Origin of the sequence: Mucilaginibacter lacusdianchii, from assembly GCF_009770985.1 — a bacterium.
GTDB lineage: Bacteria > Bacteroidota > Bacteroidia > Sphingobacteriales > Sphingobacteriaceae > Mucilaginibacter > Mucilaginibacter lacusdianchii.
In genome coordinates, this window is record NZ_WSRW01000007.1 from 1 (window position 1) to 57,671 (window position 57,671).

The window sequence follows — 57,671 nt, forward strand, 5'->3', positions numbered from 1 at the left end:
GGTTCGAATCCCTCCCTCTCCGCTGATTACATTTTCAAAAGTTATAAAAGCCTTCAAATTCAATGTTTGAGGGCTTTTTTAGTTTTTACGGTGCTCAAAAAACACCATAAAAGCTTAAAATTTATCAGCGTCATTCGTGCGTCTTTTTGCTCGTCAAAAAAGACGCACGAATACCTTCACAAGCCACTGATATTCACCCTGTTCAATAGATGTACATCTTGATTTTCAAAGCCTGCAATTCGACATTTGTTTAACCCTTAATTGTTATTTTATGTTAGAAAAAAGCTTCGGGTTGTTTTTTTACTTAAAGCAATCCAAAAATCAGAAGAAGGGACCACAGTACATCTACCTACGCATCACCGTAGATGGTGTTTCCAAAGAACTCTCTACGAAGAGACAGTGGGAACAGTCTCGATGGAATCAATCTGCCGGACGGGCAACCGGATCAAAAGAAGATGCCAAAGCCTTAAATGCGTATTTAGACGTATTCAACGGGCAAGTATTTCAAGCAAAGAAGGTCCTGATGCAGACTGACCAGGAAATTACCGCCGAGGCGATTAAAAATCTCCTGACTGGTCAGTCTGAACGAAAGAGAACTATACTTCAAGCCTTCAAGGAACACAATGACCAGATAAAATCCTTATCCGGAAGGGACTATGCTATTGGGACAGTCAACCGATACAAGATTGCTTATGAACACACGGCTTCCTTTATCAAATGGAAATACGATAGTGACGACTTGGAACTGAGAGAACTAAACTATGAATTCGTATCGCAGTTTGCTTATTGGCTGAAGAGCGTTAGGATGTGTGGGCACAATTCAGCGATGAAGTATTTAAAAAACTTTAAAAAGATTGTGCTAGAGTGCATTAAAAAAGACTGGCTCTCCAAGGACCCATTCGTTAATTTTAAAACTACGTTGAAGGAAGTCATTCGGGTTGCCCTTACAAAAGAAGAATTAAGCCGCATAGAAACTAAACTTTTTGAGAACGACCGGCTTAACCATGTAAAAGATATTTTTCTTTTCAGTTGCTACACCGGTCTGGCATACATAGACGTAGCTAAGCTTCGCCAGTCAGATGTCATAACCGGCGTAGATGGAGGCTGGTGGATTATTTCCAAACGACATAAAACAGACACCGCGACACGAATTCCGTTACTTCCACCTGCTATTGAAGTATTAAAGAAATACAAAGATAACCCTAAATGCAGTAGTAACAATTTAGCACTTCCTGTACTTTCCAACCAGAAAATGAACTCTTATCTGAAGGAAATTGCTGACCGCTGTGGAATTGATAAAAACCTTACTTTCCATATAGCCAGGCACACATTTGCAACAACCGTTACGCTAAACAACGGTGTTCCGATTGAAAGTGTATCAAAAATGCTGGGACACAAGTCGCTTAAGCAGACCCAACATTATGCAAAAATTGTGGACATTAAAATTAGCGAAGACATGGCTGTACTAAAACAAAAATTATTGGATAATAACAAACAGACAGGGTAAATGGCATATCCGAAGAAGCGGCCTACGCAGGCCGTTTCTATCAAGGTTTTGTTTAGGAGAAACACTCATTAAGCTTTCTTAACATGATTGTTGTCTATTGCGCAGTTAAGAGTCTATAGACTTCAGCCACCCCTTACCAGCATAAGAGCGGACTCGTGGAAGTGGTGTAAACGTAGAAACTATGAACTACATTTCCAGAGTCACCAAATGCTCACCACTTTTTTGAGAAGATTCGAATGAAATATTGATGCGAGACTTATGTTAAGCTAAGTTGTTCTATGATTTGTCCATTATCGATAAATTTTGACCTATCTTTTATCGGAATGGACGGAACTCGAACTTTCCCTAAAAAACCGCGATTAAACAATATTTATAAACTTTTCAAATCGGTGCTCACCAAATGCTCACCAATTTTCATACTATTAGACTGTAATTGACTAATCAAATATAAAACAATAACATTTAAAATGCAATATTGTACGATTATCATATAGATAATATGGCTGCCTCCCCTGGAGTGTATCAGTGGATAAGCGTTTCAGATTTTAATACAGGCTTATTTAAATGTGCCGATCGAAATCATCTGAAAATGAGCATATCAATATCTCTTTCCTGCTTCACAAACCGGAACCCTAATTGGAGAGCGCATGTTGCAGATCACCTTTCTTTTCCGGCAGATAAGTAAAGGCGATATCTATCTATTTGCGTTGCCGGTTTCTTCTACGACCGGCATTTTTACTAGCCCAAAATCTTCCAAATACCTGGCAATAGCAGAGGGACGAACGCCACCGCCCGTGAACGTGCCACTCCCGCCGGCCATTTCTTCCTCATATACAGTCGATAGCTTGAGCGCTTTCACTTCAACCGGATCGTTTACCATAAGCAGAAATCGCCGAAGAACGCCGCGTGTTATATGTGGCCATGACTAGAGCCAGCATAGAAACTTCCTTTTATACGATGCAATTAATCCTAGTAAATTCGTTATTGAGTTCAACGAAAACGTGGGTCACGATTCTGCAACTACCATCCGCTGCCCTGAATACAAAAGTTTTATGGTTAAAAGAAAAGGGCCATTCAGTGAGTTTTATGGTTGCACCAACTATCCGGAATGCAACGGTAAAATAACACTTGTTTCCGACATTACTGCACATTTGCTTAAGAAATATTTTTAAGTGTAATCGTCGTAAGTAGGATTTAGCAAGACTCAGCTGTTTAGTTGTATCTGGCGTTTATTGTGTCAGCCAGTTTCTGACCTGTTGAAAGACTGAGCTTTTCTGTCCGGTCTTATCTGTATAGTCATAGAGGTACTTATTGTAAATGTAAAGTGTCAGTGGTTTTAAGCGACGGTCAGTTTCGATTGGATGAAAACCACCTGCCGTATAATATTCCATGTGCCCATTAATCTTTATATACCAAACATGGCCAATCCCATTTTTCGTAATAGTGTCCGGCTGTGTAATTTGTTTCAGGCCGGCGACAGTTGAGGGCTTCAATGCTGGCACATTTTGATTTTGCAGTTGGCCCGTGCAGGCTACTGGCTGGTAATGATCCTCAGCCCAGATGACACACTGATTTAACCCAGCCACAGGCTGAACAACGGCGTGGCTTGGCTCCTGCTTTTGTCGAGGCGCCAATAACCAAACGGCTCCACCTAATGGCAGCAATAGCAGTAATAATACATAACGTTTTCTAAGGAAAGATTTTTTCTCTACCGATTGGTCTTCGGGCTTCGAAGAGAAACCAGTAGTGGCTGGTTCGTCCTTCTCTCGATGATCTTGCTCTGGTTGCTCGTCTTGCTGTTGAAAGAGGTTTGTTAAAGGCTGCATTGGCTGGATGTGAGCTGTTTCATTTGAAGCCGGCATTGCGATAGAAAATGAGGAGTTTTCGGACACAGCTGCCTCCACAGCATCTCGTGTCTCGTACATTCGGGCATAGTCAGGCTTGTAGGGCCTTTCTTTATAATCAATCAACCAAGCCAGCAATTCAATATTTAGGGCATGAGTACTACTAGAAGCGTCATTTAAGAAATTACTGACCTTTTTAAATTTATTAACCCCCAATTGCCAAACGGCCTGACTGAAATCATTGCTGGTACCCATCTTAAAATATTTCCTTAGAAAGGGCTCATCCTTTTTATCAAAACGAGTTTCCAGGGCTTCCAGACAAGCATCTCTCAACTTTGCCGGTGTTGGATGCGGAAAGCCCAGCGAAAGGCTGCCCGCAGCCTTCTTTTTTTTATAGTCTTTTAGGACCAGGGATTCATATTCAGCAAACGTCATTTCAAAAATTTAAGGGTAAAGCTAAAGGATTTTCCGGAATCCTCATGGCCGTTTGAGAATTCTGCAGGAATTGGGTCAGAATTTAAGGAACTATCGGAAGTACCTGTATTAAAAGGGGTTAAGGCAATATACTTTTGCTTCCGTAATCAGATGAAACCTCGATAGCTAGCGAGGTGGTGCACACATCTTCTTACAATAATGAGCAGCGAGAGCGGCAGCAGGTACCTGGCTTGGGAAGCGGTTATCGGCTTCTGCAATCAAAGCTCATACTTCCCAAACAATGCGGTTGGCAGACCGGCATAACAGCCTGATGCTGTATGCTCCTGCTGAGTTTTAAACCCTTAAATTCTTAAAAAATGTTAGAAATGCTAGTAGCCATATTATTGGCTTTGGGATGTCCTGTGCCGCCAAATTTACCTCACGGTCCGGGCACAATAATTACGACACAAGATGATGGTGACACCGGTGGTGATGAAGGCCACTTACCGCCACCTAAACCACCTACCGGCACGATCGGAGGATAATTAGAAAAGGCAAGGTCTTCCTTGCCTTTTTTTGTGTTCCGTTCAATTTCTTTTTGGCCTCTTAATTATTACTTTAGAGTTCCCAAAAGCCCTAATTTGAAAAAGCTATTCTTGTTTGCGTATATTACGCTATTATATCTAGTCAGTTGCCAACATAAGCCCAGCCCTCACGCTGTTACCTCTACAGCTGATTTTGATAAAGCATATAATTTTCTAACCGTAAACCAGGACTCCGCATTTTATTATTTTAACAAACTGGTGGCCGAATCACGTGATAGCCTGCAAGTTGCACTGGCCTATACCAATATGGCGATGATCCAATCGGATGCGGGTGATTATTTTGGTGCGCAGGAAAGTTTAATTTCCTCTCTCCGCTTTTTACGTGAAGGTCATCTAGAGCACCGGCCATATCAAGCTCAAAATTTCAACGAGTTGGCTATTACGTCCATCAAACTTAAAAATTACGATGAAGCCATAGATTTTTGCAGCCAGGGCTTGGCACTGACCAGAGACAGTAGCTTTCAGACAACCATCCTTAATAACCAAGCCAATGCCTACCGATACAAAAGGAATTACCGTTCTGCGTTAGAACTTTATCGGAAAGCAATAACCTTAACTAAAAATGGAAGTAAAGCACACGCCCGCATCCAAACAAACTATGCCATCACAAAATGGCTTAACAAGCCGGTGTATAATCCGGTGCCTGAACTAAACAAGGCCCTTTATATACGAATAGCAGAAAATGATCTATGGGGGCAAAATTCAAGTTACGCGCATTTGGCAGACTATTACCGTATAGCTCGACCAGATTCGGCCCTTATATATGCAAACCGGATGTATCAGGTTGCTCGCCGCCTGGGAAGTCCGGACGATGAAATGGAGGCATTGCAAAAATTAATTGCACTCAGCCCTAGTTCCGTTTCTAAACAATATTTTTCACGGTTTAATTTCTTGAATGATAGCCTACAGACGAGAAGGAATGCAGCCAAAAATCAATTTGCTTTAATTCGGTTCAATACCGAAAAGCACAAAGCGGATAAATTGAAATTACAGAAAGACAATGCCGATCAGAACAGTCAGATCATCAAACAATGGGCTATCATTGTAATTATCGTCATCTTCGCAGTAGCAGGGGGCATCATTTACCGACAGCATTCACGCCGCAAGCAAGCGGAAACGGAAGCTAAAGCCCAACAGCAGATACAGGAGTATCAGCTTAGCACGTCCAAAAAGATTCACGACGTGGTGGCTAATGGACTTTATCAGGTGATGACGGAGATTGAACATCAACCCGATCTGGACAAGGACTTATTGGCCACCAGGATTGACGTTCTTTACAAACAATCAAGGGCAATCTCTTACAATAAGCCGTTAGAGCTTATACATCAAGACTTCCACCAAGAAATCACTGATATGCTGGACTCATTCAGCAGTCCTCAAACCACTTTTCTTACCGCCGGGCATAATGAACAAACATGGACTGGTATCAACATTTCTATTTTCAATGAGATCAAGACCATCTTACTTGAACTCCTGATTAATATGAAGAAACATAGTCAGGCAGATCGCGTAGTGCTAAAATTTCAACGAGATGCACAGGGCCTACGGATAAAGTACCAGGATAATGGAATAGGGTTGCCTGAGCCCATTCCGTTGGGCAATGGTTTGACAAATACGGGAAACCGTATCAAGGCCATTCATGGATCTATTACTTTTGGCACTAACAATGGCGGAGGTCTCCTTATAGATATATCCATACCCATCGTTTAACCATCCAACCTTATGTTTAAAAAAGTTCTGATTGCTGAAGATCACCAAATGACCAGCCTTTCCATACGAAACATTATAAAAGAATGGACTACAACGGAGTCCGATTATGTATACGATTGTGATGAGGCTTTCTCCCGTATCAAGATAGCCTTGCGTAATGATGTTCCTTACGACTTACTGATTACTGACCTTTCTTTTGTCGAAGATGGTTATGCCTCGACCCTTAAAGACGGAAAAGCATTAATACAGGCTGTTCGTTCTCTTCAGCCCGACATGAAAATATTGATATTTTCCGGCGAATATAAAGCTGAGCTGATACGTCCGATCTTTGACGAACTTCAAATTAACGGCTACGTTTGTAAAGGCCGGCAAGATTCGCAGGAATTAGCAGAAGCGCTTCAAAAGATATCAGAAGGACGTGTCTATATGCCGTCTCAACTTAGCACCCACTCTAGGAAGAGGCCAGTCTACCAATTCACCGACTATGATTTAGCCATTATTACATTACTCTCACAAGGTTTCCGGCAGAAGGAGATACCTGCGCAGTTGGAGCAGATGAACTTACGTCCTTGGAGCCTCAGCAGTGTCGAAAAAAAACTTAATACCATGAGAGAGTTCCTAGGCTTTACCAAGAATGAGCAGTTGGTAGCCTGCTGCAAGGATGCAGATCTCATTTAAGTATTTGCGACTATCTAAGTTATTTAATAAAGAACGTTAAAGCGCTGCCGTCCTTTGATCTGCTTGCCAATGCTTGCCTATCATTCACTACAGACCCTCCTTCATTCTGACCTGTCTTCTTACCACGCATTTAAAGAAACTTTTTAATGTTACGGTTTTCCGTAAAAAACACTGACACAGGCGGTTTACTTTTGAGTCATTGAAAGGAAAGCATGCCGATATGAAGAAATATTACGTCAACACCAATCCGCAGCCTGGCACCGGAGATCAAGAAGTGCACAACGAAAGCTGCTCTTATTTGCGCCTGGTGGTCAGTAAAATTGATTTAGGGTACCACTGCACCTGCGCTTCAGCAGTTACTGCTGCAAAAAGGTACTATACCAGAGCCGACGGATGCTATTACTGCTCGCCAACGTGTCATAAGAGCTAACCGCAGTTTTTAGGATGAACACACACTTAGAGTCTTGCCTTCTTCGGCAGCAGAGTGAATCTTAAATGTGCTGTATGTCGCCGGATTCGAAGTCGCTTAGCTGTATATGAAAACCCTTGTTATCTCTTTACTCATTGGCTGCAATACCTCGCCGCATGCTGATACCTCAAAGGTGTACGTCTGTGAAAGTAAGTATGCAAAAAAGTATCACTTAATATCGTCATGCCGCGGGTTAAGCAACTGCAATTACCGAATTAAAAAGGTAACCGTCAAGTACGCGAAGACCGCCGGCAAAACTTTATGTAAATGGGAAGACTAAGTCGACGTAGGCAAAGAAAGATATAGATAAAAATCAAAGCATAACCTTAAAATACTAAAACCTAAACCTCATCACAATGGAACTGATTGCTTACTTCATAGCCGCCCTTAGTACAGGCACATTACTGGGCTGGCTACTATTCAAGTGCACGGCTGCCATTTATGCATCAGTGCGTAAAGCTTACGCTATAAACCGCCGGAAACTTTACTGAAATGACACGTGAAGCAGGTCTGAATAAGAAATGTCATTACCACTAGAGATTAGTCCAAGAAAAATAAACCAACCTTTTTACCACAAATCATAATTACAACTTATGGATTTCAAAGATTCCATTCTTCAGTTTGCCGCCCGTGTTGATAAGCTTTGTCCGCAAATACAAACGGAAGAGGCAACCAAGAACGCGTTGATCATGCCTTTCATTCAGCTACTGGGATATGATGTATTTAACCCTTTCGAGGTAAGCCCCGAGTTTGTGGCCGACATTGGCATCAAAAAAGGAGAGAAAGTAGATTACGCTATTATCAGCGAAGGCAAGCCTATTCTATTGATTGAGTGTAAGCATTATACACAGGACCTCAACCCCCATAATTCTCAATTGTTCCGTTATTTTCACACCACGGAGGCGAAGTTTAGCTTACTGACTAACGGTGTAGATTATCGTTTTTACACTGATTTGGTGACGCCTAACAAAATGGATGATAAGCCATTTTTTGAATTCAAGATCACGGACATCAAAGAAAACGAGATCGGGGAACTGAAGAAGTTTCACAAATCCTATTTCAATGTTGACAACATTACGAATACGGCCAGTGAACTAAAATTCTAAACCAGATCAAGCACCTGCTGCACCAGGATTTCTCGGAGCCTTCGGATGATTTCGTTCGATATTTTGCCAAGAAAGTATATCCAAGTGCTATGACCCAAAAGGTATTGGAGCAGTTCAAATCCATTACCAAGACGGCTTGCGCAGTGTATGTAAGCGACATCATTAATGAAAAGCTAAAAACCGTATTACAGGTAGATACGCTACCCGAAGCTGTTCAAGAGAAGTCGACTCTCGTGGGGACTGAGGCAACGGAAACTGACGATAAGATCATTACCACACCGGAAGAAATGATGGGCCATATGATGGTCAAATCGATTCTAGCCGAAGTGATAGATACGAAAAGGATCGTCATGCGGGACGCACAGTCCTACTGCGCCATTTTGCTGGACGACAACAACCGTAAGCCGATCTGCCGCTTTCATTTTAATACCAAAAAACTAAGTGTGGGTATTGCTGGAGCCGAGAAGAGTTTTACGCGTCATGATATCGCAGAATTAGAAGGCTTGTTTGGACTCAAAGAGCAATTGCTTGTAGCTGTCAAGAACTACTTAGAGTAGGCTCAATCTTACCGAAACATTGATTCTGGAACATTCAGTGCCTAATGTCTAGCGCCACCATGTAAAGCAACCATAAAATTAACAAAGCGATCTAAATGAATAAACGCGATACTCTATTCAATTGTAACTACCTGTTTTCTACACAAAAGTTTTTTGCAACGTTGGTAGCAGGACTTATGTTGCTTCACGTTTGGGGATGTAAAAGCACTCAAAATGATTCCGGTGACGCCAAAACGAATAACTGCCTAAACGCTGTTTTAGGAAGAAAAGTTATGGGAAAATACCGGATCCACCTGTACTTGGAAACCTCGCAAAGCATGTTCGGCTTTATGCTACCCAAAAAGCAAACCCGGTTTCAATCAACAGTATGGGATGTCGCGTCACGTCTGAGTAACGAAAGTAATTTGGAATTCCGGATATTTCAAACCGCTACACGCAATCAGGCTCCGCTCCCAGTCGAATTGATGACCTTCCAAAAATTGCTAAATTCCGGATCATTTCAGGCAGGTGCACAAACTGATATTCCGCAAATATTAGACAGTATAAATAAAAACTGGAATAAGAAAACGGTTTCTATCTTAATTTCAGACCTCATCTTTTCACCGGGCGATAATTCACCGGCGTTGTTGACGCAGATTACCACTGACGTTCGGAGCAGGTTTTATAAAAAACCTTGGGCCTCTGAGATAATTAAACTTTCTTCTGAGTTTAATTTTCGTTCGCGCTCAGGATTTCAACCCAATAGCCCATACTATATTTGGATTATAGGAGCGCCAAATCTGATAAGCGATGTTAGTAGACGAATTAAACTTGGTCTGTCTGCGTTTGAATCAGTCACACATGGAATACCGGAAACTGCACCAAACTATTCCATTCTTCCTTTCAGTTCACCCGTGTACTCAGCAATGGCAACTAAATGCGAGACTGACCATAACTATTATGGTTATTCAGAATGGGACGGATCTGAAGACCCCCTGATAATTCCAGTTGCAATTAATCTAAGTGCCTTGCCTCCTGCCTACCAGCAGCCAGCCTACATAAAGAAAAACCTCAGCATTGAATGCCCAGGGGGGAGGGTCGGTCTTATTAGCGTATCGCTTAAGCCAAATGCTAAAAGCACGACTGATAAAAATATAATTTCTTCAATCGAAGCTACCCATCTGATCAAGCTTAAAGTTGAAAGACTAACACTAGATGATAATCTAATTTCAATCAATATCCAAAAGAATACACAAGCCTGGATAAATGAAGTTAACCAAGATGTGGATGACCCTCTCCGAAAAAGAACCACTGGTTTCTCAAAATTGATTAATGGCCTAGACGGTGCTTACAAAAACGAGCCATGGCTGTTGGCTCATCCGTTGAAATTATTCATTACTAAAAATTCCCAATAACACGCCTATGAAAACATTATATAATGGCTTTCTACAATGGATAGCCGGTACAACATGGGGACAGTTTATAGCTGGAGCTGGAGAGGCACAGGAGGATGCTACGATCATCAGAAATATCTTTATTCAAGATCTGTACCTGTATGCTTTCTGTTACCTACTCGTTTTCGCCGCGTTTGCACTAATCTATTATTATTTCATCCTAAACAAACGGGGCGGTAGCGGATTTGGCTTTAAATTAAAATACTGGTTTTATACGCTATTGGCTGCTGCATCATTGACTATTATCGTAACTACGCTGACAAGTGTTGCCCTAGTAAGCCGTTTCCACAGTCTTCACACGCTCAAATATTGCCTTGGCCTGGGTATTATTAACGCTATATATCTAGCCGCTGTATTTTTCGGCGCTTCTCTGATTATAAAAAAATTCTCTGTAGCAAACAGAACACCCTTTTAAATTATGGCAAGATTATTCATTTTCGGCATAGGCGGTACCGGGTCAAGGGTACTCAAAGCACTGACGCTTTTGTTAGCCACCGGCGTAGACTGCAATGGCTTTGAAATCGTCCCTATATTTATTGATCCACATAAAGATTTCCCGGAATTTAAAGATTGTCGGGAGCTCATCAGTCTTTATGCAGATGTCCGTCGACAAGCATACCCTAATTTTCGGCCAGCCGATCGCGCATTTTTCAAAACGCCCATATTATCATTGAATGATATTATCAAAGAAGGCTTTACCAAAGGCTTCGATTTTGATGAGCGTATTGATGATACCTTTGGACATTTCTTAGGTCTTGATCTCTTGGAAAAAGGAGATATTAATCGGGATTTAATTGAATTGTTGTATAGCGAGCGCAACCTTAACACTCCGCTGTCGGTCGGTTTTAAGGGCAATCCTAATATAGGCTCCGTCGTATTAAACAAATTTGATGAAGCCTCCTGGTATACGACTTTCCAAAAGATCTTCTCGGAGGGTGACCAGATCTTTATTGTAAGTTCAATCTTTGGGGGTACAGGGGCAGCTGGATTCCCTTTGCTCGTTAAAAACCTTCGTGAAAGTGATAACAAGTATATTAAAAATGCGCCAATCGGTGCTTTGCCGGTCATGCCTTATTTCAAATTAACTGATCCAGAAGAAGATGCAGACCACCGAGATATCGATTCAAACAGTTTTTTTACAAAGACTAAATCAGCGCTATCTTATTACGAGAAGCATCTCACCGGCGTGAACTCTTTGTATTACTTGGCTGACCTACACGAACAGTCAAGGCCTTATAAGAATGATGAAAAGCTTCAAGAAAACAAAGCGCATCTCATTGAATTGATCGGCGCATCGGCCATTCTAGACTTTTGCCACCAAAGTGATAAAACCCCACAGCAAAGTCAATACCTGCAGTATACACCAGGTGAAAATAGCTCACCTATGCATTTTTTTAATATAGGAAATAAGCTACGCAACCAGATCTATCTGGAAATGGTTAATTTCTACATTTTCAGTCGTGTACACCCTAGCTTCAAGAGTCATTCTGACGCCACCTTCATTAAGAACGGCGGATTCGACGCGCAGTTTTTTCGATCAGACGCCGTCATTACAATTGAAAAGTTTATAAACGTTTTCTTTTTAAAATGGATAAAAGAACTCGATGAAAACGACCGTCGATTTTCACCGCTCAATCTTGACATTCCCGACGATCGTTTTCACAAGCTTATTGTGGGTAACATCATTAAAGAGAAAAAGAATTTCTTTACAAATAATAAGTTGGATAGCTCCAATTATATCAACAGCATGGAAACCTATCGCAACACCGTCGCGGACATCGCTGACGAATCAAAATTCAGCCGATATCTTGTATTGTCCCAGCAAGCCATAGAGAAAGTTAACAAAGACAAATTTAAAATTCAAACCAATTAATGAAGCCTTTTAACATATTCGATGCAACAGGCGAGTACGCCTCAGGTTGGTCTCCAACCGAAAAGCTAAGTGAGGCTGCAATTACCAGTATTCTGGACAAAGCCGCCAAGTCGGCCAATTCCTTAAACTCCATACCCTCGCCTTTCTCCCGCCTGCACATTTTCGAAACTGCTTTCAATTTTGTTTGCAAGGACATTGTGGAGAAAAAAGACCGTTCCTCACATGCTTATAAAGAATTGGTGTCAGATTGCTTAGACGCTTTGGAACTGGTATTTAATTGGCAATATCATGAATCTCAAGGAGCTGCATTAATTATCGAACAATGGCATGGAGATGATCTTCAGCGGCTGCAACTAAATAGTGAAGGACGGAAAGTATTTGCCAAAACACTGCAGCTGTTTCTTAATCAAGACTTCTCAGCTGATCTGAACGGTTTTTCTATTATAAAATATAATGGAATGGTTATTTGTGCATCGTCCCCAATGTCATTGATGTTCACCAGTTCAAATCTGGATAAAATAAAAGGTGAGTTTGTCAGCGAGCGTTATCAAAAAAGTTTTGACCTGATTAATCCAGCTACCAACATCAGCTATTTTAAGCGGGTTAGATCTTTTAAATCCAGAAATGACGGTTTTAAACGGTACCTATTAGACTTCTTTTCTGAAAATCCTTCACTAAAGGAAAGTGCCAGGCACATGTGGGCTTATTTGAAAGCCGAAGGCATCGAAGAAATGCATACCAGCCGACGTTCACAGGTAAAACCGGTATCGTCTAAAGGTGGAACTCCGTTTCAGATTAACAACAAGCTTTTTCAAGCCAACAACGATCCTGGAGCAACTGATATTTTCAAAGATCATATCGTGAAGGTCAATTATCGCATTGACGATACGCGATTTTACACCGCCAAATACAAATCAGATGATGCGGAACGAGATTTTGATTTCCTGTTACCTATAGCAGAAAATTTTCTGAACCAGGACAACTTTCGGAAAATCGCGGACTTGATTACTTACGAATTGATTGGTCCTGACAGTGTAAAAGTGACCTATGAAGGTGATTTGACAACACCCAGCAAATCGAGGGTTTATACGGCGTCCAGAAGTGATAAACGGGACGGAAGAATTATTGACATTCAAACGGATTACCGTTTAAATTTTACGGTAGGAATATTTCCATTTGTTCGCTTGAAGGATGCGAACGGCCAGGTCGATGGCTCTATGAACAATTACCACAAAGTACTATTTGGTATTGATGGGGGCTTAGCAGATACTGCTACGCTTCGCACGGCCGCCTTCTCATTGGATTTTTATAAAATAGCTAATGGAGAACTGGAAAGAATTAGTGCTGAAGCTGACTTGTACAATGCCAAACGGGCAGAAAGGCGTCGCTTTGAATCTCCGGATGTTATAGCCACGGTTTACTACCAGCTGAACAACACCAGCTTTGATATCATAAAATTAAATTTCCCTTCGGGTTTTGACCTGAGCCAGGTAAACGGTTTAATTATACCTAAATGGGTGGAAAAGTCACTGGGGCGAAAGGCATTTTCTTATTCCGTTGACTTTGGTACAACCAATACGTTCATCGCCTATACAGATGATAGGCAAATGCAGTCCACTCCCGTTCCTTTTGATATAAGTGAATCCGATTCGCAAATGGTGATGCTGCAAAAACCGCAGAAGCAGGTTGGAGGTCAAACCCTATTATCCACCTTTAGAAACGCTAATCTGTTTGCGCTAAATGATAGTGTGATCAATCAAGAGTTCGTACCACCGGTATTACTCAAAGAAAAGAACAGTGTATTCGGGATGCCCTTCCGTACGGCTGTCCTACAAAGAAAGGACATCAATAAATTTGAACTGTTCAGCGATTTGAATATTCACTTCGCTTATCAGAAAGCCTTACTGGATTCCAACGCAGCCATGACCCAGGAAATTATATCGAATATCAAGTGGGATATTACTAATCCTAATGATGCCGGGTCAAGGCTGCGCGTTGATTCCTTTATCAAAGAACTATGTTACCTGATTCGCCATAAAACAATCTTGAACGATGGCGATCTGGCGGCAACCCAGTTAAGCTGGTTCATACCGCAAAGCATGTCTTACGCTGCCAGGGAAGCTTATAAAGAAATTTGGAACCGCCATTCTAGAGATATTTTAGGAAGCCGCAAGCCGACAAATATGGTATTTGAGTCGGAAGCCCCTTACTATTATCTCCGTAAACGCGCAGGCGTTTTAGATCCGTCTTCCGTGTTGTCATTGGATATTGGCGGTGGATCGACAGACGCCATGCTTTTTGTAAACGATTTACCCAGGATTGGCACCTCCTTCAATTTCGCGGGTAACGTGCTGTGGTCGAACGGGCATAATCAATTAAAAAGAGATGCCAAGGAAAATGGCATTTATTTAGGTATCCGAGATGCGATGCAAAACAAAGTTACCCAAGCCAATGACAGGGTAATTGCTGAAAACAGCCGCTATTTTTCTGGAATGTCTTCGGAAGAAATCTTGAATTTTTGGATCGCGAACGATGACAAACTCCACGTAGTTGAGGAGTTAAAAAGCCCAACTTATAAAATACTTTATCTCATTCACTATTGTGCATTGATCTATCATACCGCACAGTGGTTGAAACAAAAACATCACCCCGCACCCAGCTGTATCATCTTTAGTGGCAATGGCAGTAAGTTTATAGATCTGATAGGCGACGAGGATTTGTTAGCCAAAGTTGCGGGGTTTGTCATCAATAAAGTTTATCAAAATAGCTCAAGTAAGCCACAGGTGATCCTTCCTCTGGAAAACCGTAAGGAGGCCACCTGTTTTGGAGGCATATTTAAAGACCAACATATTAGTTTCACGCCAGAAACGTATATCGGTACCGAACTCGATTTCCAAGGCATTGAGTCGGTTAAGAAATATCGTGATATCCAGGATAGATTGCCAGAGATTAAGGAAAGTGTGAATAGGAACATCTTGTCTTTCTTTTCGGTCATACAAGAGTTGAACACCATTATTCCTTTTAAATCTCATCTTAACATAGATGTAAACCTGCCTGCGCTACTGCAGTTCGTGACCTCACGCTCCGGAAGTAATTTTGATCTTGGCTATAGTATTCGCAGAGAAAGAATTGATTATGATGAAGAGGTTTCGGACAGCCTATTCTTCTATCCGCTGATTGGACTTCTGTTTGAAATCAGCCGTCTCGGTAAAAAGCAATTGGATGAGCATACCCCTAAAATAGTCAAGTTCGCCAATGCTGCTGTAGGAGACAATTTATTCTCGGCTAAATCCCTCACGGAGCAACCGAGTATCAATAGTAATTTTCAGATATCGATTTCCACTAGTCAGCCTGACTCCGCGAGTTTTGAACTGATAGAAGATCTTAAGATACACTTGCGTGCTTACAACTCCTTCGATTCGTTGCTGAAACCAGTTTGCTTTTGTGAAAAATTCCCAGACAATCCAACGCATATTCAGATTAAAACAATAACACCTGGACAACTCAGGAGGGACGGAGACCAATGGGTGGTAACTGAACGACTTAAAATAGCTTTTGATTGATATGGGTTGGAATACATTAGAAATTATTATCCTGCTGGTTATCATTTACTGGCAGTTCAAAACCTTCGCGTCAACCCGGCAGGACATCTGGAAACTAGGTAACCTGTATCCCGGAACCCTGCGGAAAGATGATCATTTAATCCTGCTGGATTACCAGAGTTCTACAGTCGAGCAGCTGACTGTGGATGATCATTCGTCTGCTGATTTTCAGCAAATCGTGGTAGCGACCAACGCCTACCTGCGTAACAACAAGGGTTCGGCGGATTTTAACATCATCAAAAGCATATCGGAGCGGATTTCGGAATCTCACGAAACCCAAATTGCGTCTTCCGTTACCACGCCGTTGTATTTGGGGCTAATGGGTACGTTCATCGGGGTGGTCATGGGACTGGCCCACATTATTACGAAGGGCAGCGATCAACTGGCACAAAGCGCCGTCCTGGGCCAGGCTATCAATGGATTATTACTGGGAGTAGGCATAGCGATGGTAGCAAGTTTCGTAGGCCTGGCGCTGACAACTTACAGTAACGTGGTTGATTTTAAAGCGGCCGTTTTAGTACGTAACCGAAACAAGAACAATTACTATAACTTTCTGCAAAGTGAACTTTTACCTAACCTGGATAATAATTTGTATTCTGCACTAGGCATGTTAAAGAGTAACATTGTTGACTTCAATCAGAAATTTGCAGGCAATTTGAAAGCGTTTGACCAAAACTTCGGAAGTAATGTTCAGAATCTACAAACGGCTTTATCTAGTATGTCCGAACAAATCAAGGATATCAACAGTAATACACACTCGCAGATTGAATTCCTGCAGGAGTTGCGGCAAATGGATTATCAAGGCATTGCTAAAGCTAATATCAAAGTGCTGGACAAGCTCAGAGATGCAGGACCAATGTTGTCGGAATTCATCCGGGAGCACCAAGCATTAAACGGCCAAATTAAAGATACGAACCACTTCATAGACAAATTAGGTGCACTGATGAACCGCGTGTCTGCCTTTGAAGATAATATCAACGGCTTAGGGCGAGAGATACAGCATTCAGAAATGCTCGGTAGTGAAACGATCAATTTAGTGCGACAACATCTGGCTGCAATCAACAGCAAGGAAGCCTTAATTAATGAGTATGCTTCCAAGTCTTACGGAGAGGTACAACAATATCTAAAAGGTGCGGCCGAGCGAGTAGCGGAGCTTAAACGAAAGATTGAAATCGACTTTGAGCAGGCATTTGACTTTAATGCAGAAGGCAACCTCATGCAAAATCTCACTTATCTGAAACCAATCAATGAAGGTATTACTAAACTACACAAAGAAGTCAATTCATTAGCACAGATTCAAACGCCTGTTCAAAACGGCAATGACTACACGCCTATGGAGACGCCTCGTCAGACACTAACTCATCCAAAACCTATTTCAATCCAACCAGAGAAAGGTGTTTCCTACTATACCTACACTGAACCGGAACCTGTTATTAAGAATCCAGTTCAATCAGATCCTCATCAGGCAGATGCAAAAGGCAAACGTAGTTTTTGGCAGAAGTGGTTCAGGAAAAGGGAAAAAGTCTGATGGAAAACAATAGTAACCGTAGTCACTTCTGGCCCAGCTATGTGGACCTGATGACGAGCTTATTCGTTATCATGCTGGTGCTCTTTGTGCTCAGCTATCTGAATTTCAACCGAATTGAAACAGAATTAAGAGCAAATGCAGAGCAGATGGCGCGCATCCGGCAGATTGATAGCGCGCTTAAAAAGTTGGACCGGCGCTATTTTCGGCTGGACCCAGTCAACAACCGCTACCAGCTGATGATAGACGTAAACTTCGCCCCTAACAGCGCGGATATACGAACGCTTCGAGCTGACCAGCTCCGTCAACTGCGGGAAGCCGGACAAGCACTTTTCGGTAAAATGCAGGATCTGGCAAAAGACCCTAACATCAATTACATCCTAGTGGTCGAAGGACATGCCGAAATTGTATTATGGCATGGTAAACCGAATTCTGAACTGGACCCCAATAGAGGCTATCAACTCAGTTATTCAAGAGCTTTGGCACTAAAGAATTTTTGGCAGCAGAGCGGCTATGGTTTCAACGGGCTGCATAACTGTGAAATCTTGATTGTAGGCAGTGGCTACTTTGGCAAGTCACGAGATAGGTCCGAACGTAACAACCGGCGGTTTACCATTCAGATTGCACCGAAGTTCAAAATATGATTATACCTATTTGAAGTGACGAATTGTCGACATTCATAGGTCAATCTTTAACATCTATTCACGATTGATTAAGGTGCAACCATCAACTGTTTTGTATATAATTCAGAATACGAACGACTTTTTGGAATTTGATTAGTCCGATAAATTAAAAATTTCCGACTCATAATATACATCGATAACATTTCAAACACCTAAATATATATGAGCAACTCACAGATTAGCCTTCTTGACGATATACTATTGCATGAAAACGCATATATTTTTACGCGTGAGCGGAAAGAGTTTATTTCAAAGTCTCGCATCGAAGATGTATTTAGAGCAGCAAAGGATGATAGAAAAGGCTTTTTATATCCAGCGCTTTATCAGGAAGTAGGAAAACCTGGTAGTAAAGCCAATTTGGATTATCGGATATCCAGTTTAATTATCAGATACCAGAACACCCCCGCTTTCCTAAACAGGCCTATCAGGAATTGGTTTGAGCAAAAGGTGGCTTACCTCTTCATCATTGATTTCAAAGGAATACTTTTCGTTGTTAAGAGAAATATTTCAGGTATACAAACCTTTCTAAGTGAATTGCAGCCCCTTGACTATGGCCTTATAACTAAATTGTTTTACGACACCGATGCTTTACTTGAGAAAATTTCTATGGATAATTTGAACTTCTCCAATAAAGCAATGCGGTCTCGATCGGTAGAGTCCGATAGTTTAGCGGATAGTTTCAATTATGCTGGGGCTAATACTTACATGATCAATCATTTACGTATAAACACTGTAGATAGCCGCCGAATATCCGTCTCAGCAAATACCTCCAGAATTGGGCAGTCCGGCGATAAGGACTCGTTAAATGGGTTATTATCTTGGTGTACTGATGTCATAGCAAAAATTTCTGGTTTTATGGATGCTGATAATTTTTTGAATGTTTTTGCTAACCCAATAGATTTTGAGACGGAGAGGAATAGCTTAATACCGATCTCTGTTACTTTGCTTTTCAATCGTTTATTAGATGATTATGATAAGGGTCTTATCACACATGCCAAGTACTATAACGATAATTTTCAATTTCAGCCCTACGATATACAAAGCCGGCTTAAGGGTCTTAGCAAATCACTTTTGTTAACAGCTGATCAAGAGCCGTACCAATATTCAGTTGAGCCTATCGGTGACGATCTTTTCGATACCATTAAAATCAAGCTAGCTGCAAAAAGTATTCGTATCTCTTCTAATGTACTGAGGCGGATACATTTATACAAAGACATGGAATCAAGTGGGACTTTGGCTGACTATATAAATAACAAGAACGAATTTATCGTCAATTTTGATCAATGCGACCTCGTATATGGTAATCGTAAATTATTTCAGGACAGCCAATTGCTTGGTAGTATACCTTACTTTCTAGACGTATTTGAGGGTGACCCTCAAATGAATAACATAGTTTGTGAAAAGGGTAATCCAACACATGTGTCGGTGAGGTTTGATGCTGATAGTGCATTCTCATATGCAGAGGAACGCTTTGAGCACTCCGAGTATTTGGTTTTGGATGATTTAGGTAACGAGTGGGCTGACCACATAAGTATCAATGGTAACGAAGTCTGCTTTATTCATTCGAAGTGCAATGATACCATCTTCTCAGCCACAGCATTTACAGATATAGTCGGTCAGGCTCAAAAAAATATCGGTAATATTTTCGCTGTCGATCAGTCTATTCAGAAAAAGAAAGACAAGTGGGAGAAGAATTACGAATTGAATAACGCAGATACTCAAATTCAAAGGCTAAGAAAGGGACAAAGTGTCGACAACCTAATCGAAAGCTACATACGTGCAAAAAAAGCGGCTATTCCTAAAAGGTCGATTTGTTTGATCGTTAATTTCATCTCCAAAACCACCTTAACTACTTACTTAAACAATTTAGAAAACGGGGTTCAATTTGCCCAGCGAAAGGAAGCCATACAGATCCTTTGGCTTTTATCGTCACTCATTGGTAGCTGTCGAGATTACAGTGTAGACTTGAGAATAGTTTGTAAGCCATAAACATTTACTTACAAACGTTAATCAAACTCTTTACGTCAAAATAAAATTTTATGATTCCCCGACTTTTCGACATTCCTTATCATGTCTATCAAAGTAACAATCTATTCAAAATAAAACCAAAATTTAAAGAATTGTTCAGTATAGATGGATGTAAAACCCATACGGAACAATTCTTCATTTTCCTTTAGTGTGTTTGTGAGGCTTTAATGATGGTGTATTACCGGGCGTATCTTTGTTATCACGTTGACGCTTGTCTGGCTTTCCTGTAGTAGTAGCAATTCTTTTTGGTCCCGGTTTAATTCCCATAGTCCTTGTTTTTTACTTAAGTATAATAATATACAAGTTAAGTCTTTATAGTAAGATTTGCAAGCATTTGTCGCACAAAATCTTGAACATGTTGACAAGCAGAAAATTCATTGTCAAATAGATATGAGCTTATGTTTAGCTTGACCATCGTAAATCATGCCATGACAAGCAGAAGGTTTTATCCTTACTGACTACTAATAATTCGTTTATTAATCTTGCGGACGAAAAAGTGCATATTATTAAGGATCAAAGCCTATTCAGTAGGTTGTTTTAACTAACGCCATTTTGTTCAATAAAGAAATATTTCAACCCTCAGTCTGCCGACTATTCCGCACTATTCAATTGATAATAAATAGTTATCTATTGTCTGGCAACGGAGATCTAACTAGTATAATGATAAATTAGGAATATATACTTTTGAATCATGGCAACCAAATTGAAAATTCCTTTTACAGAAAACATTGATCTTATATTTAAAAAAGCCTTGCAGGAATCACAGAATCATGAAGGCAAATTTTCCGGAAATAAGTATAGAGGCGATTTTGATTTCAAAGCCCTAGGTGGTCGATTTACAGGTAATTATCAGGTTAGCGGAAATTTAATTGAAGTGATTTTTACCAATAAACCGTTCTTAGTTTGGAGATTCTGATGAACCATATACAGCCAAGAACTTAATATTTATTAAATATCTACATTCAAGGCGTTTTCGTGCATTTTTAAGTGTTCAAATGCTCGGGCAATGCTTTCCTTTTTGAACAAATCTTTTTTTCGCTGCGTCCACATGGCTTGAGCTACCTCATCAACCGTATAGTCGGGATGCTCGGCCAGCACGAAATCGACAGACGCTAAGATTTCCAGCGAGAGCTCGGACGTGAAATTTTTAAGAAAGTGGAGGACTTGCTTCAATATTTGCTGATCGCGCTCCGCCATGGTCGATACAAATGCACTTACCGGCTCCCACATTTCGTAATTGAGTTTTAACGGCTCGAAAGGACTAGCCTGACCTTGTTCAAGCCCTTTGAGATATACGCCGTTGAGGTGATAAAGAACTTTTTCAACGCCTATGGCATAGGGGCCGTAGTAATGCGCTTTAAAATCTAGGCGTAATTTCTGACCCATACGTTGCAAGAAATAGGCGAGTTTATTAGCTGCAAACAAGCTGCTGTATTCGCCAAAACTCTCAAAAGCAAATAAACTGTACAATAACGATGCACGGGCAGTCGTCAGTTCCACCTTCTTTTTGGTTTCCTGCTTTTGCAAAATTTCTTTAATCTGGACATTGGGTTCATAAATCTGAATGTCGACATCCAGGTGTTGAAGAGCTGTTACAATCATGGGCTTCACTTCATTCCAGTCCAGACCTCCATTTCCCGCACCAAGCGGTGGGATAGCAATGCTTTGAATACTTTCTTGCTGTATCAGTTCTTTTAGCGCATCCAATCCTTGGGTGATGTATTCGTAACGCGAAGGATGGCGCCAATGAACTTTGGTCGGAAAATTAATGATCAGCTTTTTTCCATAAAGAAGATTGTGGTCCCATACAGCCAGCAGCTTTCCTGGTGCCAGTTCTTTCCGTTTACAGGCTTCTACGTAGACTTTATTGTTATGCGGAAAAGCTTCCTTAAACTGCAGGGCAATCCCTTTACCCATAACCCCAACAGTATTAACGGTATTTACCAACGCCTGTGCATTGGCTTTAAGCAAATCACCAGTCAAAAATTGGATCATGTTTCAAAAAAATATGGTTTCACAACTTGTGCTTTAAGCATTACCCCTGCATCATTAATTTTTTGCTGTGCCCAGTGCAGCATTTTGTCACTAGAAACACAAATCGATTCAATACAATTGACCGGCACTGCGTCATGGACTAAGAATTCAGCTTGATAGCGCCTGGGCCGGTCATAGTCATCCGATTTGGAAAATTGGCTTTGCTGTATACAATTCCAATCGATCTCAGCCAGTTTATTCAAGTCTCCATAATGATTGCTTTCACTATCATTCGCCTGCCCGTCTGTAAAGAACCATCGGGGCAAATCACTCAACACTTTAATTAAACAACGGAAAACGATAATCTCCTCCCGCGATCGTTTAGGAACCTTCGGGTGATAGTAACCCGTGATAATGTTGTAGAACATAAGCGATCTTGGGGTGAAATAAAATGGTACATAATCGCCAATATGGCCATAGTTCTCCAGTTTGACCGGTGTTGTGCTGCGTACATCAATGATTTCCAAATTGCCGATCGAAACGAAATCAGGGTCAGCGCTAGGATGAGCTTTATTAACTAATCCATGACGCAACACATGATCCAGATTATCTCGGTGCATAATTCGGTAACAAAATGTTCTGTTTGCGTTGATGATCATGGTGTGTCAGACAGGCCAGATGTATGTGCTTTAATTTGTAAGCAAGCACAAATTAAAGAAAATGTTTTCTCTCCGCAAGCGTAAGGTTTGCGGACATCGTAAACCGAAGTCAAAATCATGTAATGCCTGCATTCATACGTTCCACCACAATTAGGCTATCAGGAGAGGTTGCTAGCATCCGTCCGTCTATTGGGACCTGCGTCCGACGTCAATGAATCTAATTGGCCGACCTTATAATCAATTAAAACTGGATTTTTGCAGTAATAGCCGATAATTTGAATACTCATTCCAGAACGGATGCCGAGGTTAAAGGCAGCGTTATCGCAAGCGAGGACCACCTCTTTCTCCTTCGAAATAAATATGATCGGTGATGTGCAGACTTTGTTATCGTACATTTTTTAGCCTCCTAATGATCCTGCTAACAAAGATATACTAAAAATATTAGCATATCAAAATGCAATTGAGTCATCAAGATAGTTTTACAAGTAAGCTTCACATTTTTATATATTTACAGTTCAAACCTTTCAAGTAAAATACTGGCCCAGCAGGAAAATGACATACTTGCTTATAAGTCCTAAACCTGGAACTATCACTGTTATGGTCAAGTTTGCAGAAGCAGAACATTTAGAAACAATTTTTAAATTATGGGGTCAGAATCGTGCCACTCTTGGCCTGATGCCTAAAGACGCGTTTAAAGAGTGCATTAAAAAGCGATGGTTGTTGGTTGCGCTTGATGGGGAGCAACAAGTACGTGGGTACCTGCAATTCAGGTTTACAGCAAAAACGCAAAATCTTTCGGTCGTTCATTTGTGCATCGATAAAGCATACCGTGGACAGGGCATCGCTCGGAGTCTCCTGGATCGTTTGGTAGCTGAGTATAAGGCCAAGGCCAGGGGTGTCAAACTAAACTGCCGTAGTGATTACACCAGTGCAATACGTTTCTGGACACAGTATAATTTTCAACCAAAAGCAGAGCTCCCCAGCAGGGGTGCTGACCCAAACATTCACCTCATCACTTGGTGGTTCAGTTTCGGTAATCAGGACTTGTTTTCTGTCCAACAAAATGATAAAATTAAGGCCGTTTTAGACTTTAACATCATTGCCAAATTGATGGAGATCAATGCTTCAGGTGACTCCAAGGATGAAATTACCCAGTTACAAAGTGACTGGCTGGTAACAGAAGTTGATTTTTACCGCACTTCAGAAACCGTCAGTGAGATACGCCGAGATCAAAATATCGAGCGGCGCAACCGGAGCAATCAGTACATCAAAACTTTCCCGGAACTGGATATAGATAAATCCAGTGTTAGAGAGGTCGAAACAGACTTACTGCAACTATTTCCCGGCGATACAGATAACCATCGTTCTGACCGCCGTCAACTTTCAGAAGCAATACTCTCGTCATTTCCATACTTCGTGACCCTTGATGACGGAATTTTGAAACAAGCGGGCCGTATCCAGGTCAAACATCAGCTCAAAGTGGTAACCCCCTCAACTTTCATGGCTCATATTGATATGGCGGTGCATGCAGAGGATTATTACCCCAGTAGACTATCAGGAGAAAGCCTGACGATTGCCAAAGCTACAGCTGACGAAATAGCTGCTCTTCCTAATTTGTTTCTCAATTATAGCGCCGGAGAAAAACGTGCTGTTTTCGTAGGCTTTGTCAATGATTTGGTAGCCAGGCCAACGGGTTGTTTGAAGCTCATCAAAAAAGACAGTGCTATCATCGCCATGTATGGTTATGATGAATCTCAGGAAAACTTTTTGGTCCCTATCATCCGGACCAAACAGAATTCCCTGCGACAGACCATCTTTATCCAAAACATTAATGATTTAATCAAAAAAGCAATCCAACTTGGAAAGCAATTTTTAATTGTCGGCGATCCTTATCTGACCGCTATAGAACGTGAGATCCTCACCAATCATGGTTTTTTCGAATTCGAACAAGGGTTTATTCGGGGCGTTTGTTCCGGGATGTATGATTTGCAACGCCTGCCAGCAGCCGTCAATCATTTATGCCGGCGCATCCCAGAGATGCAAGGGCTCGTTGATGCAGTTTCGGCCACCACATCTACCAACATGTTAAACGCTTACCAATTGGAAAAACTACTTTGGCCTGTTAAAATTACGGATGCAGCTATTCCATGTTATATTATTCCAATTAAACAGTATTATGCTAAAGAACTTTTTGACACCAAGGCAGCCAAGGCAGAACTTTTTGGAGCCAGCCCGAAGCTGATTTGGAGTCAGGAAAATGTCTATTACCGGCATATCCAACCTAACGTCGAAACCGCACCAGCCCGAATTCTGTGGTATGTCAGTGCGGGAGGCTCTTCATCACGGCAAAAATCGATCGTTGCTACCTCGTATCTAAACGAGGTAATTACAGGCCCGGCGAAAGAGCTATTTCGGAAACATGAGAAATTTGGCGTGTACAGTTGGGCTAAGGATATCTCCAAATTGGCGAAAGGAGTAGCCGGCGCCCCAATCAAGGTTCTGCGCTTCAGCGACTCCGAACCTTTTGAACGGCCGGTCCCCTTGAATGCTGTCAAAAAGGTATTGAAAAGACATCGGGAGTCTGATAATAACTTTCAGTCACCGTTGCGTATAAAAAGCAGTACCTTTATGGAAATTTATGCATTTGCAACAGGAAGAAAAAATGGATAAACTTATTTTGATTTCAGTCAAAGAGAAATATGTCCAGCAAATGCTAGAGGGCAAAAAGACGATCGAACTTCGTAAAGCTAAACCCAAAGCAGCACAAGGGGATACGATCATTATCTATACCACACAACCACGCAAAGCCATTACAGCGATTGCACTTGTTGAAAATATCATTGTGACCACACCCTCAGAAATGTGGGCGAAACATGCCTGGCAGTTGGGGGTCACAAGAGAAGAATTTGATCAGTATTATCACAATCATCAGCGAGCAATAGGGATCAGAATGACCGCAATCACTCCGTTGAATGCTGAAATCTTACTGAGTGCGATCAAACTCATCCACCCCAATTTTGCTCCTCCCCAAACATTTAAATATCTGAACAAATTCTCAACATTAAGAGAGTTTAAGAATTTGACCCCGTCCATGATTGGTGATTAAAAAATCGTCTAATTTTTTGCTTATGATGTATCTAAAATCGGTTCGGGATCTAATCTTCATTAAATCCGCGGTATTTAGCCCATTGAAGTTTTGAAGAATAGATATTCTCGCGGGTAGGTATTTTATCCGCAGCAAGCACTTGACTGTGTTTTGCAGGAATAGGTTTGCCTTTACTAATAATACAATATAGTAAATCTTCAGCTATAACGGTTATAAATACTTCTCCTAATTCTAAGCTGCTCGGCTTAACGATGGTTTCAGGTAATAAATATTGCAGGAGTAGATTTTACCAAACTTTTGCTCTTTGATTAATTCAGGCAACATAGGTTGTTTTGCCATATGAAAATATAACGGTTTGTCGGTGAGAATAACTGAACTTGAGATCAGCGACATGTGAGTGTTTTACGTCGGATTTAGTGGGAAATAAAGAAGAGCAATGGATATACGAAGGAAAGATTCTGACGGTGTCAGAATCAGTGATACAACATTGTTTAGAAAGGTTCCCTATTTATTGCTTCAACGCTCAAATAATTGCCTGATGGCTTCATCTTCATTAACTGGCGATGGAGAACGGTTGATTCGGTCACCCGGATCGTAGTCATCATGCGTGTCTCTGTTTTCAATATAATTATTGAATAAACCCTGGGTATCAATATCAGCGTACTCGTAAAATTCTTGGGAAAACTGAGATAGATTGCAATCACTTAAGAACTCATCATAGTCAGATACCACTTTATCTTCAATCGCAGCCATCACACGACCTTGATAATCCGAATAATAATCGCCATCAATATCATATACCCCATAATCGACACCTGACAGGTCGAGATCATCCGTGCTGTACAAGTGGTTGACGCTGTAACGTAATGCCCTTCGAAAATCATCATTGGAAGACCATTCATCCTCGTCAATCTCGTAGTAACCTAATTCTTCAGTAATATTCTTTAGATCGCCTCTGTCACGGGCTGTTTCAACAGCGATATGAAAAAAATCCAGCCAGTGTGAGGAGATATACTTTTTTACTTCGTCGTAATAATAAATAGTGCTGATTACTGACATCAATTCCTTATGATCGACGTTCTTGGCGTAAGTCAGATCCATGCCCTCGATAATTTCTAACAACTCAACTTCAGTAACCAATGCTTGAAAATAATGAAGCAAAATATAAAGGTGTTTGAGCTTGCCATTCACGGGGTCACCGACGTTGGCGATAAGCTGCGGTAGCCGTTTACAATATATAGGATAGTAATGACCAAGCTGTTCGGGTTCCAACGTAATAGCTTTACTTGGCAAAGTTTGGAAATAGCCTGTCAATTGCCCGAAATAGCTAATGGAATTAAGAATACGTTTCACCTCAGCACTGTTGTCACGCAGGTAATTAATTAAAAAGTCTGCGACAGAAGGATTGAGTAGCGCAAAAGTAACCTGACCTGTATCAGCGTCTTTTTCGCTTCGCATAAAGCCATCAAGCAATTTTCGTAGTGAGCGTTGATAGGCGCCCGTCTTTAGTTGAAAGCCGTTCGTTTTAATTTCGTAGTCATATCGGCCCTCAAAAGCTCTTTCCAACCATTGGGATGAAACTTTATAAGCGCCAAGACTGAATAAAGTCGTTAGTAGAAATCGGTCCTCGTCATCCAACTGATTGATAAAGGCGTGGTGCCATATCTGGTCAGGATTATCCAGGCAACTAAAAATGAATTTTTCAGTTTCTGATGCATCTATGGCCTGTAATTGCGCCGCTGATGTGATAAACTCTATTAACCGGGGAAAATAGTTTTTATGGTTGATGATGCGCAGATAATTCCTTGGCTGTAAAAAAATATCATATTGTTCGGCAGCTATACCGGAATGGAACAAATGATTATACAAGATCTTTGCTTTGTCAAGCTTGGAATAAGCCTTTATCTCTAATTCATACTTCGACAAATCCGCCAGCCCGGAACGATTAAAGTTTTCAAACCGCGATTGAGCTTGTTTCAAAATGGTCGTTCGGGTCGTTAATACAAAATACTTATTAGGGCTTGCTTGTATCCTTTCAATAAAATTGACAATTTTTTGTTCACTGTTCCTGGGATTCATAATCTCCGATAGATTGGAACCTAAAAAATCATCAAAGAATACCACCTGTTTGTCATCAGGCGAACGACTCAGCATATCCTCTGCATCTTTTAATTGGTCATCAACATAAATGAGCTGATGTCCTGCAGCCAACATATCGCAAATCAATAAGTAAGCGATGGTGGTTTTACCGATGCCAGGCTCGCCGCTGATGATCAAAAAGTGATGTTGTCGTAACTTGCTAACTGCAATATCGAAATTATTTGTGGGCACATATAGACTTGCCCGTTTAATAATTTTTTCTTTGATAAAACCAGATCGCCCGCTTATACCATTCGTTAATATTTCATGTAATATATGCGTACTTGTTAGCCAGAGCTTATAAAACTTTTTTTCCACAGCCGGATTACTCGAAATCATCGAATGGATCCGCTCACGGGCATATACATCCTGCGAATTCTTGATAAAAGGTTTCATTAGTTGCACGATCTCATCGGCTTGTCCTACACTCAAATCGAGGGCCGTAGTCAGTATATAGCGTTTTGGCCGCGGAGAAAGAGCCATCATTTTTTTTTGCTCTTTGACCAGTTCCGATTTAAGTTTGGAAAAGCTGGAACGGATATAACGTTTGGCCTGAACAATGATTTGATTCTCTCGAGTGCCGGCGTAACGCAAGTCGACGCCTTTGTCAGCGCCGCTTTTAAAATTTTGAAAACTGATATTTAATTCATTTTCCAGCAGCTCCTTGGAAAGTTCTTCAAATTCCTTATCGTGTAAAACTTCTAAATGGTAGTAGGCCATGAAACTAACAAAAACATAAAAATACCAATCTATAGTCAATATAGCAATTACACAAAAAGGACCATGTATTCAGAAATCAAAAATTTCGATTTATTAGGTCAACAGCGGATAACTGAACATTATCAAACGTATTTCCCCAAGTGAAAGAATGACAATGCTAAAGCATGAGCCATGTTGATGTGTTACCCCAACGGCTAGCAACGATGATATAGGGTCCAAATACTTTCACTTCATTTTCCATTAATCTGGCTAAATTACATAGCTAATTATACTTACTGTCATCTGCGTCTATAATGTGGCCAGTTATACACCTGTCCAATCAAAATATTGGATGGTAACCCAGGGAAATGTTCTTCAACGTAACCCTTAAAAGTCTGAACCGTTTCCATGTTATACCATTCCATCGCCGTAAGGTAAAGTTCCGGCCAAGCCTTGGTGTGTAGCATAAAACCGTACAATTGCACATAAGGCGGAGCTTCTTTGAAAGCACCCGCTGTCAGTTCCTGGTATAAAGTTTTATCCAGCGTTTGTTCCATTTCTTTCATCAGGTTATAGGCAACTATGTGCTGTGTTCCCCATTTAATGGCCTCCGCTATGCTGGGCAGCTTTCTATGTTCAAAGAAACCGTACAGGTAAACAACAAATTCCATTTCCGTTGCCTCACAAATGTCCCTGCTAAAATAGGCGTAAAGCTTTCGAAAAGCTTCAAGTGAAAACCCGTCCCCCAGCTTACCTATTACAAAAGGGATCACCTCTTCCTCTTTTCTGATGGCAAGCTCCAGGTCCGGGCCTTTCGTCGTGCCATCGGGCAGCGTAATCCCGAACCGGGGTTTGGAGAATAGCTCAAAGTAGTAGCTCTTGAAAAAAATGGTTTTGCGCTCGTAAGTCACCTGCACATACAGCGGGTAGGTTTGCTTTCCATGGAAATCTACCTGCTTGAGGCGCTCATTGAGGTAAGTTTTGTAACTAACTTTCTTCACTTTTTTGAAAAAAAATTTTTGCCCGGTTTTAATGGCTTTTGCATACTGACGCTTATCGATGGTAGGCATACACCTACCAAATTGTATCAAAGGCTATCAAATTAAATGACAGGGCGTTCGCATAAAACATTTCAAACATAGATATTTGTTTTGACATATTTTATATTATCAAAACAAAAGTCTAAATTAGTTCTTAATCAAGCCGCTGTGCCTTGCTGGTAAGCAATAGTTGCTTATAAGCAAGGATGAAAAGCAGCCGGGTAATTTGATTATGCAAGATCACAAAATGATGAACGATGACGGTGAATGAGCTGATTACAAAAGAAGATTTAAGGGCCTTTAAGGCCGAGTTATTAGAAGAGATGCGGAGCATGCTGCAGCCGGTAAGGGCTGAGCACAAACAGTGGATCAAAAGCCAGGAAGTGCGCAGGCTCCTGGGCATCTCGCCCGGCACACTGCAAAACCTGCGGGTAAACGGCACGCTGAGTTATACCAAGATCGGCGGCATCCTGTACTACAAGCAGCAGGATATTGCAAGGCTGCTGGAAGGAAAGGAGAAGCCATGGAAAGGCTGACGCCTGTTATGGGCTTTTACGTTAAAGCCCAAGGAGACGTGCGGCTATTACCGACGCACCAGAGCCTATACCTGGCGCTGTTCTTTTTGTGGCGCCAAAGCGGCTGCACGGACCTGTTTACCGTAAGCCGAAAGGAACTGATGCCGCTGGCACGGTTGCAGTCCATTGCCACTTATCACAAGTGCATCCGGGAGCTGAAAGCGTTTGGCTACATCGAGTATCACCCGACCTATAACTATTACGAGGGCAGTAAAGTCAGATTGATTTACGAGGGAGGTTATGAGGTATGAAGATAAGAGACGGATATAACAGTATAACTGCACCCTGTGTGCAGACTGGTCCTGCGGTAAAGGAGCAAGCCATGTTTCGGTATACCGAAACGGCTTGCCGGATCAGCACCGATGGGTGCCTGCCGGAGTCTGCCGCACTACGTTTAGCAGAAAGGGGGCGTTATGGCAAGGCCTAAAGCAGATGAGGAGAAAAAGCTCGCCAAGGTCGTTCTCTTTAGAGTAACGGACGGGGAGATGAACCAGCTGGAAACCGCCAGTGAGGCCTGCGCCCAGACCGTCGGACAACTGGTCCGAGTGAAAGTGTTTAAGGGCAAGTTTCCGCAGCCGGTGCTGCCGAAAACAGACCAGCGTATGGTGATTGAGCTCAATAAGATTGGTGTTAACCTCAATCAGGTAACCAAGGCACTCAATGCAGGGCTATGGCCTAAGGATATCCTACCTCTATTGAGCAAACTACTTTGGGTTCTTGAAAGAATACTGGATGAACTGTTAACACATGATCGCAAGTCAAAAGATAGGTAAAAGCTTTATGGGTGCGTTAGATTACAACCTGAAAAAACTATGCCACCCTGACCCAAGCCAGCGGGCCGAGCTGCTGGAAATGAGTTTTGTGGCTCTTGAGCGGAAGAACATTCGAGCGCAGGTAGAGATTATTAAGCTATTAAAACCAGCGTTGAAGCGGCATGTGTATCATACCAGCCTGAATTTCTCGAAGGAGGAAGCACCAGTGCTGGATAATCAAAAGCTGTTAGCTATCGCGCACGACTACCTTAACGGCATGGGCTTTACGAATAACCAGTACTTCATCTTTAGGCATTATGACGCAGAGCACCCGCATGTACACTTACTGGTAAATCGCATAAGATTTGATGGCAATGTAGTATCGGACAGTAACAACTACAAGCGCAGTGAGGCACTGGTTCGAAAGCTGGAAAAGGCATATAACTTGGTGGCGGTAGTCCAAAGTAGCTATAGAGCCGTGGAGCAATATAACGATATAACATCAGAACTAGAGAGCAACAGAACAACAGTACAACAGAGCTATGGAGCTATAGAGATAGATAACTATAGCACTGTAGAGCAAGGTAGCTCAATAACAACAGAACAGCAGAACTATCTATCAGAACGGGCACCGACGAAGAATGAACTGAAAATGATTGAACGCACGGGCAAAGCTTCTGATAAGATGTTATTGCAAGTGCTGCTGAAAACTTTACTCCAAGACAGCCATGAGAACCTACGGGCGTTTATTGATAAAGGTGAGCAGGCAGGGATTCACTTTCTGTTCAATCAGTCACCGGCTACCGGCAGAATAACCGGTATCACGTACTTCTATGAGGGCTTCAAGGCGACCGGCAAGGCCTTGGGCAATAAGTTTAAGTGGGGAGAGATAGCGAAATTAATCAACTATGAACAAAGCAGAGACAGCGCGGCAGCTGGCCAGGCTACAAGCCGAACAAAAGCAAAGTACGGAGAACTCTCAGCTGCAGGAACCGGTCAACCATCCGAAGGAAAAGGCACTGGTGCAGCTGTTGGGAACATTGGAACAGATCGAGCAGTATACACTGGCCAACGAGAAAGTGACCGGCCAGCTAACGGACCAGCAGCAGCAACTGACAGCACGGGTGAACAAGCTGGAACAGGTAGTGAATATTCAGCAAGCGAAGATCAGGAGTCTGTATCTGTATATCAGGATAGTGCTAGGGATCGTTATAATGATACTTGGTTATGGAGTTATACAGGTGTTCAGATAGCGGACGATGAGGATGATGAGCTGAAAAGGCGAAGAAAAAGAGGGAGATCCAGATAACAGTTGCTACAAACCAGTTGCAGTGCTACCTGTTAGCTTTATTACTAGGCGCTAATCTGGCAAGAATTGAGTAAATTTGAATAGTTAAAAGGGGAAATCAGGAATGGAGATTGTTTTAGATCAGCAGCAAAAGCCACAGGGTATTTTTCTTCCGCTTTCCGAGTGGGAACAAATTAAACCAAGCGTTAGCAAAGCTAGTGCGCTGTACAAACTCATGGACGAGCTGACGCAAAAGGACATTTTCGAGATGGATCCTGACGAGTTTGCCGTTCATCTGGCACCTGTAGCTCAGGAGGCTACCCAGCGCGCCTTTGTTCAGGGGCTTTATGTGTCATACCGGGCAGGCCTACATTCGCCTGAGAATTACTTTGTTCACGAGTATCAGAACGGGAGAAAAGTACTGGTTAGCGTAGATGCCGAAACCGGAAAAGATCACTTTGTCAGAAACCTTTAACCGGTATGTTGCAGTTCACCGTGATTGCGGGTCCAAACGGCGCTGGAAAAAGCACCTATTCCACCCGGATGTCCCACCCCGATACTCTCATCTTTGACCCGGATTTCCACAAGCAATCCATTGAGCAAAAGTATCCTGATATTGCAGAAGATGCGCTGATGGAAGCTGTCACCAGCGGTTATCACATCATAGAAGCGAAGGCATTGGCCGGAAAGAAATCCCTGACGGTGGAAACTAACCTGCGGAATGAATTTTTAGCTGACAGAGCGGCTTTCTTTAAAGCAAACGGGTATCAGACACGCTTTGTGTTTATGCTGCTGCCGAATGTAGATTCATCCATGGACCGTGTTAACCTTAGGGTAAAGCAAAAGGGACATTTTGTAAGTGCCGCTAACATCCGGGCCAACTTTGAAGACAGCCTGAGAATGTTGCCCAAGGTTGCAGTAAAATTCGACCAAGTGATGTTGATCAGTGCAGTAAGTGATCAAGGGGTTAGCTCACTACCTGAATTACTGCTCACCATAAAAAGCGGCGTTGTGATTCGGAGGAATGACTCAATACCAGAATGGGCTATGCCGACGGTGGCAGATATTATAAGTTTAACAACGAACCAGAATTTGGATTCACCTGATGAGTACAAACGTTCAGGGCCAAAACGCTGATACTACAATTAGAGACCTTTACTGCCTACCCTTTAACAATTCTATCTTCTCCCGCTCGCTCTGCAGTAGTCTTTCGTATAATTCTACCACTTTATCAATAGGATTAAAGGTGCACTGATAGTTACTATTATTTAAAGTGCTATGATCATGAAAGTTGTTGTTCATGTTATTAAAGATCGAATCCTCACTAAAATACTTGACCGCTTCAGCAGTTACGCCTAAAACTTTTGCGACTTTCTCCAAAGTTTCGTCTTCTACTGTTTCACTTTGCTCTAACTTGGAAATTGCTTGCTGAGTGATACCAAGCTCTGCGGCGAGCGCATCTTGCTTCATACCTCTCAACTCCCTAAGGCGGCTGATTTTTTTGCCGATATGTACTGTTTCTGCCATAATCAAATATACTTAAAATTGGAATCAGTTTTATACAACCCCTTGCTTTGTAAATAACAACCTTACAGTTGTCTTTTACAACCCAGTAGTGGTTCGGTACACCAAAGCCCTCTCCTATCTTGCGCTTACCAACAACAGAGGCATAGTAACACGAGCGGTCAAATATAACAAAAGCAATAATGCGAATGATCGTTTAGCACACAGGATTGGTAATGGAGGTTTGGGCATGGAAAAACAAGCAAATTCTTTGATAAACAGCACTAGGCCTAATCATCGATTCACCAATGGGTTGAACCTTTTGATGTATAAAGCTGTCTATAAGCAGCTGTACAGTTCCCTCCACCGCTATGGCATGAGGCTGCTCAACGATGATTTTACAATCGACAACGTTGTGCAGGAAGCCTTCCTCAAGCTCTGGAACTACCGGGATACCATCACCAGCCAGGAACATGCGCTTAGGTTTCTTTGTCAAAATGTCAAGTGGGAATGTTATGCCTATTTCCGCAATCCGGTGAGCCGTTTTCACCGCAGGTTTACTTACCTCGATGCTATAGAAGACTACGATACCGTGGTAGGGCTTTGTGAACCGTTAGTGGATGATGACGAGGACGCCGTAACGGAAAGCCAGCTCAAAGCGATCCAAGACATGATTCCTTTTCTGTCTCACGGCAGGGACAGGAGCCTTTTGCAGCTTTACTACCTTGACGGGCTAAGCTATAAGCAAATCGCACTTCGCTATGATATTAGCATTAACGCGGTCAGCCTGGAGGTAAGGAAAGGCGTTGAACAACTCAGATCCATGCTTGTAACCCCGCAAAAGCTTTTTGCGGATACTTCGGAGGTTCAGCACCCAAGCGCTAATCACCGCATTTGGCTGTATGATATCGAAGGCCTAACGAAAGAACAGTCACAGATCTACCGTCTGCGTTCGGAATGCAAATACGGCTTTGAGCGGATTGCAGTCAGCCTTGACCTGCCGCAAGCTTACGTACAGCGCGAATACGTCAAAGCATGGAAGGTCGTGAGCGGGCAAAAGAAGAAAGAAAACCGTCCTGCTTCTGTTAACGCTGCCGCGCACAAGCCGGTTACTTTTCTTATCGCTTAACCTGCAGCATATGGAAAAGATTCACCTGACCCGAAAGATACAGCTGCTGATCGACAGTTCAGATGCAGACTTCGTTTACGAAGCCAGAGGCAGGATCATGACCTGGCAAAGCGCCTGTTACCGCTGCGCCAATCTGGTTTACACGCACCAGTTTCTGCAGGAGCAGATCAAGGATATGCTATACCTCACGGAAGGTATTAAGCTTAAGGTGACCGATGGCAGCAAAGACCCTGACGGCATCTTAACTTCTTCGCGTACCAATTCCACCTATAAAGTACTTACCAATCACTTTAAGGGCGTGCTACCCAGCAACATCTACAATAACCTGAACAACATTTTGGTGGGCAGCTTCAGCCGGGATAAGCAGCAGTATTATACCGGAGAGCGTACCATCAAGAACTTCAAGAAAGAGATTGCCATGCCATTCAGCGGCGAGTGCGTGAGAAAACTCACCGAAGTCAAAGAGGGCGCTTACTTTAGTTTCACCCTTTTTGGGATTCCCTTCAAAACTTATTTAGGCAGAACTTTCGACGATAAGCGGGATTTGCTTCGCGGCGTGATGAGCGGTGAGTATAAACTCTCAACCAGTTACCTCAAGCTGGAAGAGCATAAGAAAATCTACCTCCTAGCCACCTTCGAGCAGGACAAGGAAGTACACTTGTTGAACGAGGAAGTGATCGCCGAAGCCTCACTGTCGCTGGAACATCCTTTGGTGGTCAGAATTGGAAAGGTGCAGCTGACCATTGGAAACAAGGAAGAGTTCCTGTACCGGAGGCTGGCCATTCAATCGGCCCGGCGCAGGGTGCAGAAAAGCTGGACGATGAACAAGGCCGGGCACGGCAGGGCAAGAAAGCAAAAGCCGCTGGAAAAGTTCCACCACATGGAACGGGACTATGTAGATTACAAGCTGCAGGTGTATAGCCGGAGACTGGTCGATTTCTGCTTAAAGTACCATGCGGCAACGCTGATCCTGACCAACCAGATGGAAAAAGAGGAAGCGGCCAAAGAGGAAAGCTTCGTGCTTCGGAACTGAAGCTATGGAAAGCTCAAAGATAAGATCGCCTACAAGGCCGATAAGGCAGGGATTAACCTGATTGTGGAGTGACTAAATATTTAAAAGTAGAGGTGAATGAACAAAGAGAATTATAGCCGATCCGTTCTTTATACCAGTTAATAGAATAGTTAGAGGCTGCTTGTACAGCCGTAGGGTGAGGACCATATTTTGCCTCACTAAGTAAAGTTATCTGCCACGAAGCTAAAACCGCTTTGTGACCGTTAGCCATCACCTACAACGGCTCGCTTATTCGTGAAGTAGAGCAGAAAGCAAAGTTAAAGGTGTTGCTGAGAGGCAAACGGCTGCACGATGTTTCGCCGTACGCCTCTCAGCCAGTAGCGCAGGCATGAAACGCGCTGCGCTTGTAACACCCCTGCTTTTGGGGGTGAATGATTTTTATTATTCCTCAGATGTGTAAAGACGATGTCTTTGCAATTGGAACTAGAACAAATTTGTGCTTAACTTGCCTAAGACAAACAGTTATGATGACTATTCAGGAGCTGCTTTTGGATGTAGGATTACCGCTTAAAGAGATCGGCCTTTTACTACATGATATTAAGACTTACAACGTACAGCATCCCGAGAAACTGGTACCGGACCTGAAGCTTAAGGGACCCATAGACCTAATACTGCTCATTCAATTACCCTTCATCGAAAGAGCTATAGCGCGCGTGAAAGGCGATAACTTTCTCAATAGTGGTGGCAAATTCCCTCTATCAATCGACGAGAATGCGCTGCGCTATGCAGCTTACAAGCTGGACAAATACTTCGGAAAATCCTAGGATATCCTTTTAAGATAAATTGACCATACTGCCTGGTGCGCATGCCAATATTAACTTCATTCAAATATTAGCCCATCAGAAATACGGTGGAAAGATGTAAGTAAATCAACATCTTATTCTCGGCACAGCACCGCTGTCACAAAGGTAGCGCCGCAGCGGTTGCGTCAAGGACATGTGAATGGTGCGATTTGCTCTTTCTATTTTTGTCAACACCATCCTTGACACCTCCGCCGCTTTGAGCTCTTAGTTGTTTAAGCGGTGAAATGCCTAAATGTGTCCTATCCTCTTATTAAACTTCCGTCTATAGTAACGCGATCCGTCAGTGAAAAGTTATTTTCATCGGTTGTGCCAGGAAAGACTGAAAATATGACGTCATTCGTGTAGTTTATTTTCCAACTACAGCCTATTACACTGATTAATAATCCAATACGAAATAGGTTCGGGAGGAGGGGGAACCTTAAAATTAAACATAAAATAAAGATCTGCAAGGTGATCATTTTCGGCTTTATATATTCTCCATCTCAGTTATAAGTACATACCCAAACAAATCGCAAATTCATATCTACAAATGAAATTTAGCCATTACTTTTTCACTTTCCGTTTCTTGCTCAAGTTTTTTTCCAGCTTATCAATTCGTTCCTGCTGTTGGATCAAATAAAGCGTTAACTCTTCGATCTTCTTTGTTTGCATTCTGACGATTTCTCCCAAATTGATACCGTTTTTAACTACATCTTCTTCGGATGGAACTTCTGGCAAATGGTTGTTTTTCTCGATATAGGACTTCACGAATGCTAAAGAAGGCAGTTGATAAGCAGGCTTAAAAACATAGTCTGACCAGCCAGTCATATCCACCCTTACCTCTTGCGTATGAATGGTTCCATTAACTGCAAGCTTAGTATCAGGTTTATTAGTCCCGATTCCGATGTTGCCATTGGTATTAAAAGTCATAACTGGTGCACTGTAAGCAGAGTTGCCAATAACAAAAGAGCTACCAAGTCCCCAAGGGCCCGCCCCCACCAGCCACTGATTGCTATTGTCAACATCACTGGACCGTGTATTAAAGCTTATACAGGCCTCTCCGTTATCTGAACTAGGTGTTAATTTAACTAATCCCCAAGGTGACCAGCCTTTTATGCTCAATAAATTCTGGGGATTGGCGGCACCGATACCGACGTAACCTGAGCCCAAGATGGTCATTCGCTCCGTTGAGTTTGTACCAAAAGACAAACGATGATTTGACCCTGTCCAAATTTGCATACCTGTTGTGTAAGAGCCGTTAGCCATGGAAGGCTCACCATTGTTATTGATAGATATCAAACCATGAACGCCAGACTGAGGCTGATATAAACGCATCTGCACATAACCAGGTTTTTCCAGGTAAACGATGTCATTTAAATCATTGACAGACATGTTTCCGTTCCCAAAAACAGATCTGCCGACAACCGTTAACGGAGATACCGGATTAACAGTACCAATCCCGATGTTACCATTAGGCGGAAAACTGTTTTGCGCAAAAGAGAAGCTCGACAATAATCCTGCAAACAAAGAGAAGTAAAGTTTCTTCATGTTAGTTAGATATAATTATATAAATGTTTTAAACGAAATTATAATGCTCCGACAAAGCGCTTTTAAGTCATTCTAAAAAATAAGCTTCAAAGACAGGACCCATGTGCTTGGTCAAAGGTGAGTGGAATTGTTCATGAATGAGTAATAAGGATGACGGATAATTTCTGCCCTAAAATAAACTCCGCTTCCATATTATACAACACTTTACTTAAAATATGTTATATTCTTCCTATGATTCTGCCCCGTTCTGACGGGAACTATAAACGACTTTTCTAAAAGCCTCTCAAAGCAGCAAAAAATAAAAACACGTTTCAACTATTCCTTAAATTCCTTATCTTAGGCAGTGCTTAAAATGAAACCTGTCTTTATCACTTGTGTTATCTGTTTGCTGCTTTCCGCCTGCAAAGAGTTCATTGAACCCTCGATTACCAGCCGAACTGTACAGCTCAATGCCCCTGCTTCGGGTTTTCAAAGTACCAGCTATGCTGTCAACTTCTGGTGGAACGAGTTGGAGGATGCCCTGCATTACCGCCTGCAGATTGTAACGCCGGATTTCGGCTCACCGGACGCTTTGGTCTTGGACACGTTGGTGAAAGGCGACAAGTTTTCCACTACGCTCAGCCCCGGCAACTATACCTGGCGCATCCGGGCAGAGAACGGCAGCACAGAAACCGCCTATAGCGAACCCCGTTCGTTTACCGTTGTCTTTTCGTCCATCAAGAACCAGAAAGTACAGATCCTGGCACCAACCAACAATCTGCTAACCAATCAAAGCAGTATTACCTTTAGCTGGGGGAACCTGTATGGCGCTACGCGATACCAGTTGCAGGCTGACACCAATGGTTTTGCCGATGAAAGCAAACTGGTCGTGAACCAAACCACACCTGCCCAGCAGTTCAGCTATTCGCTCAACAAAGACCAGAATTACCAGTGGCGCATCCGGGCTGAAAACGATACGGCACAATCCCAGTGGTCCACTATTAATACGTTTACCTTTGACCACACGCCGCCTGCTGTGGTGAGCCTCACTGCCCCTACCGCGGATCAGTCTGTGAGCCTGCCGGTCAATTTACAATGGGCCGCTTCCAGTACCGCCGTGAAATACCGGCTGTATCTCTACAAAGGTGACAGCAACACGGCTTTCGGCAACAGTTTTCCGATGCTACTGAACACCACGTCCTATACGCTTACACAAGGTGCGAGCTTGGGCGACCGCATTTACTGGAAGTTAACGGCGCTGGATGCGGCGGGCAACGAAAGTGCACCAAGCACCATCCGAAGTTTTGTTTTGCAATAGCTAAGAAGCACCGAACTGATGAAAAGCAACAAAGCAACCGTATATCTTTTGGGCTTAATGGTGGCCGCCGTATGGGGACTGATCATCTACCGGGTGGTTAGCGCCGTAAGCGAAGACGATACGCCGCCGGTCACCGCAGCGCCGGTTACAGCAAAAAAGGAACCGTTGAATGACTACGCACTCATCAAAGACACCACGTCCCTGAAATTCAATTATCGCGACCCGTTTGGCAGTGAAAAAGCACCAGCCAAGGATACCGTACAAATCCCGGTCAGCAAGCTCGTCCATCCGCCAGTTGGTCTTTCCAGCATGAGGCCAGTTTCGACAAAGCCTGCCATCAATTGGAACTTTATCCGGTATTCGGGTTATATCCGAAACCCGCACACCAAAAAGCTCATTGCCATTATGAGCATTAACGGACGGAGCTTGATGCTGAGTGAAGGGGAAGCGGCCAGCGAGGTCCGGCTGCTGCGCAATCTGAAAGATTCCGTCAAAGTAGCCTACCAAAACAAAACCCGGTTTATTGTGATGAACACCGAAGCGCAATGAAAAAGTTAACTTATTTATTACTTCTTGCCAGCACCACGACGGTACAGGCTCAGCATATCCCTACTTTGGGCGTCAACAAAGTGCGTATCACCGCCCCTGGCAAGACCATTGTGGCTGAACTAAGCACGAAAGACGAAAGCGAGCCGCAGACCGACCGCAGCTATTATTGGTATGGCAGCAATGCCGTTCATATCACGCAGGGCGGCTATAGCGGCAAGCTCCTGCACGGCTCCTACCAAGAATTTTATCCCGATAAAAGCCTGCGTGAACAAGGCGAATTCAAAAAAGGCCTGAAAGAAGGCACCTGGAAAACCTGGCAGGAAAGCGGCGCACTGGAAGAACTGACCACCTGGCACTACGGGCAGAAAGAAGGGGATTTTGTATTATATGATGCAGCTGGTAAGCCCCAGAAAACTGGCCACTATGAAAACGGCTTGCTGGAGGGTAAGGTATTGATCTATCATGGCGGCGACTCCATTGAAACCGTGAAATACAAAAATGGGCTGGTCGTATCCAATAAGCTAGCGTCGCCTTCGCTATGGCAAAAAGTCAAAGCAATAAAATGGAAGCGTAAAGTAAGCCCGCCCGAAAACAGCGTACCGCCTGCTACTGCGCCGGCGAAGCCTAAAAAAGTAAAAAAGCAAAAGGACAAAGACACGGTACCTAATGCCGGCTAATTCATCTGTATGCTGAAAGCTTCCGCCTTGTATTTAGTGATCGTAATTGCCTTGGTAATGGCTGTGATCTGCTCATCCATGATCGTGGCCGCCTACTTTTACCGCGAGCAGTATCAGCGTACATTCCGTTCGTCACAGCTGCAAAACAACCTGGCGTCTGCCATCAATGTGCTGCTGGAAAGTAAGGATGACTTTACGCAGGGTACAAAGATAAGCCTGTTCGGCAATCGTAACGATACGGTGCTTCTGCAGCGTAAACCCTGGGGCCTATATACCGTAGCTACAGCCCAAGCGCTCATCCAGCAGGACACTTTAGCTAAGTCTTTTACGATGGCACAAGTCATCGATTCGGCCAGTTGGGCTGCGCTGTATGTGATTGATGAGGATCGTTCGCTGTCTGTGAGTGGCAAAACCAAGATTAAAGGCGACGCTTATCTGCCCAAAGCCGGCATCCAGGAGGCATATGTGAATAACCAGGCGTACCAAGGCAATAAGCAGATTGTGGAAGGCCGCAAGAAAGAAAGCAAGCGCACGTTGCCTGTCCTGAATGATGTTGTGCTGCAACAGTTGCAACAATCGTTTAAGGTGGACTCTTCTAACATCGCCCTGCAGTTGCCCGAGGCACCGGTACACCGGTCATTTCTCCAGCCCACACTCACTTTCGCCTTTGGCAAACAGGTGCAAACGGTGACAGGTAAGCTAGAAGGGAATATCATCCTGCAATCGGACACGACGCTCGTTGTGGACGCACAGGCGGAATTGCATAACGTATTGATATATGCTAAAGCCATTTCTGTAAAAAGTGGCTTTCATGGTAACTGCCAGCTTTTTGCCAGAGACTCTATCAACATAGAAGCTAACTGCACATTTGATTATCCCTCAGCCATTGGTGCTCTGCGGTCAGATAACAACAAAACAACCGGACAAGTTAAGCTAAGTTTGGGAGATAATACACGTTTCAATGGCGCACTTTTTACCTATGAGAAGGCCAAAAATGACTTGATGCCCTATTTATCTATCGGCAAAAACAGCACCATCACAGGACAAGTGTATTCGCAGGGACTGTTCAATTATAAGGATGCATTAAAAATAAATGGTAGCATTTACACCAGCCGCTTTTTGTACCAGACAGCTTACACCCGGTACGAAAACTACCTGATCAATCTGGAAATCAACAGCCCGGCGCTGTCCCGTTATTATCTGACTACGGAGCTGCTGCCTTCGGCGGCACCGCAAAAAAAAATACTGCAATGGCTGGATACCCGGTAAAAAACACAAAGGTAGCCGCCTCCACGATTTTGGAAGTGGTGGTGGCCATGGTGGTGATCCTGGCTGTGCTGGGCATTTCGATGATGATCTATGCCAACGTGATGCGGCTATCGCTTTCAGGTCAGAAACTCCGGGCGCAGTTCGTGCTGGCGCAAGCGATGACGCAGCTGGAAGCTGGCGCAGAGATAGGAAATACGGAAGACACAGCGGATGGCTGGCAAATGGAAAAAGCCATCGTGCCGTATGAAGGTAGCGGTAATCTGCTAAGAGTGCACCTCACACTATATGACCGCAACCACGAGAAACTTGCCGAAGCTTACAAAATAATCATTCGTCATGACCCAAAATAAACATCGGCTGCCTGCCTTTACCATTCTGGAACTAACCATTGCCATGCTGATTTCGGCGGTAGTGGTGGCTATTACCTACACGGCCTATAATATGATAAGCGGGGCCTATCAAGGCTTTACCAAAAAGCATAATGAAATGGCCGTCATGATCCGGCTGGACGAACTGCTGCGCAAAGATTTCTTTAAGGCGGCGCATATCGCTTACCGGCAGGATAGCTTGGTGCTAGAACTTTCAGCCCAAACCGTGCGGTACCACTTCGAGCCCGAGCGGGTAATCCGTACCAGTGGAATACAGGATACGTTTCGGGTGCAGATCGAAAAGCCGAAGCTGTTTTTTGAGCATGGGGCCGTAATGAGTGATGGTATTGATGAATCCAATGGAAATCCTGTGGATGAACTGTCGCTCACGGTGCTTTACCAAACCGAAAAGTTTCCGTATCATTATCTGAAGCTGTACAGTTCCGAAAACCTTTTTAAACCCACCGCTTATGCCCAGCATTGATATCAGCCGTTATGAAGTGAAGAAACCTGCGAAAAAGCAGGCAGGTAAAACCATGCCTGAAAGTGGCGGCTTGCTGGCTTTGCTGAACAAGGATATCACCTTTGGCAGTAAGGAACTGGGTGATAAAAAGAAGGAATCGCTGTACCTGGAGCTGAGCTCACTACTGCAGGCGGGCATTAACCTAAAAAGCAGTTTTGAGTTAATTATGGCCGACCAGAAAAAGGCGAAGGACAAAGCCCTGTTTACCGCCATACAAAATGCGGTGCTGGGCGGCGTCACCTTCTCCGAAGCCTTGCAGCAGAGCGGCCGCTTTTCAATGTACGAGGTGTATAGTTTGCAGATTGGCGAGGAAACCGGCAAGCTGATCGAGGTATTGCAAGACTTGGCCAAGTACTATCAGAACAAGATCCGCCAGCGCCGGAAGATCGTCTCGGCTTTGACTTACCCTTGTATTGTGCTCTCTTCCTCGCTGGGGGCGGTGTTTTTTATGCTCAAGTTTATTGTGCCCATGTTTGGCGATGTGTTTAGGCGCTTTGGCGGTGAGCTGCCTTGGATTACGCAGAAAATAATCAGTATATCTAATGCATTAGAGGATCACTTTTTTACGGGATTTATGATTGTAGCAATTACGGGAGTAGTGCTGTTTATGCTGCGCAAGCAGGAACGGTTCCGAATGCTGAGCGCCCGGGTAGTGCTGCGGTTGCCTGTGGTGGGCGGCCTGGTGCAGAAGATTTACCTGGCCCGCTTTTGCAACTCGATGCGGCTGCTCATTAACGCCAAGCTGCCGTTGCTCAGGGCCATTGCGCTCATTAGGCAGATGATCAGCTTTTACCCGCTGGAACACTCACTCAGCAAAGTGGAAGAAAATATTATGAAGGGTAAAGCCTTGCATGAAAGCTTGGCGCAGTTTTCAGTATACCCAGCCAAGATGATCCAACTGGTGAAAGTGGGCGAAGAAACCAATCAGCTGGATTACTTCTTCGCCCGCATTTCGGAGCAATATGTGGAAGAGGTAGAATATCAGACATCGGCCCTCTCGAGCGCTATGGAGCCACTCATTATTATTTTCCTGGGGCTGATCGTGGGCGTCATCCTGGTTTCGATGTACCTGCCACTATTTCAAATGAGCAATTCTTTTCAATAAGATTTCGCCTCTTTATAAAGCAAAAGCTTTCACAAGGCGACCTTGCTTTAAAGATTGGTCTTCATGCTAATGTATTAGGTAGGTACGAGCGTGATGAGGCGATCCCATCTGTGGAGATAGCCGCCCGTATAGCCAAAGCTCTCAAGATATCTTTAGACTACCTAATAGAGCTGACAGAAGTAGAATTAGACCCTGTTATTCTAAAACGCATTCAAGACATAGCTTCCCTTTCTGATGAAGACCGTCAACACGTATTCAAAGTAATAGATGCCTTAATCCGTGATGCCAAAGTCAGGAAATAGAAAAGCCCAGCTTGTGTGCTAGGCTTGATACAATTTGCGTGTCGAACGAAGTATACTACTGTTTTTTAACGATGAAATAAATTGATGACGTGATAAAGAAACTCAACCATGAAACGAAACGCCATGAGTCATTATCAGTCATAGGGCTAACCTCCAACACTTTGATAATGACTATACTTTACCTATAATTGCAATAATAAATAGAACTCTATATAACATCGAGTTGATAAGTGATGATTTAAATAATGTTGCACACTATAAAATGCTACTATGAAAACAACCGCCATCATTGCCCTCTTTTCCTTTTTAATAGGCATTTGTGTGCTTGGATTTTGGATTGCAGGGTCTCATGGACATGTCAAGTTTAGACCTCACATGCTTGAAGATTGGATTTTTACAGGTTTAACAATATTATCTTTTTCTATTTCACTAGTTTTTGCATTTAAAGCAATAAAGAAACCATACTAGCCTCTTTATTGCTTTATGATTAGTTCTTTGGCCCACCTGTGAAATAAACTTTCTTTAAATTATCTTTATCAGATGCATTTACAGCGTTTTGATACGCTCCTGTAATCATGTTATATTGCTCTTTTGTAGTGCCTGTTAAATCGATAGTCACTCCATTTTTTAAGTGACTATAATCACCGCCAAGCACTTCAGCAGTTAAAATCGCACTTGCAGAGAGGTTTTCTGCTTTTCGCTCATCTGCTGCAGATGGATACATATCATTCCATACGCTATGATTCTCCATATTTGTGCCTTTATGAGCAACACCATCTTGCAACGCATGAATCCCTTGCCCTAAAGCCTCGATGCCTGGTGTATTTATCTTAAGATTATCCAAGCCTCCAACTTTTTTTATCTCACCAGATGCTTCAATAACTTTACTCCAACCAAATGCCTGCCCACGCGCTAACGCAGCAGAACTACTAATATTTTCACCATCGGCGGCCATCGAATGCCACGAACTACTAACACGTGAAGCTGTGTTTTGAGAACTTGCTGTCTTACTAAAATCAACCCCTGGATGAAAAGCGTAGAAAGTACCTTCTGCAAAACGCACTTTGAATGGAGGATGATCGGCATATAAGGATGCATAAAGAGCAATTCTGTTCACAGTTGACTGCTTATAACCGAAACTTACTTTACCTAATGCTGTCCTGGTAAACAGAGCATGATTATTAATGGAGAAATTACCATCTGGGTCTACGTTATTTACAGGATTACTCTCTCCATAAACATAAGGTGAAAATCTACGATTCAATTCTGCCTTATTATCCACGCTCGTCCACCTTCCAATAACCGGGTCGTAGAACCTAGCGCCATAATCGTATTGCCCTAAGCCATCCTGCATCTCCTTCTTGTTGTAAAGATACTGGTTTTTCTGACTCGGTACTGTACCCCTTTCAATATCTAAACCAAACGGCATGTAATCATCCGTCTGCTTCACGGCACCAGTGGCATCAATACTGACTCTGGCATTGCCCAGGTGATCGGTGAGCGTATACTCGTAAGCATACGTGCTGCCTGTCTTCAGTGCTCTGCCCTCCTCGGTTTGGATAAAGTCGATCGTGCCATCCGTCTTGTACTGGATGTCTGAGACGTAGTCCGTCGTACTGCCCGAACCCATCGTGCTTACCTTGCGCAGCTTTCTGCCACCCGCATCATACGTATAGGTAATGGTGCCCTGCCCCGAAAGGGTGTTCAGCTGCGGCAGGTTGAGCAGGTTGTAACTAACCGTCAACCCCTTGCTGCCGTCCGCCGCCATGTTGCCGTTTAAGTCATAGGCATAGCTGTAACCCGAAGCACCCGCCTTAAAGCCATTTGGATTAGCATCACTGCTGGCATCCGTCACTTTTTGCAACAAGTTACTCTCCCCTGATGTACTGGTGTAGCTGTAGGTCAGATCATCCATGGCTGTAGTGGCACTACCATAGTAGCGCTTCAGCGTTTTGATGTTACCCATCAAATCATAGCTGATGCCTTTCTCACTGTAGTTATCACTCCCTGTACCGTCGGTTAACCGGTTGAGCTTATCATATGCATACACCTGGTTTTTGGTGTCCGGCAAACTCCCGGTGCCCCAGCTTTGCGAGGCGATGTTCCCGTTCCACTGCGCCGCGAAACCGGTGATAGTGCCCGGCAAACTATTCACGTTGTATTGCAGCCGCTCTTGAAAGCGCGTACCCGAGCTTTGGCTCAGCCAGCCCCGCTCGTTGTAGGCGTAGTTGATGGTTTCGATGCTGTTGCCCACTGCCTTGCTTTTCAATTGTCCCACTTCGTTGTAAGCCAGGGAGGAAATCACTGTCGGCGTGACACCATTGATGCTCTCCGAGGTCTCAAGCTTCCTGCCCATGTGGTCATAGGTATAAGTATCAGCTACGGTGACGGCCAGCACCGCTGCTGTGCCGCCTGTGTTCTTGGTATAATGCTTACGCGTCACGCTAATGGGCTGGTCATTGAAGTTATAGGTGGTATTGACCTCGTCATAGTTGAAGGCACTCAGCACCCCGCCCAGATAATGCTGGCTTTTGGCTTGCACTACTCTGCCTTCCTCATCATAGTAGTTCACTGACAGCAGTAGGTTAGACGTACCCAGTACATTGGTTCTGGTACCTGTGAGCAAACCCCGGGGATTGGTAATCTGCTTTAACGTGGTGTTAGGTGCAGAAAAGCTTCCGGTATTCAAACTGCTGTTGCCTAAAAAGTCGTAATCATCATAGTAGTTAATGGTTAGAAATGTATAATTTGTCCCCACTGGTGTGCTTAAATTGGTATAGCCCGTCACCGTATTGCTGTTATCCCTGGTTTCCCATTTCACCTCACCGGTTGTATTGTAGAAGCTTTCCAGCCATACCCGGCCCTTGTTATCTACGCTGGCAGTACCTGGCCTGTTGGTATCTATCCATATCCCGGTAATAACGACTCTGCCCAAAGCATCATACTTGGTAAAGGTCCATTGCTGCTGAGCCTTGCTGCGCTGCATAGCATCCTGAGTCATGACCACCTGATCCAGCGTATTATAGACCATGTACTCCCAGCCCTTGCCCGGCACTTTCTTTTCCACCAAACGGTTCCGGCCGTCATACCGATACTGGTAGCACCAGCCCGTAAGTTTGTCTGCACTGGGCAGACTGTCATCCGCACCAGCGCCCGGCGGCAACACAAATGACAAATTGCCCAAATCATCGTACACATAGTAGGTAGAGTGTGCCTTGGTCACCTCGTTACCACTGGCATCCTTCACTTTGGCAAACGTGCGCTTCAACACCACATGTCCTTCCTTATCCTTGTACTCGTGAACCTGCCCGGCTAGCCCATCGGTCGCCCCTTTCCAATTCTCGTCTTTCATCACCGTCAAATACAGCTCGCCCGGGGGGTAGTAAGGGGTTTGATTCACCGTATTGTTGGGGTTAGCCAGTGTGCGCTGGTATTCCTGTCCCGCCGTCGTGACCGCATCCGCCCGGTATAACCGCACGGCATAATCCCCCGAAGACGCATTGGTGCCGTATTCGGTTTTCACCGTATGGCCCGATGTTGGCAGACTCGCGTCATACGGTTGCCAGTCCGCGCCCGGTGCACCTTGTTCCATTACCCTATTCAATGGCGAGGCCTCAAACACCGTCTGAGCATAGGGTGAGGGAATAGCAATGTAGTCCTGCCCCGACAGCCCGTAAAACTGCTTTTGGGCGCTACCCGAATACCCCGTACTGCCGCTGAGCGCATCTGTGCGATAGCTGCCTGCCGTGCCGGCAGTGGTATACGGCAGATATTTGGTGGCCTCCCGCCCGAACTGATCGTAGGCAACAGGCTGTATCACATCTTTGGTAGCGGACGGATTGCCCTTGACCTGTACTGTCTGCGATGGTCTGCCCAAACCGTCAAAGTACTGCACACTGGCCATTACCTGACAGGTTTGCAGGGTTTGATTGGCCGCATTGGTGATGCCCGTATCTCGCGGCGTATAGGTGATGATATAGTTCTGGTTTTGGCTGGGCGTTAAGGCCAAGGGAGTACAAATAGCACCCGATTGAATGTATAGGCGAAGGCTGTTACCTGTGGTAGCCTTGAACGAAAACGGCGCCTTGAGCCGCAGACTCGAGGTATGATAGTAGGCGCCCGGTGCCGGTGTGCCCGTCAGCTCGCCCGAGGGTACAAACTGCCCGAAGGCGGACACGAAAGCCAACAGCAGACAGCCCGTCAGAACCCAGCCCCGTGAGGCGGAGAAGAATATTTTTGTTTTCATGTAAGAGAAAGGTTGAATAAGGTAGTTGGGAAGGGTTACTGGTTTTGATAGTGATAATCCATTTGTCTGACGATGTTACCCTTGCTGTCTTTGATACACTTTAAACGCTGAAACGCATCATACTCATAATACGTCGTCTCTCCCTTAGCATCCGTCATGCTTGTCATTCCCACCAAGGGTGAATAAGTATATGTAGAAACTAGTGACTGTGGGAGAGCTATACGCAAAGGTTCCAACATTTTGCGTACACTGGCATCATCGCCCGGATTGCTGCCTGCCGACTGATCGATTTTAGCCTGACCCAACACATCTAACACCTGTTGGTAGGTTGCATTCTTGATCTCCGCTATGGGATACTGGCTGTTATACCCCCATAAATACACGGTAGGCGAACCATCTTTTATTCTGATTTGTAAAACATTACCTTTGTTATCATATTTATCATAACTAATTTCGTTTACTAGATTTGTGTTACCATTGTACGCCGACTTGACAAAGTTGGGATGAATAATGTTATTACCCCAATCTTTGAACTCAACATCTTTTTCAATAAGCACTCTGTTGTGCGTAACATTTTTAACTATCTCTTTTACAACCGGAGAAATGATATTTCTGTTCAGCATCGTTTGGTATACTACTGGTGAACTGCCTGCAGATACTATGTCTTGTGGATATTGATGTATTGTGCGAACGACATTATTTTGGCTATTGGTCGTTTCAACAATGGTAGGATATGTATAAGTATTATTGCCATATGTGTAGATAGTCGTATTTACTAATGAATCTGTTGTAGACGCATTAAAAGTGATATCTTCGCTCTTCTGCAATTGTAACTTTGCAGAAATATCGAAGTATTTTTCGACAGAAAATACAGCAGGATAAGTCATGGGATGAGCCGCGTCACCTAAAACGTACTGTGGACTGATATATCTTACTTTATAGTTAGTGATTGTATCCTGATAAGCAGCCGGAACACCATAACTGTTCCTTTGTTTATGAATAGTTTTGTACAAGCCGCTTTCAAGTTTTTGTTCCAATTTTTCTTTCAAAATCCCCTCGGCTCCTGAAACTGGGGGAATCATATAATTGTAAATAGTTCGGCCATTTGCGCCTGCCATATCATAGGTTTCTACAACTTGCTGATAGCACAAGGAGTTGTCTAGCGCCATGCCTAAACTTGGAACTGATGAACAGGATATGATATTATAACCACATGTACCCTCTAATCTAGCGGTTGGAAAAAAATTCCCATTTTCGTCTGTAGTGCCTGTCTTAGTAGTAATAAAAGGATTTTCATAGTAACTCACAAAATTTAAGTAATTATTTGCTGAAGCAGGAAGAATCACACTGCTCTTAGCATTGTCAAGCCAGTTATAGTCATACTTTTTTACAAATGCCAGAGTACCATCTTTAGTATATGACTTAATTGACTTGACGCGAAGCCCTCCAAACACAATTTTATTATGTGTTTGGTGTGTTGTAGTCGGCTCCTTCCAACTGAACGATATATCACCTTTATCGTAATTGTTACTTGATGCGATAGCCAACCGGTAATCTGCATCTAAAGGCAGATTAGCTAAAGATTGCGTAGGTAAGATGTATTGATTACCGGCTCCCGACACTGACTTGAACACTGTACTGTAATTGCTACCTCCTAATATATACCCGTTCATAAAATCGTCGATATTAATAGTTGGTAGGTTCCAACTCAAGTACAATTCTGTAGCGCCAGCTGGAAGATGAAAACTGACCTGATCATTGGCCACACCAGAAAGTGAAACGGATTTAGTGGCAAAAGTTGTTACATCCTCTGTTATTAAGCCATTATGTGCCTCGCATTCAAAATCAGTGTAACCACCTGTAGGATATTTAATTCTGGTAAGGCTGGCAGACTTCATATAGTCTATATCGGGTGTACGATCGGCACCGCTGGCACGACCGATTCCGGGAATAGGTGGAATAAACGTAGCATAATTAGCCTTACCATTGTAATATCCCCAATAGTCCTGAGAGAAGGATAATCTTTCCGGAAGCGGATGTATTTCATCGTAAATAAACTCATAGGCCGGTTTATTATCTTCCTTTACAGTTAGTAATTTAAGACGCAAATTAGTACCTGCGCCAAAATAGTTGTAGGTCATATACCAGTTTTTCAACGTGGTGCCAGCGTTTTGAATACTAATACTTTCAAGCATGTTGCCTTGGTCGATTCCATTATATTTAAGATCTGCACGATGACCGGCCGAATAATTAAATACAATGACCTTACTGTTGTCATCGGCAGACTTAATACGCTTGATGCGCCTTCCCGAGAAGGTTTCAATATCATTGCAAACCCTGTTTTGCGCAGTCAATTCAGGGCACTCAGATAAAAGTTGCCTCAGGTAAGTTACCTCGTTATAGTTTCTAGCTACCTTATAAGTATATTCCTCATATTCAAAATCCACTTCGTTATTATTAGGACTAACTATCTTGGATAAATAATAAGCAGATATTTGACCGTCCGGATACTCATTGGATCCCGGAATACCAACCGTACATGAAGGCTCTATTTTAACGCCTTCTGTTGTATTAAAGTAATATTTGAAACCTTTATCATCAATGATCGTAAATGCAGAGATGTTGTCAACACCAACTGTTTCTATTTTTATATTAGGGTTAGCTGGATAGAACACAAACTTGTTGGCTTGAGTGCGCATAAACTTCCCTGAGAACCCTGCAAAGTTATAAAAGTAAATATCTCGCTCTAGGTCAATGCTTCCATCTACTATCTGCTTGCCGAGCAAATAATCAGCCGCAAGGACGTTTCCTGTATTAGGATTAAAGTTATTTGCTGGGAATGTTATAGGTATGGTACCGTCAGGACTGCCTTGTACTGTACGGGTTATTACCCCACCAGCGTCTAAAGACCACCCAAGTCCCACACTTGTAGCAATGTCATCTACCCGAATGCCTCCTGCATGGTAATTAAGCTTTATTGGAATGGTAATGTCGCCATTGTTGAAAGTGTATAAAGGAATACCGATTTCGGGGAGTCCTGATGAAAATGAAACAGGCACCTCACCATATTTGCCCAGCGCAGCCGCTTCTGGTGAAGGCGATACAGGATGGGGATAATCTGCTCTGCTGAATAATGGCTGATTACTCGTTTGACTGAATGCTGGAACATTCACCAATAGTGATACCACAATCAAGCAAAATCTTTTAATTGCTTCATTGTAGTCATTGTTTAGTTTGATCCTCATAATTTTATAATTATTCTTCTCATTTTTTCTAGTATTAATTAAATCTGCTTGCATATCATAGCAGTTAAACAATTATGGATGGCAATACAGTTATTGTGTTTTCCATAAAAAACAAGCTGAAATTCGAACTGCAAAGGGTATAAGTGCCGACACTTTTAGTATTTCTTAAATGTAACTTATCGTAATTCGAGATAGCGAGAAATGCACTTTTAGTACCCATACTCATGAATAAATATAAGACTATTCGATACATGATAAATTGATTGAATGTTCTTATTAATATTAACATAAGATCTTACTTAGCAGACTTCATATGGTATCAAATTATATATTTACATCATATATCGCGTTATCAGTAACTTTCATCTTAACACTTGGTCAAGTGGCGCGCGATGCTCGTACATAAAGAATTGTAGCTCTGCAATTGAGCCCGCTTCACCACCACTGATTAATTCCATCACTGGCCCGGTGTTGCTTGTAACGTCTTTTCTAATTTCCAGATTACTTTGCGGATTAGCGGTGCCAAAACATAAACGTCCACTCACTAATATTTTATTGGTCCCAAAATTTGATTACTGGATGTATAACCCACCAACAAACTAGCATTATTAATTTTAACCGGTTTAAATGGGGCACCAGTAAGATTTAGCCCGCAGTTCTCTTGTATGTTGGTTGTATTATGTCCGCTGCTCACAAACCGAAGCCAAGAACCAGAGGTCATAGCTCCACCATTAACAGTTGGCACATCCATCTGGGCATAAGAAGCACTGCCGGCCAGTATGCCGGCTAATAAAGAAAAGTAAGATTTTTTCATGTGATAAGGAGTAGTAATTTTTATAGTATTATTTGATTGATCTACGCTTTTTGGGCAACGTTTGAATCTGCTTTTTAAGTTGTTTAATTTCTTCTTGTTGCTGAATGAGATACAGCGTCAACTCTTCGATCTTTTGGGTTTGCAGTTTGATCATTTCGCCAAGATTAACGCCTTCTTTGGCCACTTCTTTGGCTGATGGCATGTTCGGCAAGTGTTTGTTTTCATCAATATAGCTTTTCACTTGGGTAAGTGATGGCAGGCGGTAAGTAGGTTTGAAAACATAATCCGGCCAGTTTGTTGTTTCTACCTTAACTTCTTTCGCACGGGCAACGCCCGCCGGTGTAATTTGAAAATGAATTTTGTTTTTGACTTCAGCATCAGACAAGGTTTTGTTTTGATTACCCGTGCTCACGATGGCAGCAAAATTAATATTACCAAAGATATCCCCGTAAATGACGCTACTACCATTATTCATGCCATCACTATTGATCAACCAGTTGCTGCCACTGCGGGAAGCATTAAAGCCTAAGTAACTAGTTCCAAAGTTCATTCCTGCGCCACTCGCATCGCCAATGGAAGCCTTGGTACAACCGTCATCTACCTGGAAAAGCGAAAGCGGGTTATCTGTGGCAATACCAACATTCCCGTTCTTCAACCAACTCATTATCCTGCCATTGTAGGTAGTATTTGATATAGCAAAGTTTTGTCCCCCTCCGTAGCCGTTTCCCAAAATCCAAAGGTCACTTCCGCTATTTTCTGCTCCATATGAACTGAAACTCATCGAGGCTTCTGTATTATCCGACAAAGGCGTTAGCCTTAACATAGGGTTGTAAGCTTCAATAGCTTTTATTTGCAACAGAGATGCAGGATTTGACGTACCAATACCCACTTTATCTGTCGTCGAAGTAACATGTGTGGTCGTATTGGTATTAAATTGTGCATAAGAAGCACTGCCAGCCAACATGCCAGCCAGTAAAGAAAAGTAAAATTTTTTCATGTAATAAGGAGTAGTATTTTAAGATATATTAATGGGGCTACTTACGCTTTTTAGGTAACTTTTGCATCTGCTTTTTAAGTTGCTGAATTTCTTTTTGCTGCTGAATTAGATAAAGCGTCAACTCTTCAATCTTCTGGGTTTGCAGCTTGACCATTTCGCCTAGATTAACCCCTTCTTTGGCAACTTCCTTCGCTGATGGCATGTCAGGCAAGTGTTTGTTTTCATCAATATAGCTTTTCACTTGGGTAAGTGACGGCAGCCGATAAGTAGGTTTAAAAACATAATCCGCCCACTCGCTTTTTAGCCTGACGTTTACTTCTTCCGCCACGGCAGAACCGGCTACCGCCAGTTTATAACTCTTGGGATCCGTGGCACCAATGACTACACTTCCCGAACTGGTAATCCGCATCTTTTCCACCCCGCCTACACCTAAAGCCAGATTAGTGGACATTGATGGCGCGATCAGCGCATATTTATCCGCTGCACCTGGTGAAGATAATTTGACGTTTAAGTCCTGATCCGACATGTTTGATAAATTTTGTACCACACCCGAGCCGGCAACCGTGAACTTACTGGAACCTGTGTTGGTGGTACCGATGCCCACGTTTCCAGAGGCCCCATCGATGAACATTCGGGTATAAAGTGGTGCATTGAGGTCATTGCCTTTGGTATCAAAGTAAAGGTTTGCTCCCCAAGCCTGATTATCGGCGGCTTTGATTCGAGCAGTCGGGGCTGTGGTGCCCCGATCATAAGTAGAAAAAAATATTTCAGTGGACGCCCCCGACTGTCCCATGCCATTCGTTAATTCAAGTACTGGCCCCTGTCCACTTTGAACATCTTTCCTGATTTCCAACAATGATTTGGGCGTACTGGTACCAATGCCGACATTTCCGGCATTGTTAATCTTAAAAAGCGTCTTTTCAGAAAACGTAGTGGGGTTTGACCGGGATACAACGAACCAATCGGTTAAAGGTCCATGTCCTAAGCCGACTCGCCAGGCAGGTAAATTTGGGTCAATAAAGCTCCACCCGTTACTTGAAGTTCTTAAAATATTTGTAGTAAGAGAAATCAAGGCATAAGCCGAACCATTTTCCGGCATTAAAGCAGTTCCGTTGGGCATCCAGAGAGCATTGTAGCCACCACCGTGTCCAGTTGGAACAACTGCGTTAATTTTCGCATCTCCGGAACTAGGAAAATTATTTTGGGCATAAGAAGCCAGGCCGGTCACCAAACCGGTTAACAACAGGAAAGAAAGTTTTTTCATTGTTTTATTTAATCAATAATTAAAAACGCAAGGGAAAAGTCAGTACAGGCGTATTATACAATACCAAGATTAATAGACTGCCTTAGAAAGCAAAAAATGCTATAGTTTATCAAACTAAATAAGATGTGGAAAAGATGATATTCATGAAGTGGTGATAAGTTAGATCAGTAAACGTTTGGGTTGATTTGTTGCCCCTAAGATACATCAAGAACTCTAAATGGGCAAATCTTAATTGTTTCATCATTAAACATCTATACATATTCGGTTAAATACTTTTGATGCGCATTTTCAACGTGAAGTTTCTAAATATAAATACAACTGTAACGCCGAGCCTTGTTTTCCCATGGCTGACACATTCACCTTCCGGTAAACAATCGAACGAATGTATCCTGTTCCTTTGAAAGCCTCAGCGGCATATACCAAGCGAGTGAGTGCAAAGAAGCTGCCTTCAAAACCTAGCTGCTGAATCCGGTACCGGGACGCCTGATAGGGTTGGTTATCAGCTTCAGGCACATCTACCACTTTCACTTTCTCTTTTTCGGCAAGCATGGAAAAGCTAGTCAGCAACCAACTCCGGTATACGGTGCTATCTACCCGGAACAGTTCCAGCGTTTGCGCTAAGTTGGCCTGTTTACGGTTTAACAGTCCCGGCTGGTAACTTACATCCGATGCCCGCACCAGTTGTGCGGACAACTGCTGATGGATATGCCAAGCCTGCCACGTCCGCAGAAAAGCAAACTTAATGCTTAATAGAAACAGCAATGCAGCGAGGGCAGCAAACCATTGACTTCTTCTGAATTTAAAAGAAATACTTTTCATATCAGTAATCAATCAAAACGGTAAATAGTCCGGTGTCTTTTTCATTATCATACGTGTAATCCTGCAAACGGACATCCTTCACCCATCTTAAGCTTTTCAGCCGACCCAGCCACTCGTTCACCTGCACGATCCGCTGCGCACTACCTTTGATCCGGATTCGCTTATTTGTAAATCGAACAGCCTTGGTTTCACTGCCGGCAGATGGCACTACCACGGGATTCACGGTCACTTCCTGCCAAACAACATCCGGCGGCAAGAGCTGCGCCACCTGATCTACCTTGACACTTTTATGTGCGCCATCTTCCCAGCCCAACGAATCGAGCATGGCCTCTTTGGCTTTTACCTGCGCCTCCAGGCTTTCCACATCGGTCATCGCCTGACTGCTGCGGCCGACCTGCTCGGCTAACGTGTTGTTAGCCGAATTAAAGTAAGAGAACAGCATAAAGTTAACGAGCAATAACACGAACAAAGTGCCCAGCATGATAAACGCAGATACTTTGAGCTTCTGATCGCTGAGCGTGGTCGTCAGCTTTACCTCCAGCGTTTCCACTTCTGCTTTAATAGGCAATATATTTGGTACCAGTAGCAATTGAAAAGCTGCCGCGTAAGCGATTACCAGGCTTTCCTCCAACTTCTCAGTCTCAACCTTAACCGGAAACTCATCGGCAGCACCCGGCACATACTTATAGCTCTGCCAGTCCCCCGACTCGTTCCGGGTAATTTGATGTCCGTCAAAGTTGAGCTGCGGACCATAAAAGTTTAACTGCGGCAACACCTGTTGCACGACAAACGGCCCCAGGCTTAAACTCAGCACCTCGTAACCAACGTCTTTCAATTTGGTGATCCAGTTACCTGCTTCTACTTTCCGGATCAGCGCCACAAAAGATAACCCGCCGGAAATAAAGTTTTGGACATAAAAATCATCCAGGCTCGCGTTTGGCAGCACTTTGGAAAAGTTCGTGTTGTCTATTTCCTCAAACGTTTCGATCTGTTTGATGAGTATGCCCTTGCCCGCCAGGTTCAGTGCCACTGGTACTTTAGCAGACAAGTGCTTTGCTAACACTTTCAGCTCGGAAAGCCCAGCCACTTTTTGGGTAATGTCCAGCTGGTTTCCCCATGCTTTCAAGGTGCATAAACCGATCGCCAATTGCCCATCATGATTAATTATGATGCTAACACCAGCCGTTTCAGATAGGCGCAGATAGGGTTTCAATAGATTGATAGCCATGTATGCTTAGCGGATGATGGTGGGTTTAATAAAGACAACAGTCACTACTTTTCCACGCGTTTTCGTCCGGCTGCTGAACAGCCATTTAAGTATTGGTATCCGCGACAGGATCGGTACGCCCGAGCCATTTTCACTCCTTTCTGTGCGCTCCAATCCGCCCAGCACAATCATATCATCGTTATGCGCTCGCAGCGTGGTTTCATACTTACTGTTGGAAGTCGGTGGCGGTGCATTATCCGGCGGGTTGCCAATAAAATCTGAGATCTCGATTTTGATACCCAGTGTGACCTGATCGTCTCCTGATACCATCGGCTTGAGCATGATCGACATGTTGGCTTCTACCTGGTTAAACTGCTGCGTGAACACGCTGGTTGGGGATTGCAAAGACGGAATCACGTTTTGTGTTCGCACCTCGTACCACCGCTTCTGCCCCGTGCTGAACCAAGCCGGGTGCCCGTTTAACGTAGAAAGCTTGGGCACCGAACGCACTTCCACGTTCTCATTACTTTCCAGCGCACGGAGCGTGGCATAAAAGTTCGGCGTGACGTGGCCCAGGTTTACCCCGGCCGTCTTGCCCAGCCTATTTAAAAAGTCGTTGATCGACCGGGAGCCGAAGGTGTAATCCAAGCCCGGAAACACGGTGCCGCCGGTTTGGACACTGTCACTGA

56 protein-coding genes (1 of these 56 running past the window's edge) are annotated in these 57,671 nt (G+C 43.3%); 37 read left to right on the forward strand and 19 right to left on the reverse strand.

Annotated features, from left to right (window positions below):
* The first annotated feature begins 271 nt into the window (after positions 1 to 271).
* Positions 272 to 1,507 (forward strand): site-specific integrase, encoded by a 1,236-nt coding sequence (locus GPM24_RS20445; RefSeq protein WP_158829299.1) that lies wholly within the window; start codon positions 272 to 274, stop codon positions 1,505 to 1,507.
* A gap of 694 nt (positions 1,508 to 2,201) precedes the next feature.
* Here the strand turns inward: GPM24_RS20445 and GPM24_RS20450 are convergent.
* On the reverse strand, positions 2,202 to 2,387 hold the full coding sequence (locus tag GPM24_RS20450) for a hypothetical protein (RefSeq protein ID WP_158829301.1): 186 nt from the start codon (positions 2,385 to 2,387) through the stop codon (positions 2,202 to 2,204).
* Positions 2,388 to 2,508: 121 nt separating this feature from the next.
* Here GPM24_RS20450 and GPM24_RS22390 point away from each other — a divergent pair, with 121 nt between their 5' ends.
* Positions 2,509 to 2,679, forward strand: coding sequence for a topoisomerase DNA-binding C4 zinc finger domain-containing protein (locus GPM24_RS22390; protein ID WP_369409717.1), 171 nt, complete (start codon positions 2,509 to 2,511; stop codon positions 2,677 to 2,679).
* Positions 2,680 to 2,736: 57 nt separating this feature from the next.
* On the opposite strand, the gene GPM24_RS20460 is transcribed toward GPM24_RS22390, so the two are convergent.
* Complete coding sequence (locus GPM24_RS20460; protein ID WP_158829305.1) at positions 2,737 to 3,786, reverse strand: hypothetical protein; 1,050 nt, start codon at positions 3,784 to 3,786, stop codon at positions 2,737 to 2,739.
* 365 nt (positions 3,787 to 4,151) lie between these two features.
* Here GPM24_RS20460 and GPM24_RS20465 point away from each other — a divergent pair, with 365 nt between their 5' ends.
* The 13 genes from GPM24_RS20465 (at position 4,152) to GPM24_RS20515 (ending at position 19,995) form a co-directional block, all read left to right on the forward strand.
* The gene (locus GPM24_RS20465) at positions 4,152 to 4,310 is read left to right on the forward strand and encodes a hypothetical protein (protein ID WP_158829307.1); all 159 of its coding nucleotides are present in this window, start codon (positions 4,152 to 4,154) and stop codon (positions 4,308 to 4,310) included.
* 96 nt (positions 4,311 to 4,406) lie between these two features.
* Complete coding sequence (locus tag GPM24_RS20470; RefSeq protein WP_158829309.1) at positions 4,407 to 6,080, forward strand: tetratricopeptide repeat-containing sensor histidine kinase; 1,674 nt, start codon at positions 4,407 to 4,409, stop codon at positions 6,078 to 6,080.
* A gap of 12 nt (positions 6,081 to 6,092) precedes the next feature.
* Positions 6,093 to 6,758 (forward strand): response regulator, encoded by a 666-nt coding sequence (locus GPM24_RS20475; RefSeq protein WP_158829311.1) that lies wholly within the window; start codon positions 6,093 to 6,095, stop codon positions 6,756 to 6,758.
* 825 nt (positions 6,759 to 7,583) lie between these two features.
* The gene (locus GPM24_RS22335) at positions 7,584 to 7,718 is read left to right on the forward strand and encodes a hypothetical protein (protein WP_255459141.1); all 135 of its coding nucleotides are present in this window, start codon (positions 7,584 to 7,586) and stop codon (positions 7,716 to 7,718) included.
* Positions 7,719 to 7,820: 102 nt separating this feature from the next.
* Positions 7,821 to 8,333: a type I restriction endonuclease gene (locus GPM24_RS22170; RefSeq protein WP_199269821.1), complete on the forward strand. Its 513-nt coding sequence runs from the start codon at positions 7,821 to 7,823 to the stop codon at positions 8,331 to 8,333.
* A gap of 89 nt (positions 8,334 to 8,422) precedes the next feature.
* Positions 8,423 to 8,890: a hypothetical protein gene (locus GPM24_RS22175; protein ID WP_199269822.1), complete on the forward strand. Its 468-nt coding sequence runs from the start codon at positions 8,423 to 8,425 to the stop codon at positions 8,888 to 8,890.
* A 95-nt stretch (positions 8,891 to 8,985) separates the two neighbouring features.
* Positions 8,986 to 10,284 carry a hypothetical protein gene (locus GPM24_RS20485; RefSeq protein WP_158829313.1) on the forward strand — a complete coding sequence of 433 codons (1,299 nt, stop codon included), beginning with the start codon at positions 8,986 to 8,988 and terminating at the stop codon, positions 10,282 to 10,284.
* 7 nt (positions 10,285 to 10,291) lie between these two features.
* Positions 10,292 to 10,738, forward strand: coding sequence for a hypothetical protein (locus GPM24_RS20490; protein WP_158829315.1), 447 nt, complete (start codon positions 10,292 to 10,294; stop codon positions 10,736 to 10,738).
* Positions 10,739 to 10,741: 3 nt separating this feature from the next.
* Positions 10,742 to 12,196 (forward strand): hypothetical protein, encoded by a 1,455-nt coding sequence (locus GPM24_RS20495; protein WP_158829317.1) that lies wholly within the window; start codon positions 10,742 to 10,744, stop codon positions 12,194 to 12,196.
* Complete coding sequence (locus GPM24_RS20500) at positions 12,196 to 15,759, forward strand: hypothetical protein (RefSeq protein WP_158829319.1); 3,564 nt, start codon at positions 12,196 to 12,198, stop codon at positions 15,757 to 15,759. The genes GPM24_RS20495 and GPM24_RS20500 overlap by 1 nt, the downstream gene beginning before the upstream one ends.
* Before the next feature lies 1 nt (position 15,760).
* Complete coding sequence (locus GPM24_RS20505) at positions 15,761 to 17,326, forward strand: hypothetical protein (RefSeq protein WP_158829321.1); 1,566 nt, start codon at positions 15,761 to 15,763, stop codon at positions 17,324 to 17,326.
* Positions 17,326 to 17,967 (forward strand): OmpA family protein, encoded by a 642-nt coding sequence (locus GPM24_RS20510; protein ID WP_158829323.1) that lies wholly within the window; start codon positions 17,326 to 17,328, stop codon positions 17,965 to 17,967. The genes GPM24_RS20505 and GPM24_RS20510 overlap by 1 nt, the downstream gene beginning before the upstream one ends.
* A gap of 201 nt (positions 17,968 to 18,168) precedes the next feature.
* The gene (locus tag GPM24_RS20515; protein ID WP_158829325.1) at positions 18,169 to 19,995 is read left to right on the forward strand and encodes a hypothetical protein; all 1,827 of its coding nucleotides are present in this window, start codon (positions 18,169 to 18,171) and stop codon (positions 19,993 to 19,995) included.
* Positions 19,996 to 20,169: 174 nt separating this feature from the next.
* Here GPM24_RS20515 and GPM24_RS22340 read toward each other — a convergent pair whose 3' ends face one another.
* Positions 20,170 to 20,301 (reverse strand): hypothetical protein, encoded by a 132-nt coding sequence (locus GPM24_RS22340; RefSeq protein ID WP_255459142.1) that lies wholly within the window; start codon positions 20,299 to 20,301, stop codon positions 20,170 to 20,172.
* Between the two features lie 424 nt (positions 20,302 to 20,725).
* Between GPM24_RS22340 and GPM24_RS20520 the strand changes: the two genes are divergently transcribed.
* A complete protein-coding gene (locus GPM24_RS20520) occupies positions 20,726 to 20,950 on the forward strand; it encodes a hypothetical protein (protein WP_158829327.1) in 225 nt (74 codons plus the stop codon).
* Positions 20,951 to 20,982: 32 nt separating this feature from the next.
* Here GPM24_RS20520 and darG read toward each other — a convergent pair whose 3' ends face one another.
* Entirely contained in the window at positions 20,983 to 22,029 is a 1,047-nt protein-coding gene (gene darG, locus GPM24_RS20525; protein WP_233268919.1) for a type II toxin-antitoxin system antitoxin DNA ADP-ribosyl glycohydrolase DarG, read from the reverse strand.
* Positions 22,026 to 22,667: a type II toxin-antitoxin system toxin DNA ADP-ribosyl transferase DarT gene (darT, locus tag GPM24_RS20530; protein ID WP_158829329.1), complete on the reverse strand. Its 642-nt coding sequence runs from the start codon at positions 22,665 to 22,667 to the stop codon at positions 22,026 to 22,028. Before darT ends, darG begins: the two co-directional genes overlap by 4 nt.
* Positions 22,668 to 23,264: 597 nt before the next feature.
* On the opposite strand from darT, the gene GPM24_RS20535 reads away from it, so the two are divergent.
* Positions 23,265 to 25,337: a GNAT family N-acetyltransferase gene (locus tag GPM24_RS20535; protein ID WP_158829331.1), complete on the forward strand. Its 2,073-nt coding sequence runs from the start codon at positions 23,265 to 23,267 to the stop codon at positions 25,335 to 25,337.
* On the forward strand, positions 25,330 to 25,773 hold the full coding sequence (locus GPM24_RS20540; protein ID WP_158829333.1) for an ASCH domain-containing protein: 444 nt from the start codon (positions 25,330 to 25,332) through the stop codon (positions 25,771 to 25,773). The genes GPM24_RS20535 and GPM24_RS20540 overlap by 8 nt, the downstream gene beginning before the upstream one ends.
* A 516-nt stretch (positions 25,774 to 26,289) precedes the next feature.
* Here GPM24_RS20540 and GPM24_RS20545 read toward each other — a convergent pair.
* Positions 26,290 to 28,632: an nSTAND3 domain-containing NTPase gene (locus GPM24_RS20545; protein ID WP_158829335.1), complete on the reverse strand. Its 2,343-nt coding sequence runs from the start codon at positions 28,630 to 28,632 to the stop codon at positions 26,290 to 26,292.
* 278 nt (positions 28,633 to 28,910) lie between these two features.
* Positions 28,911 to 29,681, reverse strand: coding sequence for a hypothetical protein (locus tag GPM24_RS20550; protein WP_158829337.1), 771 nt, complete (start codon positions 29,679 to 29,681; stop codon positions 28,911 to 28,913).
* Between the two features lie 227 nt (positions 29,682 to 29,908).
* On the opposite strand from GPM24_RS20550, the gene GPM24_RS20555 reads away from it, so the two are divergent.
* From GPM24_RS20555 to GPM24_RS20585, 7 genes are all read left to right on the forward strand, one after another.
* Positions 29,909 to 30,187, forward strand: coding sequence for a helix-turn-helix domain-containing protein (locus GPM24_RS20555; protein WP_158829339.1), 279 nt, complete (start codon positions 29,909 to 29,911; stop codon positions 30,185 to 30,187).
* 38 nt (positions 30,188 to 30,225) lie between these two features.
* Positions 30,226 to 30,477 (forward strand): hypothetical protein, encoded by a 252-nt coding sequence (locus GPM24_RS20560; RefSeq protein WP_233268920.1) that lies wholly within the window; start codon positions 30,226 to 30,228, stop codon positions 30,475 to 30,477.
* The gene (locus GPM24_RS20565) at positions 30,474 to 30,653 is read left to right on the forward strand and encodes a hypothetical protein (RefSeq protein WP_158829342.1); all 180 of its coding nucleotides are present in this window, start codon (positions 30,474 to 30,476) and stop codon (positions 30,651 to 30,653) included. The genes GPM24_RS20560 and GPM24_RS20565 overlap by 4 nt, the downstream gene beginning before the upstream one ends.
* Positions 30,640 to 30,999, forward strand: a complete 360-nt coding sequence (locus GPM24_RS20570) for a plasmid mobilization protein (protein ID WP_158829344.1) — start codon at positions 30,640 to 30,642, stop codon at positions 30,997 to 30,999. The genes GPM24_RS20565 and GPM24_RS20570 overlap by 14 nt, the downstream gene beginning before the upstream one ends.
* Positions 30,974 to 32,287, forward strand: coding sequence for a relaxase/mobilization nuclease domain-containing protein (locus GPM24_RS20575; protein WP_158829346.1), 1,314 nt, complete (start codon positions 30,974 to 30,976; stop codon positions 32,285 to 32,287). Before GPM24_RS20570 ends, GPM24_RS20575 begins: the two co-directional genes overlap by 26 nt.
* 103 nt (positions 32,288 to 32,390) lie before the next feature.
* Positions 32,391 to 32,741: a hypothetical protein gene (locus GPM24_RS20580; RefSeq protein ID WP_158829348.1), complete on the forward strand. Its 351-nt coding sequence runs from the start codon at positions 32,391 to 32,393 to the stop codon at positions 32,739 to 32,741.
* 5 nt (positions 32,742 to 32,746) lie between these two features.
* A complete protein-coding gene (locus GPM24_RS20585; protein ID WP_158829350.1) occupies positions 32,747 to 33,403 on the forward strand; it encodes a zeta toxin family protein in 657 nt (218 codons plus the stop codon).
* Between the two features lie 18 nt (positions 33,404 to 33,421).
* On the opposite strand, the gene GPM24_RS20590 is transcribed toward GPM24_RS20585, so the two are convergent.
* Entirely contained in the window at positions 33,422 to 33,793 is a 372-nt protein-coding gene (locus tag GPM24_RS20590) for a helix-turn-helix domain-containing protein (protein WP_158829352.1), read from the reverse strand.
* Between the two features lie 226 nt (positions 33,794 to 34,019).
* On the opposite strand from GPM24_RS20590, the gene GPM24_RS20595 reads away from it, so the two are divergent.
* The 3 genes from GPM24_RS20595 to GPM24_RS20605 all read left to right on the forward strand — a co-directional run bounded on the left by GPM24_RS20595 (position 34,020) and on the right by GPM24_RS20605 (position 36,734).
* On the forward strand, positions 34,020 to 34,898 hold the full coding sequence (locus tag GPM24_RS20595) for an RNA polymerase sigma factor (RefSeq protein ID WP_158829354.1): 879 nt from the start codon (positions 34,020 to 34,022) through the stop codon (positions 34,896 to 34,898).
* 10 nt (positions 34,899 to 34,908) lie between these two features.
* Positions 34,909 to 35,931 (forward strand): hypothetical protein, encoded by a 1,023-nt coding sequence (locus GPM24_RS20600; RefSeq protein WP_199269823.1) that lies wholly within the window; start codon positions 34,909 to 34,911, stop codon positions 35,929 to 35,931.
* 503 nt (positions 35,932 to 36,434) lie between these two features.
* Positions 36,435 to 36,734, forward strand: a complete 300-nt coding sequence (locus GPM24_RS20605) for a hypothetical protein (protein ID WP_158829356.1) — start codon at positions 36,435 to 36,437, stop codon at positions 36,732 to 36,734.
* 582 nt (positions 36,735 to 37,316) lie between these two features.
* On the opposite strand, the gene GPM24_RS20610 is transcribed toward GPM24_RS20605, so the two are convergent.
* Positions 37,317 to 38,300, reverse strand: a complete 984-nt coding sequence (locus tag GPM24_RS20610; protein WP_158829358.1) for a hypothetical protein — start codon at positions 38,298 to 38,300, stop codon at positions 37,317 to 37,319.
* Positions 38,301 to 38,631: 331 nt separating this feature from the next.
* Complete coding sequence (locus GPM24_RS20615; RefSeq protein WP_158829360.1) at positions 38,632 to 38,826, reverse strand: hypothetical protein; 195 nt, start codon at positions 38,824 to 38,826, stop codon at positions 38,632 to 38,634.
* Between the two features lie 51 nt (positions 38,827 to 38,877).
* Between GPM24_RS20615 and GPM24_RS20620 the strand changes: the two genes are divergently transcribed.
* The 9 genes from GPM24_RS20620 to GPM24_RS20660 all read left to right on the forward strand — a co-directional run bounded on the left by GPM24_RS20620 (position 38,878) and on the right by GPM24_RS20660 (position 44,858).
* Positions 38,878 to 39,597, forward strand: a complete 720-nt coding sequence (locus GPM24_RS20620; RefSeq protein WP_158829362.1) for a fibronectin type III domain-containing protein — start codon at positions 38,878 to 38,880, stop codon at positions 39,595 to 39,597.
* 18 nt (positions 39,598 to 39,615) lie between these two features.
* The gene (locus tag GPM24_RS20625) at positions 39,616 to 40,146 is read left to right on the forward strand and encodes a hypothetical protein (protein WP_158829364.1); all 531 of its coding nucleotides are present in this window, start codon (positions 39,616 to 39,618) and stop codon (positions 40,144 to 40,146) included.
* Entirely contained in the window at positions 40,143 to 40,823 is a 681-nt protein-coding gene (locus tag GPM24_RS20630; protein WP_158829365.1) for a toxin-antitoxin system YwqK family antitoxin, read from the forward strand. The genes GPM24_RS20625 and GPM24_RS20630 overlap by 4 nt, the downstream gene beginning before the upstream one ends.
* A gap of 9 nt (positions 40,824 to 40,832) precedes the next feature.
* Entirely contained in the window at positions 40,833 to 42,092 is a 1,260-nt protein-coding gene (locus tag GPM24_RS20635) for a hypothetical protein (protein WP_158829367.1), read from the forward strand.
* A complete protein-coding gene (locus GPM24_RS20640) occupies positions 42,074 to 42,442 on the forward strand; it encodes a PulJ/GspJ family protein (protein WP_158829369.1) in 369 nt (122 codons plus the stop codon). Before GPM24_RS20635 ends, GPM24_RS20640 begins: the two co-directional genes overlap by 19 nt.
* Positions 42,429 to 42,944 carry a PulJ/GspJ family protein gene (locus tag GPM24_RS20645; RefSeq protein WP_158829371.1) on the forward strand — a complete coding sequence of 172 codons (516 nt, stop codon included), beginning with the start codon at positions 42,429 to 42,431 and terminating at the stop codon, positions 42,942 to 42,944. The genes GPM24_RS20640 and GPM24_RS20645 overlap by 14 nt, the downstream gene beginning before the upstream one ends.
* On the forward strand, positions 42,931 to 44,088 hold the full coding sequence (locus GPM24_RS20650; RefSeq protein ID WP_158829373.1) for a type II secretion system F family protein: 1,158 nt from the start codon (positions 42,931 to 42,933) through the stop codon (positions 44,086 to 44,088). The genes GPM24_RS20645 and GPM24_RS20650 overlap by 14 nt, the downstream gene beginning before the upstream one ends.
* 14 nt (positions 44,089 to 44,102) lie before the next feature.
* A complete protein-coding gene (locus GPM24_RS22395) occupies positions 44,103 to 44,390 on the forward strand; it encodes a helix-turn-helix domain-containing protein (protein WP_369409718.1) in 288 nt (95 codons plus the stop codon).
* A gap of 270 nt (positions 44,391 to 44,660) precedes the next feature.
* On the forward strand, positions 44,661 to 44,858 hold the full coding sequence (locus GPM24_RS20660; protein ID WP_158829375.1) for a hypothetical protein: 198 nt from the start codon (positions 44,661 to 44,663) through the stop codon (positions 44,856 to 44,858).
* Positions 44,859 to 44,877: 19 nt separating this feature from the next.
* Here the strand turns inward: GPM24_RS20660 and GPM24_RS20665 are convergent, their stop codons facing one another.
* The 9 genes from GPM24_RS20665 to GPM24_RS20705 form a co-directional block, all read right to left on the reverse strand.
* Positions 44,878 to 48,567, reverse strand: a complete 3,690-nt coding sequence (locus GPM24_RS20665) for a DUF6443 domain-containing protein (RefSeq protein ID WP_233268921.1) — start codon at positions 48,565 to 48,567, stop codon at positions 44,878 to 44,880.
* A gap of 104 nt (positions 48,568 to 48,671) precedes the next feature.
* Positions 48,672 to 51,881 carry a hypothetical protein gene (locus GPM24_RS20670; protein WP_158829379.1) on the reverse strand — a complete coding sequence of 1,070 codons (3,210 nt, stop codon included), beginning with the start codon at positions 51,879 to 51,881 and terminating at the stop codon, positions 48,672 to 48,674.
* A gap of 362 nt (positions 51,882 to 52,243) precedes the next feature.
* The gene (locus GPM24_RS20675) at positions 52,244 to 52,426 is read right to left on the reverse strand and encodes a hypothetical protein (protein WP_158829381.1); all 183 of its coding nucleotides are present in this window, start codon (positions 52,424 to 52,426) and stop codon (positions 52,244 to 52,246) included.
* Positions 52,426 to 52,695 carry a hypothetical protein gene (locus GPM24_RS20680; protein WP_158829383.1) on the reverse strand — a complete coding sequence of 90 codons (270 nt, stop codon included), beginning with the start codon at positions 52,693 to 52,695 and terminating at the stop codon, positions 52,426 to 52,428. Before GPM24_RS20680 ends, GPM24_RS20675 begins: the two co-directional genes overlap by 1 nt.
* Before the next feature lie 28 nt (positions 52,696 to 52,723).
* The gene (locus tag GPM24_RS20685; protein ID WP_158829385.1) at positions 52,724 to 53,692 is read right to left on the reverse strand and encodes a coiled-coil domain-containing protein; all 969 of its coding nucleotides are present in this window, start codon (positions 53,690 to 53,692) and stop codon (positions 52,724 to 52,726) included.
* A gap of 37 nt (positions 53,693 to 53,729) precedes the next feature.
* Positions 53,730 to 54,956 (reverse strand): hypothetical protein, encoded by a 1,227-nt coding sequence (locus GPM24_RS20690; RefSeq protein WP_158829387.1) that lies wholly within the window; start codon positions 54,954 to 54,956, stop codon positions 53,730 to 53,732.
* A 288-nt stretch (positions 54,957 to 55,244) separates the two neighbouring features.
* A complete protein-coding gene (locus GPM24_RS20695; RefSeq protein WP_158829389.1) occupies positions 55,245 to 55,775 on the reverse strand; it encodes a hypothetical protein in 531 nt (176 codons plus the stop codon).
* Between the two features lies 1 nt (position 55,776).
* Positions 55,777 to 57,003, reverse strand: coding sequence for a PilN family protein (locus GPM24_RS20700; RefSeq protein ID WP_158829391.1), 1,227 nt, complete (start codon positions 57,001 to 57,003; stop codon positions 55,777 to 55,779).
* Between the two features lie 6 nt (positions 57,004 to 57,009).
* Positions 57,010 to 57,671: the 3' end of a type II secretion system protein GspD gene (locus GPM24_RS20705; protein ID WP_158829393.1), read on the reverse strand. The gene runs 1,222 nt beyond the window's last position; only the last 662 of its 1,884 coding nucleotides appear in the window; its start codon lies off the right edge, out of view; its stop codon occupies positions 57,010 to 57,012.

Coding starts and splice junctions, on each gene's coding strand:
- GPM24_RS20445 (WP_158829299.1), top strand. CDS start 272: ATGTTAGAAAAAAGCTTCGGGTTGTTTTTTTACTTAAAGCAATCCAAA.
- GPM24_RS20565 (WP_158829342.1), top strand. CDS start 30,474: ATGAAGATAAGAGACGGATATAACAGTATAACTGCACCCTGTGTGCAG.
- GPM24_RS22175 (WP_199269822.1), top strand. CDS start 8,423: ATGACCCAAAAGGTATTGGAGCAGTTCAAATCCATTACCAAGACGGCT.
- GPM24_RS20670 (WP_158829379.1), bottom strand. CDS start 51,881: ATGAGGATCAAACTAAACAATGACTACAATGAAGCAATTAAAAGATTT.
- GPM24_RS20690 (WP_158829387.1), bottom strand. CDS start 54,956: ATGAAAAAACTTTCTTTCCTGTTGTTAACCGGTTTGGTGACCGGCCTG.
- GPM24_RS20575 (WP_158829346.1), top strand. CDS start 30,974: ATGATCGCAAGTCAAAAGATAGGTAAAAGCTTTATGGGTGCGTTAGAT.
- GPM24_RS20615 (WP_158829360.1), bottom strand. CDS start 38,826: ATGCAGGGCATCCTCCAACTCGTTCCACCAGAAGTTGACAGCATAGCT.
- GPM24_RS20475 (WP_158829311.1), top strand. CDS start 6,093: ATGTTTAAAAAAGTTCTGATTGCTGAAGATCACCAAATGACCAGCCTT.
- GPM24_RS20625 (WP_158829364.1), top strand. CDS start 39,616: ATGAAAAGCAACAAAGCAACCGTATATCTTTTGGGCTTAATGGTGGCC.
- GPM24_RS20635 (WP_158829367.1), top strand. CDS start 40,833: ATGCTGAAAGCTTCCGCCTTGTATTTAGTGATCGTAATTGCCTTGGTA.
- GPM24_RS20590 (WP_158829352.1), bottom strand. CDS start 33,793: ATGGCAGAAACAGTACATATCGGCAAAAAAATCAGCCGCCTTAGGGAG.
- GPM24_RS20685 (WP_158829385.1), bottom strand. CDS start 53,692: ATGAAAAAATTTTACTTTTCTTTACTGGCTGGCATGTTGGCTGGCAGT.
- GPM24_RS20700 (WP_158829391.1), bottom strand. CDS start 57,003: ATGGCTATCAATCTATTGAAACCCTATCTGCGCCTATCTGAAACGGCT.
- GPM24_RS20680 (WP_158829383.1), bottom strand. CDS start 52,695: ATGAAAAAATCTTACTTTTCTTTATTAGCCGGCATACTGGCCGGCAGT.
- GPM24_RS20510 (WP_158829323.1), top strand. CDS start 17,326: ATGGAAAACAATAGTAACCGTAGTCACTTCTGGCCCAGCTATGTGGAC.
- GPM24_RS20580 (WP_158829348.1), top strand. CDS start 32,391: ATGGAGATTGTTTTAGATCAGCAGCAAAAGCCACAGGGTATTTTTCTT.
- darT (WP_158829329.1), bottom strand. CDS start 22,667: ATGATCATCAACGCAAACAGAACATTTTGTTACCGAATTATGCACCGA.
- GPM24_RS20495 (WP_158829317.1), top strand. CDS start 10,742: ATGGCAAGATTATTCATTTTCGGCATAGGCGGTACCGGGTCAAGGGTA.
- GPM24_RS20570 (WP_158829344.1), top strand. CDS start 30,640: ATGGCAAGGCCTAAAGCAGATGAGGAGAAAAAGCTCGCCAAGGTCGTT.
- GPM24_RS20465 (WP_158829307.1), top strand. CDS start 4,152: ATGCTAGTAGCCATATTATTGGCTTTGGGATGTCCTGTGCCGCCAAAT.
- GPM24_RS22170 (WP_199269821.1), top strand. CDS start 7,821: ATGGATTTCAAAGATTCCATTCTTCAGTTTGCCGCCCGTGTTGATAAG.
- GPM24_RS20515 (WP_158829325.1), top strand. CDS start 18,169: ATGAGCAACTCACAGATTAGCCTTCTTGACGATATACTATTGCATGAA.
- GPM24_RS20550 (WP_158829337.1), bottom strand. CDS start 29,681: ATGCCTACCATCGATAAGCGTCAGTATGCAAAAGCCATTAAAACCGGG.
- GPM24_RS20555 (WP_158829339.1), top strand. CDS start 29,909: ATGACGGTGAATGAGCTGATTACAAAAGAAGATTTAAGGGCCTTTAAG.
- GPM24_RS20650 (WP_158829373.1), top strand. CDS start 42,931: ATGCCCAGCATTGATATCAGCCGTTATGAAGTGAAGAAACCTGCGAAA.
- GPM24_RS22335 (WP_255459141.1), top strand. CDS start 7,584: ATGGAACTGATTGCTTACTTCATAGCCGCCCTTAGTACAGGCACATTA.
- GPM24_RS22340 (WP_255459142.1), bottom strand. CDS start 20,301: ATGGGAATTAAACCGGGACCAAAAAGAATTGCTACTACTACAGGAAAG.
- GPM24_RS20695 (WP_158829389.1), bottom strand. CDS start 55,775: ATGAAAAGTATTTCTTTTAAATTCAGAAGAAGTCAATGGTTTGCTGCC.
- GPM24_RS20540 (WP_158829333.1), top strand. CDS start 25,330: ATGGATAAACTTATTTTGATTTCAGTCAAAGAGAAATATGTCCAGCAA.
- GPM24_RS20460 (WP_158829305.1), bottom strand. CDS start 3,786: ATGACGTTTGCTGAATATGAATCCCTGGTCCTAAAAGACTATAAAAAA.
- GPM24_RS20490 (WP_158829315.1), top strand. CDS start 10,292: ATGAAAACATTATATAATGGCTTTCTACAATGGATAGCCGGTACAACA.
- GPM24_RS20660 (WP_158829375.1), top strand. CDS start 44,661: ATGAAAACAACCGCCATCATTGCCCTCTTTTCCTTTTTAATAGGCATT.
- GPM24_RS20485 (WP_158829313.1), top strand. CDS start 8,986: ATGAATAAACGCGATACTCTATTCAATTGTAACTACCTGTTTTCTACA.
- GPM24_RS20535 (WP_158829331.1), top strand. CDS start 23,265: ATGGTCAAGTTTGCAGAAGCAGAACATTTAGAAACAATTTTTAAATTA.
- GPM24_RS20630 (WP_158829365.1), top strand. CDS start 40,143: ATGAAAAAGTTAACTTATTTATTACTTCTTGCCAGCACCACGACGGTA.
- GPM24_RS20600 (WP_199269823.1), top strand. CDS start 34,909: ATGGAAAAGATTCACCTGACCCGAAAGATACAGCTGCTGATCGACAGT.
- darG (WP_233268919.1), bottom strand. CDS start 22,029: ATGATCCAATTTTTGACTGGTGATTTGCTTAAAGCCAATGCACAGGCG.
- GPM24_RS20640 (WP_158829369.1), top strand. CDS start 42,074: ATGGCTGGATACCCGGTAAAAAACACAAAGGTAGCCGCCTCCACGATT.
- GPM24_RS20645 (WP_158829371.1), top strand. CDS start 42,429: ATGACCCAAAATAAACATCGGCTGCCTGCCTTTACCATTCTGGAACTA.
- GPM24_RS20585 (WP_158829350.1), top strand. CDS start 32,747: ATGTTGCAGTTCACCGTGATTGCGGGTCCAAACGGCGCTGGAAAAAGC.
- GPM24_RS20505 (WP_158829321.1), top strand. CDS start 15,761: ATGGGTTGGAATACATTAGAAATTATTATCCTGCTGGTTATCATTTAC.
- GPM24_RS20545 (WP_158829335.1), bottom strand. CDS start 28,632: ATGGCCTACTACCATTTAGAAGTTTTACACGATAAGGAATTTGAAGAA.
- GPM24_RS20605 (WP_158829356.1), top strand. CDS start 36,435: ATGATGACTATTCAGGAGCTGCTTTTGGATGTAGGATTACCGCTTAAA.
- GPM24_RS20520 (WP_158829327.1), top strand. CDS start 20,726: ATGGCAACCAAATTGAAAATTCCTTTTACAGAAAACATTGATCTTATA.
- GPM24_RS20610 (WP_158829358.1), bottom strand. CDS start 38,300: ATGAAGAAACTTTACTTCTCTTTGTTTGCAGGATTATTGTCGAGCTTC.
- GPM24_RS20595 (WP_158829354.1), top strand. CDS start 34,020: ATGGAAAAACAAGCAAATTCTTTGATAAACAGCACTAGGCCTAATCAT.
- GPM24_RS20450 (WP_158829301.1), bottom strand. CDS start 2,387: ATGGTAAACGATCCGGTTGAAGTGAAAGCGCTCAAGCTATCGACTGTA.
- GPM24_RS20500 (WP_158829319.1), top strand. CDS start 12,196: ATGAAGCCTTTTAACATATTCGATGCAACAGGCGAGTACGCCTCAGGT.